The sequence below is a fragment of the Geoalkalibacter subterraneus genome, from assembly GCF_000827125.1.
Lineage (GTDB): Bacteria > Desulfobacterota > Desulfuromonadia > Desulfuromonadales > Geoalkalibacteraceae > Geoalkalibacter_A > Geoalkalibacter_A subterraneus.
The window spans coordinates 629,756-687,426 of record NZ_CP010311.1; the positions used below are offsets into that span (position 1 = coordinate 629,756).

Genomic DNA, 57,671 nt, shown 5'->3' on the forward strand with positions numbered 1-57,671 from the left:
TGGCCATCTCCCTTGCCCTGTTCGGGCTTGGGGCGGCGGCCTTGACCGTGGCCCTTGCGCCGGGGTGGTTTCCTCCCGGCCGCACGGCGTCGCTGGCCGCCCGCTGCGCTGCATTGTTCTCGCTGGCGATAACGCTTTTTTTCGGGATCTTCGTTGCCTTTCGCCTTTGGCCGCGTTTCGGCTACACCGTTCTCTCCTTTTTCCATCAACCCTATTATCAGCCCTTTCAACAGGGACACACGGCTGGTATTGACGGCACGATGCTGCTGGCTCTTGCGGGGCTCTACCTGCTGACAGCGCTGCCTTTCTACTTTGCCGGCCTGTCGGTGACCCTGCTGCTGTCACGCCATCTCAAAGGGATCAATCGCCTTTACTGCTGGGATCTGCTGGGAGCCGGCGCCGGCTGCCTGGTCATCATTATCCTGCTCAAGGCCGTTGGGGCGATCACGGCGTTGCCCGTTCTGGCAATCGTGGGGGCGGTGGCGGCGCTGCTGTGGCTGCCCCATGGCGAGGCGCGAGCTGTGCGGTGGGGCGTTGCGTTTCTGCTGCTGGTGCCGGCGCTGCTGGGAGTGGGCAATTACGTGTTCGATTTTGCCGGCATCCGGTTCGCCCGCGGCCGCTATGAGCCCAACATGCAGTGGCACGCCTGGAATTCCTTCTCCCGCGTGGCGGTCTATCCTTCGCAGGGTCAGGAGATGGAGCGCGCCTGGGGACTGTCGCGCACCTACCGGGGGCCGATCCCGGAGCAGCTCGGCATGGTGGTTGACGACACCGGCTACACCAGCATGTTTCGCCGCGACGATGGGCGGTTCCGGGAGTTTTTCCGCTCCAATGTCATTGGTCTGGCCTATGCGCTGCGGCCTGAGGCCGAGGCTCTGGTGATCGGTCCCGGCGGCGGCAAGGACGTGCTGGTGGCCCTGGCGCGGGATGCCAACCGGGTCACGGCGGTGGAGGTCAATCCGCTGATTGTCGAAGCCGTCAATGAGCGTTTCGGCTCGTTTACCGGCGCGCTCTATCGCGACCCCCGGGTGCAGATGGTGGTCGACGAGGGGCGCAGCTTTATCCGCCGCACCAGCCATCGCTACGATGTGATTCAGGCCAGCGCCGTTTTCGGGCGCATGGCCCCGGCGGCCGGGGCGTTCACCCTTTCGGAGAACAACCTTTATACCGTGGAGGCGTTCCGTGATTACTGGCAGCGCCTGACGGATGAAGGGATTCTGACCATCTCGCGCTTCATCTTCGAGCGTGAAACCCTGCGGCTGGCCTCCCTCGGGCTGGAGCTTCTCTCGCGGCAAGCCGTGGCCGATCCCGCTGCGCACATGGTGGTCATCAAGGAGCGGGGCTTGGCCAACTTCATGCTAAAGCGCACCCCCTTCACGGAGCAGGAACTCGCGCGTCTGCGCCAGTTGTCGCGGCAGTTGGAGTTCGACATCGTCTATATGCCGGATCGCCGCGACGGCGACAGCGTTTTTCACGCCCTCATCGCCAGCGGCGGCAGTGATGCCTTCCACGCTGAATTTCCTTTCGACATCCGCCCGGTGGACGATGATCGGCCCTTCTTCTATTACATGCTCAAGCCCGCTGATTTCCTGGATCTGTTTTCTTTCGCGCCCGACAGCCCCTTTGAGGATCGGGCCATATTGACACTGCGCAATCTGCTGATCGTCGTGACGGTCGCGGTCGGCGTGGTGCTGATCGCGCCTCTTCTGGTCTGGCGCCGCAGCGAGCTGTCAAAGGCCGGCACCCTGAGGCGGCTGCTCTATTTTGCCTGCCTGGGGTTGGGATTCATGCTGATTGAGATCGGCCTGCTGCGACGATTTACCGTCTTTCTCGGCCACCCGATTCATGCACTGGCGGTGGTGCTTTTTTCTCTGCTGATTTCCGCGGGGTTTGGCTCGCTGGCTGCTGCCCGCTTCCCGACCCAGCGGCTGCAGCGCCATCTGGCCGGTCTTCTCTCGGCACTGGTTTTGCTTTTTATCCTCTATATTGTGGCTCTGCCACCGATTATGACCCACACCCTGGCTCTCGCTCTGCCGCTGCGCATCCTCATCGTTGTGGTGCTGTTGGCGCCACTGGGTTTCGTGATGGGGATGCCGCTGCCGCTGGGAATGCGGCTGTTTCATCGAGACAGCGAGACGGTGGCCTGGAGCTGGGGGATCAACAGCGCCACCAGTGTCTTCGGCGCTATTTTCGCGGCCGTGCTGGCAATGAATGTCGGCTTCACCTGGACGCTGCTGGCCGGTGTAGCCATCTATCTGACGGCGTTGGGCGCGGTAGCTCTCCGCGGGACCAAGGAGAATCACCCTTGAAGAGATGGTTTTTTCTGAGTCTGCTGCTGTTCTGCCTGCCGGGGTGCACGCCCTCGGGAGAGACAGGTGTGGCAGGACGGCTTTTGATCGAGGACCAGCCGGCTGCGGGAGCGACCCTCGAGGTCTACCTCAAGGATGAACAGGATCGCAGCACCGCACCCTTCGCCGTGGCGACTGCGGACGACGGCGGACGCTACCGTCTTGATCTGCCGCCGGGGCGCTATTTTCTGATCGGCCGCAAACGCACCCATGAGGGTTCGGGTCCCGCCCGCATGTATATGGCCTCCTATCCCGGCAACCCGGTCAAGGTCCGGGACGGCCGCCTGCAGGTGCCGGCTTTCTCCCTGGTTGAAATGGGGCGCGGCCGGGCCCTGGTGCCCGATCCCGCGACCGGTGTCGAAGGGCGGGTGGTTGCAAATGGAGAACCCGTCAGCGAAGTTTATGTCTACATCTACACCGAAGATGCCACGGACCTGATGGGGCCTTCCTACAGTGAAGCGGTCCGAACTGATGAGAAGGGCTTTTATCGAGTGGACCTTCCTGCGGGGCGTTATTTTGTCGCCGCGCGCAAGCGGCTCGATGGCGGCCGCCTGGGAGAGCCAGCGCCCGGCGACCTCAACGGAATTTTCCCCAATAACCCGGTGGAGGTGATCCAGGGGCGCTACGCTTCTCTTGCGGACCTGCCTCTGGCGCCGGTCGATCTTGGCACCCGCAGCGACCGTCGATCCACAGGCAAATTCAAGCCGACCGGAACCGCCCTGAGGGGGCGGATCGTGGATGAAGCGGGCCGCCCCGCGGCCGGTATCTACCTGTTCGCCTACAGCGACAGCCGCATGACAGGCAAGCCGTCGCACATTTCGGAGGCGACCGGGGATGACGGGCGTTTCGTGCTGCACCTCTCCGACGGAGGCGCCTGGTTTGTGGGGGCGCGCAGCGCCTTCGGCGGGCCGCTGGAGCCGGGCGAGCGGGTCGGCACCTATGGCGGGCGCTCTGACCATGGAGTCAACGTGAAACGGGGCGAACGTCTCGACCTGGGAGAGATCCAGGTCAAGGAGGTCTGGTGAGATTCTACCGAGGTATTCCTGCCCTTCTGATGCTGCTGTTTGTCATTATCCGGCCGGTGGCAGCGCAGACCATTTCTGAGGATACCCACTGGCAGGGACAGCTCTCTTTTGCAGAAACGGTGCGGGTGCAGGCCGGGGTGACGTTGACCGTTGAACCGGGTGCCGAAGTCAGTTTTGAGGCGGGCGCGCTCGATGTGGCGGGAACCCTGCAGGCGCGCGACGCCCGTTTTTACGGGGAAGGATGGCAGGGGATCATCCTGCGCGGCGGAGCGGACCTTCTGGAGCGGTGCGTCATCAGCGGCGCCGCGACCGGCGTGCAGGTAATGGGCGGCGCTCCGCGCCTGATCGATGTGAAGGTCGAGGGCGGCACCACCGGCATCGAACTGCGCCGGCGCAGCCAGGCACAACTGAGCGGCTGCACGGTACGCAACCAGGCCGAAGTGGGGTTGTTCGCAAAAGATGAGTCCGCCCCGCGCGTAGAACGCTGCCTCTTCGAGAAAAACGGGCGCTTCGGAGTCTACCTGCACCGCAGCGCCCCTGAATTGTTTAGCGACAACCGCCTGGTTGACAATCCCGTCGGGCTGATGGTGGCCTGGTACGGCACCGACCCGGAGATCCGCAAAAACGAGTTTGAACAAAACGGCATTGCCATCAAGGTGGACCGTGCCGCGCGCCCCCTGGTGACGGGCAACCGCATCCATGGCAACGAAACCGGCCTGCTGCTGTCCCGCCGCGCCGATGCACGGGTGCGCCGCAACCTCGTTCGCGACAATCGCATCGGCATCCAGGTGGAATATTCCTCCTACCCGGTCATCCGGGAGAACGATCTGGCCGGCAACGGCATGGCGCTGGTTCTCCATCACCAGTCCTCGGCCTGGGAGAAAGCCAACGGCGAAGCCATGCGCAATACGCAGAGTTCTGCCCGCGGCCCCTTCAACCGCAACGCTTCCGGCGGAAAAGAAGCCGCCCCGCCACCGGCGGTTCTGACCGGCACAGTGGATGCGCGTCGCAACTGGTGGGGTGAAGATGCAACCGCGCAACTGCAGGTCAACCAGGGGCGGGGCAACCAGGTTTTTATTCACGACAGCCGTGACGAGCCGTTTTTCGAGGACGGCGGGGTCAATTATCCGCTGGATCGGGTGGAGTTTGCGCCCTGGCTTGAGGAGCCGGTTTTTCCTTGAAAATAATAATTTTGAACCACAGAGGGCACAGAGGACACAGAGAAAAATCCGAGAAATAATCTTTTTTGGTTTTAGATCCCTTCCTCTATGGTTTCCTCTGTGTTCTCTGTGGTGAAAGGATTTGGCTTTGTGAACAAAATTCTTATCTTTCTGTTGTTGTCTGTTGCGCCGGTGTTCGCTTTTGCCGCCTCAGGCATCGAGGGTCGGGTCGCCTGGCGGGGGCAGTTGGTGGAGGGGGTGCGGGTGCATGCCTACCGGTCGATTGCCGATATTGCCACCGGGGGTGAGGTGGCCGTTTCACCGCCGGTGGATGTGGATGGCACCTACCGCCTGGAACTGCCGCCGGGAAATTATTATCTGGTGGCGCGTGATTTTGAAGGGGAACCGCGGGAAGGCGGCTATTTCTGCTATTACAGCGGTGCGCCGGTGCGGGTGGAAAACGAGTCTTTCAGCCAGGTCGGCTTCAACCTGGTTCGTATTCCGGAACAGGTTGACGTGGAGCCGGGCGGCAGCAGCGGCATCGAGGGGGAGATTACCTTTCAGGATGAGTTGCTCGAGCGTTGTTATCTCTATGTCTACACCGACCCCGAACGCGGTTTCAAGGGCCCGGGCTACGTCATTGCGCCGGTGGAGAAGGGGCGCTTCCGGCTGCGGCTGCCGCCCGGCGAATACTGGATCCTGGCCCGCAAGCGCGCGGCTGGAGGGCGGTTCGGCCCCATCGAGATCGGCGACTATTTCAACTTCTACTATGGCAACCCGGTGCGGGTCGGCGAGGGGGAGATGCACCCCGTTCATATCGAAACAGTGACGCGGCTCGATATGCTGGAGAAAGGAGACTCTCCCTTTCGCGGGGTGTCGGGGCGGATTCTCGACAGTGAAGGGCGTCCCGTTTCCGGAGTGCGCGTGTTTGCCTACCAGGATCCGGCCATGACGGGGACTCCGGCGGCCATGTCGTCGCCCAGCGGCGAAGACGGCCTCTATCGGCTTCCGCTTTCCGCACAAGGTCCCTGGTATTTTCTGGCCCGTGAAAGCCTTGGCGGTCCGGCGGGCCCTGACGAGCTGCAGGGCCGCTATCAGGGCGGCGCCGGTTCCGGTTTAAATCTTTCTTCGGAGAATCCCTCTCTCGAGGTTGACATTCATGTCCGAAGCTCTATGTAGGCCGCTTTTCTGGGTGGCGGCAATTTTTCTGCTGTGGGGCTCTCCTGCCCTGGCACAGGAGTTCGGCGGCCGGCTTGAAAACGGGAGCCGCTGGCAGGGAACGGTTCGCCTGACCGGCAGTGTCGAGATTCCGCCGGGGGTGACTCTTGAGATTGCTCCCGGCACTGAAGTGCAGGTGGAGCGCCCGGATTACCGAATTCTGGTGCGCGGCCGGCTGCGGGTCAAAGGGACTACCGAGGAACCTGTTATTTTTTCAACGCCTGCGCAATGGCAGGGCATTGAATTCATGGAGCCGGAGGGACACAGTCACATTGATTTCGCCCGCTTCGAGGGCGGAGCGGTGTTTGTGAGCGGTTTTGCCGCACGCCTGACTATGCGGGGCACTGAGTTCCGGGGGGCGGGGACCGCCGTCAACCTGGTGCGCGAGTGTGTGCTGCGGGTGGAGGAGAGCTTTTTCTCCGGCAGCGAGGTCGGCATTGGGATGCAGATGAAATCCCGCGCCGAAATCATCGACAGTCGCTTTGAAAAGCATGGCGTCAGCGCCATTGTTTCTTCCCACGGCAGCCGTGGCAGCGTCACCGGCAACGTATTCAGCAGCAACGAACAGGCGATCGGCATTCAGGGGAAATTCCCAGGCGACATCAGAGATAACCATTTTCGCGACAACCGGGTCGGGATTTTCTGCAATCAGAGCCAGAACACGCCGGAGATTTCCGCCAACCGGTTCGAGGACCATGAAAATGCCCTGGTCAACCTTTCTTTCTCTTATCCGGTTGTACAGCGTAATACCTTCATCGCCAACCAGACCGCCATGCGCAACGATCAGTTCGGGTCGGCCGGCGTGTTTCACAATCTCTTTGCCGGCAACGGCACGGCGGTTCACAATAATCGCAAGTCCAATCCCGAGCTGGAGAAAAATATTTTCCGCGAAAACAAGCTGGCTTTGTTCTGCGATTACTCGTCCTATCCTCGGGTGAAAAACAACAACTTTATCGGCAATGAGATGGCGGTGAAGCTGGGCACCTATCAGAGCGCTGATTTCGAAGGGCGCGAAGGTTCGCGGGGGCTTGTCATGCAGCAGGCGCAGCAGCGTCGCAGCCGTAATCCGCTGTTGGATCAGGCGCCGGATTCATTCAGCGACAGAGTGGATGTGAGCGGCAACTGGTGGGGCGACAGGACATCAATCCTGGAAGATGCGGGTGAGGACGGCAACCTGGAGTTCTTCCATGACCGGCATGACCAGCCGAAGGTGCGCTACGAAGGGTGGGGGGAGGAGGAGTTTACTCTCGACCGGGTCGTTTTCGCGCCCTGGCTTGAAGCCCCGGTGGCCGACGCGGGGCCGGAGGTGAAGCAATGATTGACCATCAGCGGATGACGGATCGGAAAAAGGGAATCGGTTTTTTCCTGTTTCTGTTGTTTTTGTTTGTCAGCCCTGAGGGCGAGGCCGGTGTATTTGAAGGTCGGGTGGTGCATGGGATCGACCCTGTGTCGGGAATCAAGGTCTCGGCCTACAAAAGCCTTGATTTTGCCGGCGAACCCTTCGGAACAGCGGCGACTGATGCTGAGGGTCTCTACCGACTTGAACTCCCGGCCGGACTTTATGCCCTTTTTGCCCGTGACGACGGTCGCGGCCTGTTCGCCTTCTGCGGTCGCAACCCGGTGGCGGTGGCTGAGGGCAGAAGCTGGGCCGGGCTGCAGGCGGTGAGGATGACTCCCCCCCAAATCGCCCCCTATGATGATGAATACAGCGGCGCCATCGAAGGCCAAGTTCTCTTCGAGGGTGAACCGGTCGCAGGGGCGCGCGTCTATCTCTACCTCGATGCCGACACCGATCTCAAGGGACAGGGCTACCGCTTGTCCCCTCCCACCGGCGCGCAGGGCCGTTTTTCCTTCGAAGGGCTGCCCGAAAGCAGCTACTTTCTCGTGGCCCGTAAGCGCTCCGGCGGTGGTCGCGTCGGCCCGGTGCGCGAGGGGGATCTGCAGGGGGTCTTTCACGCCAACCCCCTCTATGTCAAGGCCGGTCATTTGCAGCAGATCAGCATCCCCATGGTGACCAAAATGCAGCAGGAATCGGGCAGCGAAACCTTTGTGCGAGCGACCGGCATGGCCGTCAAAGGGTGTGCGGTAGATACAGATGGCGAGCCGGTGGCAGGGGTGCACGCCTTCGCCTACACCGACCGCGTGATCGGTCACCAGCGCCCCGCCGCCCTGTCTCCCCCCACCGGCGAGGACGGCCGCTTCACCCTGTTTTTTACCGAACCGGGGATCTATTATATCGGCGCCCGCGAGGAATATGGCGATTCGCCCATGCCGGGGGAACTGTTCGGCATGTATGACGAAACGGCCGATCATGGACTGGAGGTCGTGGAGGGGGAGACCCTGCGCGATGTGCGGATCATGGTGGAGCCGGTCCGGTTGGAATAGGTGATAGGTGGTGAAGCCTGTGAATAAAGGGATGTATGGGACTCATGGGACATATTGGACCTATGGGACTTATGGAAAAATCGCTTTTTTTGTTCTGGGTGCTGCTCTTCTGTTGGCTTCGGCTTGTGTTCGAGTGCCTTCAGCACCTCAGGTTCTGCACCTCACCGATGCCGTGATCGAAGGTGAAGCGGTGTGGAGTGGTGAGGTGCGCATTACCGGGGTGGTGGTGGTGAAAAAGAGCGGGCATCTGACCCTTCTGCCCGGCACGCGCGTTCTGTTCGAGAAGATCGATCGCGACGGCGACGGCATCGGTGATTCGGAATTGCTGGTGGAAGGCGGCATCGTCGCGCGCGGGACGGCCGAGGCGCCGATCCTGTTCACCAGCGCGGCGGCCGAACCGCAGAAGGCCGACTGGAAATTTCTCTATCTCGATTTCGCCCGCGAAGGGGTGATCGAACATATCATCAGCGAGTATGCCTTCAGCGGCATCCAGGTTCATTTCTGCAAGGCATCGATCCGCAATTCGGTGTTTCGCCACAACATCGACGGCGTGCGTTTTTCGACCGTCAATCTCGAGGTGGAGAACAATCTCATCCATGAAAATACCCACGGCCTGCGTTACGAAGAACGACGCGGGCGCGCCCATGTCCATCACAACGAGATCCGCGACAACGACATCGGCATCTTCGTCGTGACCCGCTCCGACGACAACAGCCTCATCACCCGCAACAACATCACCCGCAGCCGCCTCTATCAGGTCAAGCTCGGTCTCGAGCAGCACGGCGACGTGACCTTTCCCGCCAACTGGTGGGGCACAGCCGATCCCTCCGTGATGGAGGAATCTTTTCTCGACCATTCTTTTGATCCGGCCCTGGGGGAGGTTTTCGCTCCCCAGCCTCTTACCGAACCTGTGGTTTTCATCCCGAATAGATAAGCTGCGCGCCCACCCGCCCACCGTTTTTGTTTTTCTGGCCTGCCTTTTTCTCGCCATTTTTTATTAATAAGAAATATCAAATATCTCATTGCCTTTAAGAATCTTTGCGGATTTTTTATACACGATAGAGTTTATCGGTATATAAAATCGCCATATTCTAAGTCCCCGGAATGATATGAAAAATAAGGGTGTTGTAAATGGCTTGTAAGTTGCATAAAAAGTTTCATATTTTTATTGTTCAAGAGTTTAATACTAGGAAAAGCCTGAAAATAAAGAAAATATTATTAAGCTGGCTCTTTTTTTATTTTATTCCTGGCTCGTGATTTGACGAAGTGTTGGCGATATGACGGATGGGGTGAGCTGTTTTGGATTGTGACGGAAATCCAGGGTCCGCATGCAATAAACAGAGGCAGAGCATGATTGGTTTTCGAAGTCAAATGATTGGATGGACAATTTTTGTGCTTGTGCTGGCATTGCTTCCGGCCGAAACGGTGCGGGCCATCGAGGTGCACAATTTTGATTGCAAAAATTGTCATAAACTCGGTGTTTCCTACAACGAGTTGGGCAACTCCACCACCAATGTCTGCCTTGAGTGCCACAAGGACAATCCCCCTTCGGTCACTATGCTCGACGGCTTCAGTGCAACTCCGACAGGTGTGTTCGCGCCAACAGATGCCAGCAACGTCATGGGATCCTACCCGACGGGGTTGGCGGAAGGCAGCGGGTCGCGCTCTCAGTCCTCCCACATCTGGGCAGCGCGCGACGTCAATGAGGCCGCGGGGGCCAAGGCGCCGAGCAATCGTTATTTCTACGGGCGCTACGGCATCTCTACCGGCAAAGTGACCTGCCAGCGCTGCCATGACCCGCACAGCCGCGATGCCACCAATACCAAAATTCTGCGGCTCGGCACCGGCAGCCGTGAGCAGATGTGCATCGACTGTCACGCGCCCTGGAATATCGACAATACGGATCACGGCCTGTTGAGTCATCCCATGGTCGCTGATTATGCTGCTGTGCAGGGAGCGGTAGCCAACGAGGGCAAATACCGCGCCCCTGCAGATGTCGCGACACAGGGCGGCGAGGTTGTTCTTGTGGATGGCAAGGTCTCCTGTTCTTCATGTCACGGAGTGCATTTCACCGATTCGGACGGCACGACACTTGATGGTCCAGGGCAGACTCTGAGTGCCGGCGACGGCAAATTGCTCAAAGCCGATGGTCCGGCTGGGAATGATAAGTCGATGCTGTGCCAGGCCTGCCATACCTATAAAGCTCATGGCAGCACGAACGAAACGGTGGGCTGCCTGGTGTGTCACAGCGGGCATGCCTACAACGGCGGTAACCCCAATTACTATGTCCTGCGCGGGCAGACCGAGACAACTACCTACGGGGCGGTCAATTCCCTGGCTTACACCGATTTGACGGCCGATCTCGGGGGCACCTCGACCACCGCCCAACTGTGGGCGGGCAGCGCCGGCAGCGCCGATGGTTACTGCGAGCGCTGTCATGGGGATCTGACGTCCATGCCCGGCAGCAGCAGGACTCATGTGGAAGGCGAGGATTGCCTGGAGTGCCATGCCCACAATGGCGATGGGATGACCTACGCCTTCGAGGCCAACTGTACCGATTGCCACGGCTGGCCGCCGAGCGCCGACTCCGGTGGAGGGCCAGAAGGGTACGCTTTTGTCGACGCGCCCGAACCGGAAGGCCGTAATTATTCCCAGGATGCCGATTACAAACCCGAAAGCACCACAGCCCATACGACGCACACCGGTTCGACAAGTGACTACGGGCTTTCCTGCGGCAGTTGCCATGATGACGACTTTGGCGCCACACACAACGACGGCAACAATCAGAATGTTTTCACCGGCAGCTCTCCCCATGTTGTATCCGGAGCGGGCGGCGTCCTGCGCCCGGTTTACGATAAGACGGGCGCGGGAACCTGCTCCAGCGTCTACTGCCACAGCAACGGCGGAAAGCGAAACGCCTCCGGCACAAAACAAGCTGCTGATTTTAACACTGTTGCAGTGACCTGGACTGGCGAGAGCATCACCTCCTGCGCGGCCTGCCACGGTAACGACAGTGTCGCCATGGGTACAAGCAACAACTCGCCCCGTCACATCCCGCACCTCGATCGGGGCTATTCCTGCAATATCTGCCATCAGGCCACCGCCGCCAGCGCCACCGCTCTGGCCGCCGGCGCGGCAGGCGGGAGCCATGTCGACGGCGAGGTCGATATCGTTTTCGACTCGTCCTACAGTCTTGGAGCAGGCCTTATGGGCAGCGGTAGCTATGACGCGGTTGCCGGCACCTGCGCGGTTTATTGCCATTCGGACGGCAAGGGGAACTATGCTTCTGCCGATTGGGATCTCGCTTCGGGTGGAGCCTGTGACTTCTGTCACGGGCATGACGCCGGGTCCGCCAACCCGCTGACTTCCGGCAGCCACGCTACGCATATCGACGACAGCGACAACGAGATCGGCCGCAGTCTGGGCTGTGTCGAGTGTCACAGCAATACGGTCAGCGACAACAACACTATCGGCACTGCGGCCAATCACATCGACGGCGCCTTCACCCTCGGCATCCGGATGGATGGGAACAAGTCCGACTGCACCAATATCTACTGTCACAGCAACGGCAACGCCGGCAACCTGGTATACCGCGACCGGGCCTGGGGAAGCGCCCCCATCTTCTGCGACGGCTGTCATGGCGACGGAAACGGCAAAGCCTATCCCGCGTATGCCAATGGCGGCATCGGCCATGTCGATGCCAACAGCCACGAAGCTCATGCGGGTAACGCCGGTTTCAACTGCGCAGAGTGCCATAGCACTACCGCGACGGGCAATGGTCTCAAGACCGGCGGGACGCTGACGCATCTCAATGAAACCATCGATGTCTCCGGCCCCCAGTTCGCCTGGGACCCGGCGACTGGAACCTGCAGCAACATCGCCTGCCATTTTGACAATGGTGCGAAGTGGGGTGACACTCTGACCTGCACCTCCTGCCACAACAACGGCACCGATGACGGAAACCTGGTCAATGCGGTTCCGGCAGCAAGTAGCGCCATCCACGCAATCCATTACAATGCGGCGGCCACTTACGTGGGCGGTTGCGACGGCTGCCACGGCGGCGGCGCATCAACCGGCAGCCATGCGGGTCATGCCGACCTCAGCAGAACCCTGGTCAACCTGACCTACTCCGATGTCGACAAAAACTGCACCAATGCCTGTCACCTGGCCGCTCCGGTCAATCTGTGGAGCGCCGGCCAGAGCCTGGCCTGCAGTGACTGCCACGGCTCGGGTAAATCCCTTGACTCTGGGGACAACCCGCCGAGCAGCGGTTCCCATGCCGCCCATGTCGTCAGCGCTGCGGGCGCCTATGGCTCGACGGCGAACTCATCGACGGCCGACACGTACGACTTCGGCTGCGGTAAATGTCACGGCAGCGATGACATCAACCATATCGACGGCACCCTGACGGTGGTCGACGTCGGCTGGACGGGGACTGTCTGCAACCAGAGCTACTGCCACTCCAACGGCGCCTACGACAACGGCGACCCCGCCACCACCCGGCGCGAGTATGTCGCTTCGCCCCAGTGGCTGGGCGGCACCTTCAGCGGCGACCGGTGCGCGGCCTGTCACCTGAATTCGCCGGATACCGGTGCCCATCATGAGCATGAAGTCGGCTTCCACTACGACGCGGTTTACAGCGGTCTTGCCGGGTTTCTGCCGGTGCTCGACACGGACCCCGTGCCGGCCGGGCTCACTTATACCGTTCTCAGTGAAGTCCGCGGCCACGGCGGTCGCCTGGATGACGGTATCACCTCCACCTCCACTGTTCTGAGCTGCCAGGTCTGCCACAATGCCACGGTCACGGTCTGGTACAACGATAACAACACCACCTGCGCCGCATGCCATGTGGGTGGTGCCGCGCCGCCCAAGGGCCAGATGACCATCGCCGATAAGAGCAGGCACGTCAACGGTGTCCGCGATGTGCAGTTCTTCAATCAGAAGGTGCGCTCCAAAGCGCAGCTGAGCGATATGGTGCCCGATTTGCCCGGGCCCAATGTCGATTGGACGGAGATCCTCGAACTTCAGCAGAGCTGGGTGCGCATCAACGGCTACAAGGCCGCCGACGGATCGAGCTATGACGAGTCGCCCGACACCCTTCTCAGCACCGGTCTTTTCGATAACGGGACCGGCGAGATCGGCGGAGACGTTGCCAACCCGACCTGTCTGGTTTCATGCCACCTGACCAACAAGTTCATCTCCGACAACAACCTCGACAAGGAACCTGTCGGGTGGTTTGACGGCGGGCGGATGTGCATCGACTGTCATACGCGCCTGCCGCGATAGGAGGCGTTGATGATCCGGCAACCTGAAGACGCTGAAAAAAAGGAAATCGTGAAAGGCCCAAGAGAGTTTTCCGGGAGACAAAAGATGAGTTTTGCACATACGGACGTTCAATCGAAAGCCTGCTGCTCCGGCCGGAACCGGAGGAAAGGGTTTCTGGGCGCCTTGACTTTGATACTGTTGTTGAGTCTGACATCCTTTTCGCAGGCCGCGATCCCTGATGTGCCTGCCAGCGGCGCCTATATCGAGGCCGAAGACTACGTCGGCATGGGGGCGCCCAACCCCTGGGCCTGGGAATTTCAAAGCAGCGTTACCGGTTTTCAGGGCACGGGCTATCTTTACACCACCAACGGCGGGACCGGCACCACGCCCAACGGCTCACGCGTTGATTTCCCGGTGAACTTTCTCGAAGCCGGCACCTATCAGATTTGGCTGCGGGGTCGGGATCAGGATGGCGCCGGCGGCGGCGATTCGACTTTCTGGGGGATGGACGGCACTGTGCTGGGGGCATTGACCCAAGCCGGCGACAACCGGTGGGAGTGGACCACCCGCCTGCAGAACGGCACCAACCAGGTGACCATCAACGCGCCCGGGGGCCACACCCTCAATCTGTGGCCGCGCGAGACGGGGCAGCACACCGACAGTATCTTCATCATCCGCACCGATAAGCCGCTGCCGGATAACCTTTCCGAAGGCAGCGCCGCCGGAGTGCCCACCGGCCACACCGCCTTGGATTTCTCGCAGACCGGGCCCGGCGCAGGCTATATCACCATCGCCGACGGCCAGAAGGTCAACGGCGACACGATCGATCTGGTCACCGGCAAAATCGACGGCAATGATCTGGTCTACGACACCGATCTCTCCGGGCTCACCTACCGCCCCCTGCTCCCGCCCAGCGATGGGTTCAACGGCTATGCCGTCGGGTCCAAGTGGACCAAGGTCGACGTGGGCGGTGACACCACCCCCGATCCCGTCATCGACAACAGCGGTGTTCTGCATCTGACCGGCAGCGGGCAGAACATCTGGAACCGCAGCGATTATTTCACCTACCTTTACCAGAACGGCATCAGGGGCGATTTCAGCATCGACGTCCATGTGAAAAACCTTCAGAATACCAACGGCTATGCCAAGGCGGGGATCATGGTGCGCCAGAGCCTTGCGGGCAACAGCCAGCACGCCATGGCGCTGATGACCTACAGCAACGGGGCCGGCTTTTACCGCCGCACCACTGCCGGCGCCAATTCACAGAATACGCTTGCCGCGGGCCAGACCACACCCAAATGGGTGCGCATCACCCGCGAGGGAAATACCTTCACCGGTTACTATTCGGCGGACGGGGTGAGCTGGAACCTGATCGGCAGTGATACCGTGGTCATGAGCGATCCGGTGATTATCGGCCTCGGTGTCACCTCCGCCGACGCCAACCAGGACAACACCGCCCAGTTCGACAACTTCCTGTTCACTGACACGGTGATGGGCGCCACCAGCGGCTGGACCGACGTCACCACCCCCTTCGGCGCCGTGGCCGCGGGCTGGGGAACCGACCCCGGCGTGCCTGAAGAAAGAGCCATGGCGCTCAAATCCGGCGGGACGCTGGCCGTCAACACCTTCACCTACAGCTCCTGCGTGGACACCACCCCGTCGAGCATCACCATCCCGGCGGGTCAGATCGTCTCCGGCGGTTCGGTCAGTCTGCCCAGTCTCTTTGACACAGAGGGCAACGTCGCTGGGTTCACCTATCAGATCAACGGCGTCGGCGCCAACAACCCCTGGAACAGCAACGCCTTCGGCACCGATACCCCAGAGGACGTGACCTTGACGGTGCGCGGCAGCGACCCCGACTGCGGCGGTTCGCTTCATTCAGCCAGCGCAACCATCACCGTCGACAACACCTGTCAGGATTCAACACCCTCAACCCTCACCATCGCCACCGGGCAAAGCACCGGCGGCCGGTCCGTGGATCTGACCACCCTCTTCACTAAAACCGGTGACGTGGGCTCATTCACCTACGAGATCAACGGGGTTCCTGTTACCAGCCCCTGGAACAGCACCGCCCTGGTGCCGGTCAACAGTGACGGCTCCGTCACCCTGACCGTGAGCGGCATCGACCCCAATGACGATTGCCCGGAAAAACCCGATATTCTCATTGAAGCCTCCAACACGATTTATGTCGACAATCGCTGCACCGGCGTCGATCCCACGGTACTATTCGACGACAGCCCCAAATACGTGGCCTCCGGCAAGCAGGTCGCCTATACGGTGACGGTTTTCAACAACGACGGGCTGATCTGCGATCCGATGGATGTCACCCTGAGCCTGGTGGGCGACAGCAATCTCAGCGATTTCGACGCCTCTATTCTCATGGGCGGTACCCAGAGCGTTTTGCCGCGCGACTCCAGAACCTGGGAGATGATCGTCGGCGCGAGAGAGGACGTGCCGGAATGGCAGGAGAACACCACCACGGTGCGGGCTACCATCGACAGCGATCCTAACGGACATGTCCACACTGCCGTGGATGCGAGCACCAAAACCGTCGTCTTTCTGGTCTCGCCCATCACCCACAACAGCATCACTACCAAATCGAGCAAATGGGGGGGCAACTGGGGCACCAGCGACGCGGGTAGCAAGTACGGAAACTTCACCTGCCTGACCTGCCACGAGAAGAACTCCCCCAATGTCAAATGGATGCGCGAAACCATCGCCACCCCCGACGGCAGCAACTGGGAGAGCACCGGCACGAATTCGGTCACCGTCGTTTTCAACGATGCCCGTGACGGATCCTCCGACTGGGGCAATGACGACCCCTACGGGCTCGACGGAGCCGATTTCGACAACAACGGCGGACCCGGTCGCACCTCCTCCAACCGCAGCTGCGAGGTCTGTCATTCGCAGACCCTCTATCATCGCTACGACACCAGCGGGCAGGCGGAGCTGGCCCATTTCAACGACCGCGCCTGCATCGACTGCCATCGCCATGACGAGGGTTTTACCGCCGACTGCACCAACTGTCACGGCAACCCGCCCATCGACGATAGCCACGGCGGCCCCTGGGGGCTGGCCGATGTGCCGGGTGTGACCGGCTCGGTCACGGCCGGCACCCATTACAAGCACGTGGTGGTGCTCAACTACCCCTGCACCTATTGCCACGCCAACTACCGGGGCGTTGATCAGATGCCCCATCAGAACGCAGAGTCCGGTCTTTACGACATCAATCACACCTTCAATGTTTTTGATTCGCCGGAGTCCGGGGCCACCGCCGGCCACTACACCGGCCAGGACGGCGTGTCCTATGAAGGCGTCATCGTCGCGCCGGGACAGGGCACCCTGTCCTGCGAAAGCATCTACTGCCACGGCGGCACCGACAACATGGGCGGCTCCAACCCCCAGTGGAACGGCAACATCGCCTGCGATTCCTGCCACGGTACCAGCGCCACCAACACCCCGCCGGGCTACAGCCACACCACCCACGTCGGCAAGATGGGCATCGCCTGCACGGTGTGTCACGGCATGGAGGTGGGCAACACCACTCAGGACAACCCGGGGCTGGTTGGACATGAAGGCGCCAACGTCAAGGGGCATGTCAACGGTAGCGTGCATATCGACCTGAGTCTGCTGCAGGATCCCCCCTACAACAACAGCAACCCCACTTATCGCGGGCAGACCCTGTGGAACTCTGGCACCCTGGCGCCCAGCGCCGAATACGGGACCTGCAGCAACATCGCCTGCCATTACAACACCGAGACCCCGGTGTGGAACGACGGGCCCGCCACCTGCGTCACCTGTCACAACAACACCGGTGAAAGCGGCGGGCCGGCGCAGACAAGCTGGCGGGTCGGGACCATCGGCATCAACAACGCCGCGCCCAACACCGGCAACCACGACGAGCACTGCGATCCCGCCGATGGGATCGACACCGCCATGATCGGCGCCTTCGTCAACAAGTGCGACAGCTGCCACGGTGCCGGCGCCAACAGCGGCGAACATGTGGGGCATATCGATTTCACGACGGATTTTGCCGGCGGTTTCACGTATGATGATGTTGACGGCAGCTGCGCCAACTCCTGTCACTACACCGATGCCACCTACAATTGGGGGTCGGTCGGCGCTCTGCCCTGCCATTACTGCCACATGCCGCGCACCGACGGCAGCGGCGGGGCTTACATCGGGCCCACCGTCGTCAATCCGGACGGAACCGGCTTCGACGGGCGCGATGGAGACGGCAACGGCACCTATTGGACCGGTTACGGCTCGCACCTGAAGAAAACCAGGGGCGAGACTCTCGGCGCCGGCACCAATTGGGACGCCCAGTGCCAGATCTGTCATCCCTACCACGAGGGGGGTGTGGAAGTGCCGCTGCCGCCCTCCAACTGGACGGCCGCTTCCGGAACCTCCAGCCCGCAGATGGGCAGCAACATGCAGGAAAAACTCGGCCTGCAGTTCCCGGTCACCGGGGGTATTCATCTCAAGCCTTATAGCGGGGCGGCCAGCGAGGCGGAAGTGTGCTGGAATTGCCACGGAACGGACGACACCATCAATGAATGGGGATTCAATACCGACACGGCGCCCGGTTTCCCCAACAGCCAGAACATCTGGAGCGGGCCGTCCCACAATTACGGCCATCTCTACAGCGATGCGGGCTGGACCACCCAGACCCCCTACTGGGTCGACACCAACGGCAAGGGCATGTACCGTAAGGACTATTACCAGCACTCCACCCAGACCACGCCGAGTTACGTTCTGAGCCAGCGCATCAGCTCGGTGCATTCCGTCAATTTCGAGCTGGGTGAAAACGAGGCTTCGAGCGTGAAGCTCAACATCAATGCCGATGGCACGGTGAAGCGCGACAACACCCAGACCCTCGAAGCGCGTGACAAAATCCGCTGCACCTATTGCCATGACGTGCATGACATGAACCGGGCGCTGGTCAATGACCTGACTCAGGAAAACTCTTCCGGCCCCCCCTACCTGCGCGGCACCTGGATGGGCAATCCCTATGGGCCGGATATGCCGCCGATTTCCGGGTATACCTATCCCACCGACGGAGGCTACCACAACCGCGGCAACCGCTTCGCCTCCTTCAGCAGCGATAACAACAATCGCGGCAACATGGTCTTCAGCGCGGCGGTGCCGCGCCTCTTCGTCGACACCCAGCAGAACAAGGGCGGCTATTTCATCGACCAGAACAGCGGCTGGCCGACTGACGGACGTACCCTGGAGGACACGGCGGGGATCTGCGTCATGTGCCACGGCGGCAACGTCGACAACCTAGATTATTATACAAATGCCAGCATGTGGCGCACCGGTACGGTCAACGGCCACAGCAACGCCGTCCTCGGCGGGACGGGCGCCAACAAACGCGACATCTTCGATGCGCGCCGCGGCGGAACCGGGCGCATGTGGATGGCGGCCCAGGAAGGCGTGAATATAAGACAATACGGGAAAAACCCGCCGGGAGGCGGCTATCAGCCGCGATCGATCGGCCCCTTCCGCGGCGTTTTCTACACTAGTGGCAATAAGCCGGCCAAGGATCGCGCCGCGGGTGCTCCGCCGCGAAACACCGGCTGGTACGGCGGCACCGTCGGCAGCACGACGCGCGGCGGCCAATACAACGCCTGGTACAGCGCATCGGGCATCGGGACGCACGGCGGTCCCAGCGGCAGGGCGCACGATTTTACCTGCTCCAAGTGCCACACGCCCCATGCTTCCGGCCTGCCGGCGCTGCTGATCACCAACTGCCTCGATGCCAATGTGTCCAACTGGAGCAGCGGCAATGCGGGACCCAATCAAACCGGCCAGGCACCCAACACCGCCAACACCTGTCACCGCAAGAGCAGCACCACCACGGGCTGGAACAAGCTGGCGCCGGGGCAGTAAACACAACAGGTGGGTGAATGAAAGATACCTTGGCCGCGCAGGGTCGAAAAGGATGTCGAAGTGTGACTTTGGATTGCATCGGCGATAAACCCGGCAGGGTTCAGCGACTGCTGCTGGTGATGATGTTCTTTTTCGGCGGTCTTTTGTTCAGCGGCCCCGGGCACTGTGAACGACCGACGGCAATCACCGGCAAGCTGACCACGGGCGCGGGAAAAACGCCCGTGGTCGGCGCCGTGGTCAAAGCCTGGCCTGTAGGAGAGGCTTTGACCGGCGAGGCGCCCCATGTTGCCGCCGAAACGGCGCAAGACGGGCATTTTCGGCTGTCTCTTCCCCCCGGCGACTATTTTGTTCTCGCCGAGGGCGCGGGCCTCTACGCGTTTTACGGACGCAACCCGCTGAACGTGCCCGATGGGGGCGTGGCCGGCCTGAATCTGAGCATGATTTCGCGCGAAGTCCCGCCGGCTCACATCGATGCCCGCGTCGAAACCGGGTTTCTGGGTCGTCTGACTCATGACGGCAAGCCCCTCGAAGGCGCAATCGTCACGGTCTATGCCGATGCCCGCGGCGCATTTCGCGGGATGGGCCTGGGGTGGGCGGCGCCGACGGATGCGGCGGGCTTTTTCGAAGCGCCGCTACCGCCGGGTTCCTACTACCTGGTGGCGCGCAAGCGCAATGGCGAGCATCTGAGGGGGCCGCTGCAGGCGGGGGATTTCTTCGGATATTTCCCTGATAATCCGGTCCGGATACGGGAAGGGAAGGTGGTCGACGTGTCTTTTGCTCTTGTGGAGATCCCCGAAAAAATCAGGCTGCAGGGTGAAGAGATGTTCGGTGACACCAGCATCCGCGGGCAGGTGCTCGACGGCACGGGACAGACGGTGGCAGGTGTCAAGGTGATGCTCTACGGTGACCCGATGATGATGCAGCGCCCGCTGTACGTGTCGCATCCGACCAATAAAAAAGGCGAGTTTGTTCTCTCTTTCCCCCGCGGGGGGCGCTACTGGCTGGTGGCGCGGGACGATCTGGGCGGGCACCCGCGGCCCGGTCAGTTTTATGGCCGGTATTCGGACTCTCTGGATGGTTCGATCTACATCCGCACCGGACAGAAGTTCGAAGGCGTTCGCATCAGAGGAGAGATTCTCAACTAGTGCCCTGTTAGCTCCGCAGGGGTGTCAACCGCACAGACTGCCGGCCGGCATGACTCCCTGTGGGGGGAGCACCTCCCCTGTTACAAGGCGGGATCGGGTTGCTCCCGATGTCGCGGTGGGTTCTGTTGCGCTCCCGGCTTCCTGCGTTCCATCGCTTTTGATTGTGACTGCAACTCTGCCGATTCGCGCTCGATGCGGATGTCGTCCACCAGCACCGGTTGCCGGTCCGGTGTTCCTTCCCGGAACAGGGTCAGGTGAATCATCCTGGTACGGGGCGAGGTGGTAAAGACAAAGGACTGGTGCTCCCAGTCGCTTTTTCCCGTCAGCGTCACCCCTTGGTGAAGTCCGGTGCGATGACGTTTATCGAGAGTGCGGGTATATTGCTCCCCGACCCAGAGAAACTGATCATATTCGACAACTCCGACCCCGGCCCGCCCGCCTTCGGGGAGATCCGTTCTGATCCTGAAAGAAACACGGTAGCTCGTCGCGGGTTCCACCGCCAGCGGCGAGAAGAATCCCACCGAGTCAATCCCCCGGATACTGCGAAACGAGTAGGCCCGATCTCCCGTCTCCTGCCGCCGTACCACCCCCGACGTCTTGACCAGATGTTCCTGGTAGGTCCGCCAGAAGGGCAGAGCGATCTCATCTCCCTCTTCGGGCCTGTAATCTCCCAGTCGCGCAAACAAGGAGAGCTGCGGCGCTGCATCGAAGGTTTCCAGCACCGGCGGTGCAGGGGGAACGGGTTGTGACTCCTCCACCGGTGCCGGGCTCTGTGCCTGCTCTGGGAGGTCCCGGGGTTCATCGCTGCCGGTGCATCCCCACAGCGGGGCGAAGATAAGCCCGAGTGCGCATGCGGTTCTAATTGTCGGCTTCATCATCGGGCTCATTCGCAGCGGCGTCGAAATTCAGTGCGGCGTGCCGCATCTCTACAAGGAAATCAGGGATGTCGGGATGATACGTAGGCGACCATTGTTTCTCCAAAAGCGGATTCAGCAGCGCAAGCGCCTCGCCGGGGCGCCCAGCCGCCAGAAGCAGATCGGCGCGCTGTATATCGAGGAAGGGGTTGGCTGGGAAAACCTGCGCCCCTTTTTCGAGAAGTCTCAGGGCCATCTCCAGGTTGCCGTCGTTTAAGGCCATCTCCGCCAGGCTCAGGTAGGCGGCGCCGTAGCCTGGGTCCCGGGCGACCGCCTGGCCGAGGGCAGTGAGGGCCTTGTCGGTTTCGCGGGCCAGCAGGTGGCTCTGGAAGAGGTCGTAGATGACGGCTGGGTCCTCGGGGGCCAGATGTGCAGCCTCTCGGTAGAGTTCAAGGGACTTTGACTCGGTGTACATATCGGCGGCGTACAGCGCCTCGGCGCGCAGGCGCCAGGGCTCGGGCATGTCGCCGGTGAGCAGCGAGGAGTCGCGCAGAACCTGCGCCAGGTTGGAGAGGACAAAACGAGTATCCAGGGAGATGGCGCCGTGCAGGGTGGAGTAGGAGAGGGTCAGCGCCAGGGGCTGCCACCCGCTATCGAGGACCCGCGTGGCGTTCTGATGGATCAGGTCGTAAAGCGGGGTTTTGATCTCGTTTTCGTACAGACCGCGGAAAAAGCTCAGGTCAATATGCAGAACCATCGGGCCTTCAAAATACGGAAACTGATCGGGGTGAACAGCCTCAAAGGGGGTGCCTCGCAGGCGGCCGACGTAACGGCCGTTTTCCAGAAAAAATCGCTCTGCTTCCTGTTCGGTCATGAAATCTGCATCAACCATCTGTTTGCGGAACGTGCCGACATTTAGTTCAGACGGGTCAACTTTTGAGGGAAAAATCCAGTAGACCCTGGAGAACAGCTCGGCTTCCAGCGCGGCACTTAACGCCTGGGTCGGCATAATGACCGGATCGGGTCGGGGATAGCTGCCATGAAGGTCGATGTCATCATTGCTGCCGGTCAGGACCAGTTCTTTTGCACGGCTCCGCAACTGGCCAGGAATCGGCTGAAGAAAGGGGTCAAAACTCATGAGCACCAGCACCGGTTTTTTCTCGCGGAGGGTGCGCCAGTACGGCAGGGCGTGGGTGGAAAGCTCGACCAACTGAGGATCCAGCGGTTGATACTGAGAAGCTTGTTCCGAAGAAGGTGCAGGGTCTTCAGCGACATGCTCAGGCTGTTTTCGATCGCACGAATAGACCATGAGAATTAAAATTCCCAAGAAAAAGACTCGAAAAAAAAGGCGACCCATTGCTTTCTCCCTATTTACGTAATTAAAAAAATATTATAAATTAAGTATCAGGTTTTTGACCAGTGAAAAAATTGAACAAATGGGGGACAGATCTATTTTTGTGTTTTTTTTTACCCCCGGCATGGACTTGCGCTGAGCACATTCGACGAGCACTTCCGGCATATTGACGGACTGCTCCTCACCGGCAGTTGAAAAGGAGTTCACTATGGGTACGATGACTTTGCGGGGAATCGATGAGAAAACGGCCGAGGCGCTGAAGGATAAAGCAAAGAGGGAAGGAAGCAGCGTCAATGCCGTGACATTGCGGCTTCTGCGGGAATCCCTGGGCCTGGAAAAAAGAAAACGGAACGTTCGTTATAGCGACCTCGACCATCTCGCTGGAACCTGGAGTGCAGAGGAAGAGGCCGAATTCGAGCGTAACACTTCTGCATTTGAGAAAGTTGACGAGGAGCTCTGGTAAAAAGGCCAGACAATCCACCGGATCGTCCCTAAAAAGAAGAGCGATCTATTCCTGTCAGGAGGCCTGTTGGTATTGCGCCCTACGATTTCAAGTAAAATCGCCTCATTCTGTACCTCCCCGAAGGTGACCCTGTTCCTGCTGCTGGCGTTGGCGGCGGTGTCTGTCTTCGGCACGCTGGAGGGGGCTGCGGAGCAGGGGCGCTACGACCTTTATTACCAGAGCCTCTGGTATCGGCTGCTGCTGGCCGCGTTGGCCGTCAATCTGGCGTCCTGTACCCTTAAGACCATTCGTCGCAACATTCGGGATCGCAGCCGCTTCATGGCGGCCATGGATGAAGGGCGTGAGGTCGAGGCCGATACGGTGATTGAGCGCGGGCGTCAGGCGCTGTTTCCCCAGTTGGAAGCTCAAGGTTACCGTTTGTCCGTATCGGGGGATCGCTGCCTGGCCGAGCGCGGCCGTCCGGGGCGCTGGGGGTCGACGGTGGTGCATTGCTCCTGCCTGCTGATCATGGCCGGCGCGCTGGCCTCGGAGCTGGGTTTTGTCGGCACCCGTTTTATTTACGTGGGGCAGGAGGATAGCCGGATTCTGGACTGGAAGACACAATCCGAGCGGGAGTTGGGATTTACCGTCCGGCTCGATGATTTCAGGGCGCAGTACTACCCCATTGACCTGCAAATTACCGCCTATCCGCCGGATTCGCGCGACCCCCTTCACACGTGGACTACACGGGAAGGTGAGCGTTTTGATCTTGCCGGATCAAAGTTGAGTGCAGAGGTCGTTTCCTTCGACCCCTTCACCCAGGAACTGCACCTGAAAATCCTGCGCGATGAAGAGGTGCTGGGGGATTACCGGGCCGGGGTGGGGGAACACACCTACCACGAGGGGGTCGATGCCGGGGTGGTGCTCTACCCGACGGCTTTCAGGGATCCCATCCTCAAGCAGACTTACAGCCATGTGACAATCGTGGAAGACGGCCGTGCCGTTCATCAGGGTGAGATCTCCATCAATCACCCCCTGGTGCACCGCGGAGTATCGATCTATCAGACGGCTTTCGAGCGGGACAAGTTCGGTTTCTGGTATGTCGGATTTCAGTTCTCCCGGGATCCCGGTAAACCCTTGGTCTGGGTCGGCTGCGTGACCCTGGCCCTGGGACTGCTGCTGGCGTTTGCTGTCCCTTACCGGGTTTTTGCCATTGTCAGTACGCGAGAAAACTGCCGGCTGCGTGCCATAAAAGGGTTCAACGGGGAGGCGGGACGGCTGGCTTTTGAGCAATTGACGGCCAGGCTGAAGGGGCAGGCGCCATAAGTTCCGCCGATTTTTGAATCGTTGATGAAGAGACCAGCGACGGTAAACGGCGCTGAATTGAATTAGCGCGGCCAACCCCTCCGGCTAAAACTATTCTTGATTTTGCAGAATGCGCGCCACCGTCTTGTTGAACTCACCGAACTCAAGCGGTTTGGCCAGATAGCCATCCATCCCGGCTTCCAGAAAACGCTCGCGATCCCCCTGCAGGGCATGAGCGGTCAGGGCGATGATGGGAATGTCTGCATAGGGGCGCTGCGAGGCGCGGATGCGGCGCGTGGTTTCCAGGCCGTCGAGGTGAGGCATGGCGCCGTCCATGAGGATCAGGTCGAAACGGATCTGCTCCAGTGCGGTCAGTGCTTCTTCCCCGTCACCCGCCGAGACGACCTTGTGCCCTGCATTGCTCAGCAGGCGCCGTGTTGCCAGTTGATTCACCTTGTCATCCTCCACCAGCAGGATCTGCAGGGGCGAGATTTTCTCTTGGCAGGATTCTTTGCCTGCCAGTGGGGCACCTCGTCTGAAGGGTAGAGCCACCCTTGCTTCGCTTCCACTCGTGCCCACGACCTTGAGCACGATTTCCCCTCCCATCAACTCGATCAGGCGTTGCGCGATGGGCAGACCCAGGCCGGTTTCCTGAAACGCACGACTTGTAGGGGCGCATGGGGTCGGTGAAAACGCCGCCGATTCTTTGACGGATTCAGGGGAGGAAACGGAAACCAGAAGGTGGAGCTGCATTGTTTCCTCGCCGGTTGGGCTTTGTGATAGCCCGACCTGAATTTTGCCGGTTTCCGTGTGGCGCAGGGCATGTCCGAAAAGGTTGAAAAAAATCTGGCGCAGGCGGGCGGCGTCTCCCAGACAGAGATGGGAGGCCGTTTGCGCATCGATACGCAAATCGATCTCCTTGTCTTCGGCGACGGGGAGATATAGGCAGGAAACCGAGCGCAGAATCTCGGCCGCGTCGAAAGGCTCCTCGTTAAGAGTGATTTCACCCATCTCGATACGTGCCAGATCCATAATATCGTTGACGATTTCCAGCAGGCAGCGACCTGAGTCAAGGGCAATATGCACGGCTTCATGCTGCTCCGGAGCCATCTCTCCCTGCTCGAGCAGCTGCAGCATGCTGAGCAGGCTGTTGAGCGGGGTGCGGATTTCGTGACTCATGCCGGCCAGAAAAGCGCCGCGACGGGTGGCCTCCCATCCGTTCTGAAGGGCGTTCTTGTCATCGATTCCTGATTCCGTGAGATTACAATCGTAAAACTTTTCCACGAATGCATGTAAGTTGCTGAAACATTTCGTTATTTGTGCTATCTTATAGCCCACAAAAATTTCACTCCGTGGGTGAGTTCTATGAAACGCTTTATCATCGAGAAATCCGAGGAGGAGTTCTACAGCTCCCACTCCGGGCTGGCCCTGGTGGGGCTGTGCCTCAACCGCTTCACCAGCCTGACCAAGCGCCTGGGACAGCTCGGCCCACTGAAAAAGGGAGCCATCTCGCACGCCGATGTGCTTCGCAGCTATATCGGCCTGCTTTGTCTCGGCAAGAGCGATTTCGAGGCCATCAGCGGATTTCGCCAGGACCGTTTTTTCAAAGAATCTTTCGGGCTTAAGGGCGTTCCTTCCGAACCGACTCTGCGCCAGCGCCTGGAGGCGCAAGCCGAAACCTTTCAAACGATCGCCAACTTTTGCGTCACCGAGTTCCTTCAAAAATCAGGGGCGTTATTCTCGGCCGTGTCCACCGGCCACGTTCCTGTGGATATAGACGTCTTCACCCAGGATAATTCCGGGACCAAGAAACAAGGCGTCTCGCGCACCTACCATGGGTATGACGGGTTTGCCCCAATTGCCGCCTATCTGGCCCTGGAGGGCTGGCTTCTGGAGATCGAGCAGCGCGAGGGCTCCCAGCACAGCCAGAAAAACTTCATTCCGTTTCTTGGCCGGGTGCTGCACAAGGCGCTCTCGTTGACCGCCGCCCCTTTGCTGGTGCGCCTCGATTCCGGCCACGATGCCTGGGAGACCCGCATGGAATTGGCCTCCCATGAGCGGGTGGACTACATCCTGAAATGGAACCCCCGCGGGCACAGCAAAACCCTCTGGCACCGGCGGGCCTTCGCCGAAGGAAAGCTCAGCCAGCCGCGCCCGGGAAAGCGCATTGCCATTTTCAGTGTCCGCGACACTCATAGCTGGAAAGACGAAACCGGGCAGAAACATGAGTTGAGCTGCCGCCGGGTCATCCGCGTTACCGAGCGCACCATCGATAAGAAGGGCCAGCTTTTGCTCGAGCCCGACATCACGCTGGAGGGCTGGTGGACCTCGCTGAATCTGTCCGCCGAGAAGATTATCGCTCTTTACCAGGATCACGGCACCAGTGAGCAGTTTCACAGCGAGCTCAAAACCGACATGGATCTTGAGCGACTGCCCTCGGGCAAATTTGAGGTCAACAGCTTGGTGATGACCTGTGCCGCACTGGCCTACAACATCCTGCGCTTCATCGGGCAGATCGGCTTGCTCGGCGAGAAAACGCCAGTGCGACACCCGGCCAAGCGCCGGCGCATCAAGACGGTCATCCAGGAACTGATGTGTCTGGCGGCACGCATGATCGAGACCGGCCGACGGTTGTATTTACGCTTCAGTCGCCATAGCGGCGCGTCTTTCCAAGCGTTCGCCGGCCTTTATCAACGATTGGCCTACGGATAGGCCAGAGGCCGGCCAAAAAGAAGATGACAAAACCCGGGCACTTGCGGTGTTCACGATCGAACTCGTCCTGAAATCGCCTTGATTGGCACTTTGCGGGCAATCTGTCAAAGATCGAAGCTTGCTGAGGCCCTTCAGAGAGCCGGATTTTCAACTGAGCGACATTCTCGCCCCCCATTTTCGCCACTTGGGACGAGAAAACCGGAAAGCGGGAAGACATCTCACGGAATCAGGCGATTGGCTTGCTCAAAGGTTGATCTCCATTCAAGACACTGACCCTCTGTAAAAAGATATCGTGAGACTCCCAATAGCTCATCGGCTGTCGCCGGAAAGTCTGCTTCCACTCTCTTCTCATGAAAACATCATCTTCACGAAAATATTACTTTTTGCGCAAACGCTCAATATTTTTTTTATTTGTCGAGCTTCACTTTACACGTAACAAAAGAGATTGTATCATTTTAATGCCGTTTTCAAGATGTCAGACGCCATTTTGTTCATTGAAGAAAACTCAGGGGATTCAGTATGCCGTTAATTGAGTGGGATGAGAATTTCAGTGTCAATATTGACCGCATCGACCGCGAGCATCGCAAGCTGATCGGGTTGATCAACCAGCTTCATGAGGCGATGCTTGAGCAGAAGGCGCAAAAGGCCATGACCGCCATTGTGACGGAAATGGTCGACTACGCCCAGACCCATTTTGCGACGGAAGAACTCTACATGGAAGAATTCCGTTATCCCGATCTGGATTTGCACCGGGTTGAACATCAGAAATTTATCGAAAAAACCGATGAACTGCGCAAGCGCGTCAGCCAGGGGGAGTTCGTGTTGTCCCTGGAGGTGATGCGTTTTCTGCGCGACTGGCTCAAAGGCCATATTCTCGGGACCGATAAAAAATATGCGCCTTTCCTGAATGAGAACGGGATTACCTGATGGCGTCGCAAAAACTCACCAACTGCTGCGTTACTGCAATTGCTCTCACTGCTTCGACGTACGGCAGTACGCCTCATTGATCGGCAATTGCGCGCCTTGCATTTGGCGCTTTTTGCTTAGCCATCAACATCATCATTGCCTGGTGGTCGTGACGTAATAGATGGCGCAGTGCGGGGGTAACTCAGATGAGCTGCAGGGGCGGTTCGCGAAGAGCTGCGATCTGTTCGCGCAGTTCAAGAATATGCTCGTCCCAGAAGCGCGGCGTGTTGAACCAGGGAAAGGCCGTGGGGAAGGCGGGGTCTTTCCAGCGATGGGCCAGCCACGCACTGTGATGGATAATGCGCAGGGAGCGCAGCGCCTCGATCAGGCGCAGTTCAGTCGGGTTGAATGAGTGAAATTCGTTGTAGCCTTCAATGATCTCGCTCAACTGGGCCAGCTGGCGGGGGCGGTCGCCTGAGAGCATCATCCAGATATCCTGCACGGCAGGCGCCATGCGCGCGTCATCAAGGTCGACCAGGTGCGGCGCCTCGTCGCGCCACAGCACGTTGCCGGCATGACAGTCGCCGTGGGTGCGAATGAGACGGGGGGCGCCCTCCGCCATGAGTTGGTCGATCCCCTGCAGCAGGTCGCGGGTCAGGGCGCGATAATTGTCGCGATATTCGTCGGGAATGAAGTGCTTGGCAATCCAGTTCGCCGCGGCATGTCCAAAATCCGCTGAGGTGAGTTGAGGGCGGTGTTCAAAGGGACGCAGGGCGCCGATGCGGTGCATGCGTCCCAGCAGGCGTCCCATGATCAGCAGGTTGTCGAGATTGTCGAACTCCGGTGCATGTCCGCCCTTTCGCGGATAGAGGGTGAAACGAAAGCCGTCGAAGTGCGACAGGGTGTTGTCCTTCGCGTCAGCCAGCGGCGCCACCACCGGCAGATCATGCTCGGCCAACTCCCTGGAAAATTCGTGCTCCTCGATGATCTGCGCATCGCTCCAGCGGCCCGGACGATAGAATTTGGCGATCAGCGGCTGCCCCTCCTCGATCCCTACCTGGTAGACCCGGTTCTCATAGCTGTTCAGGGCCAGCGTGCGGCAGTCGCAGCGGTAGCCGCGGCTTTCAACGGCATCCATGACGAAGGCGGGTGTCAGGCGATGAAACGGATGGTCCGAGGCAGACATGGTTATCCTTCTTGGGTTTTCTGAATGACTTGGTTTCGTGAGAGCAGAAAAGTGCCGTGTGAAACGCTCGAGTGTAATCATACCTCCTGAGCAAATGGCGGGTCGATACCAATTAATTCACATGTGGCGTTAATGCTTTTCCAGGTGTTTCTGCTAAATTTTTGCTGATTTAGAAGTTCTTGAATTTCGGTTCGAGAGCAGTATAAAGAAAGGACTTTGCACTGATCTAAGTCTTTTCCCTTTTTCGACTCCTTGGTTCTCCTGTGGGCAATGATCATCTTATGCAGGAGCATTGAGCGTGGAGACGGCACCCGAACAATGCCATCAAGAGAGGTTATTTTCAGTGTTAATGGTTCAGAGAAGAGAATATTTAAAAAGGGAAGCGGCTGTGCGGTGATATTGAAAGGCCGGATCAGAACGGTTTTGTTTCGATTGCCTTTCCGTTGGGTCAGAAACTCGACTTCCATATCTGCTGTATGAAATTTTTGCAGATGGGTCTCGTAGTCAATCGTGGGAATAAACCCCTCCTCCTCTAATTCGGCTTCCAGATCCCTGATAATCTTTTTTCGGTGCTGCAGAGCGTCATCGACTATGAAATCAAGGTCCAGGGTCCTAAAATTGTATTTGACTCCGATGACGGCGTCATAGAAAGGAAAACACCAGCTTCCACCAATCAAGCCATATTCAAAGAAACCGCATCCCGCCAGGCGGGCAATGGCTGTTTCTACGGAGGGAGGAAGAGAGACAGCCTCGCACTCAAAAATAGTCATCTCCCGTCCTTCCGGGGCCTGCCGCGTTTTTCTTCCGCCAAAAGGCGATCAAGATAGCGAAGCCTTTCTTTTGCCTTCTTGACCTCCTCTTCAATTTTTTTTCTTTTTCGAATCTGGTCCTGAATGATTTCCAGATCCTCTTGGGGGATGTGTTTAAAAACACTCCTGCCCTCTTCCCTGTATTTCAGGAATGGATAAGAATATTGCTTTTTCTGCGATTTGACGATGCGAAAATGAATGGAGCCTTTGGGATACTCAGAAGCCTTCCGCGCCAATGCTTCAATTGCATTTGCGCAGCGTTCCCGCTCATCTTCAAGCATTCCGCTGATTATCGGGTCTTTTTGCACCACAGACATGGAAATATTTTATTTATTGTGGTGCAAACTGTCAACCTCATTTTCCGCTGCAAGATCGGATCGTGTCATCTGCACTGGGTTAGCCTGGTGGGAAAAGCCGCTTGCAGAGAGTAACCCAGGTTACAAAGGGTAGACGTTGAAGAAAAAAACGGGCGACCGCAAGGCCGCCCGTTTTTCATGGGTACAAGGGGTCGGCAGAAAGCTTCTCTGCCTTATTTGCCCCACTTTTCCTTGATGCGGCTCACGGCGGTTTCGATATTTTCGCGGTCGCCGAAGGCGGAGAGGCGGAAATAGCCTTCGCCGCTGGGGCCGAAGCCGCTGCCGGGGGTGCCGACCACATGGCATTCCTTCAGCAGCTTATCGAAGAAATCCCAGCTGCTCATCCCCTCGGGGGTCTTGAGCCAGATGTAGGGGCTGTTGACGCCTCCGTAGCAGGTGATGCCGGCCGCGCTCAGACCCTCGCGGATGATGCGGGCGTTTTCCATGTAGTAGTCGATAATCTCCCGGGTCTGCTTCCATCCCTCGTCGGAGTAGACTGCCTGGGCGGCACGCTGCACCGGGTAGGAGACGCCGTTGAACTTGGTGCACTGGCGGCGGTTCCACAGCTTGTTGAGCGCCACTTTTTCGCCCTTGGCGGTGGTCGCGGTGACCGCTTCGGGCACCACGGTCAGGGCGCAGCGCACGCCGGTGAAGCCGGCGGTTTTGGAGAAGCTGCGGAATTCGATGGCGCATTCCTTGGCGCCCTCGATTTCGTAAATTGAGTGGGGGATGTCGTCTTCGGTAATGAAGGCCTCATAGGCCGCATCGTAGAAGATGACCGCGTCGTTGGCGCGGGCGTAGTCGACCCACTTCTTGAGTTCCTCGCGGCTGGCGACAGTGCCGGTGGGGTTGTTGGGGTAGCACAGGTAGATGATGTCGACCTTCTCCGAGGGCAGATCGGGGGTGAAGTTGTTCTCCTCGGTGCAGGGCAGGTAGACGATCCCTTCATAATAGCCCTTGTCATCGGCTTCGCCGGTGCGGCCGACCATGACGTTGGTGTCATTGTAGACCGGGTAGACCGGGTCGCAGATGGCGACCTTGTTGGAGAGGTCGAAGATGTCGAGGATATTGGCGCAGTCGCACTTGGAGCCGTCGGAGATGAAAACTTCCGATTTCTGCAGATCAACGCCAAGGGGCTTGTAGGACTTGTCGATGATGGTGTCGATCAGCCACTCGTAGCCCTGCTCGGGGCCGTAGCCGTGAAAGGTGTCGCCGCGGCCGAGATCGTCGACGCCGTCATGCAGCGCCTTGAGCACCGCAGGGGCCAGCGGGCGGGTGACGTCGCCGATGCCGAGGCGGATGACCTGCGCATCGGGGTTGGCGTTGGTAAATTCCTTGACACGGCGGCCGATCTCGGGAAAGAGATAGCCGGCCTTGAGCTTGAGATAATTATCGTTGATACGAGCCATAAAGTTGTTCCTCCTTTGAGTGAGAACGCAGAGGTGCCCATGACTCTTTCAAGAGCCAAAGCACACAAATGCCCGGTGATGACCTGAAAAACTCAATGAGGTCAGGCCTCTCTCCGCGCCCTTCGCTTCTCTCAGCGTCTCTGCGTTGAAAGGTTTTATTTCAACCCCAGCACATCCTGCATGTCGTAAAGGCCGGGGCTCTTGTCGTCGAGCCACTGGGCGGCACGGGCCGATCCCCGTGCAAACATGTCGCGGCTCATAGCGCGGTGGGTGATTTCGATGCGTTCGCCCATGCCGATGAAATAGACGGTGTGTTCGCCGACGATGTCGCCGCCGCGTACGGTCTGCATGCCGATCTCATCATGGGTGCGCTCGCCGGTCATTCCCTCGCGGTGAAAGACAGCGCATTCGTTGTAGTCGCGGCCAAGGGATTCGGCGACCACCTCGCCCATGCGCACCGCGGTGCCGCTGGGGGCGTCTTTTTTCTTGTTGTGGTGCAGTTCGACGATTTCCACGTCAAAACCGTCGCCGAGAATGGAGGCGGCTTCCTTGAGCAGCTTGAAGCAGGCGTTGACGCCGACGCTCATGTTGGGGGCCAGCACCACCGGAATCTTCGCGGCGTGCTGCTCCACCTGCTTGCGTTGCTCGGGAGTAAACCCGGTGGAGCCGATGACCATCTTCTTGCCGAGCCGAGCGCAGACTTCCAGGTTTTTGAGGGTCACATCGGGGAAGGTGAAGTCGATCAGCACATCGGCCTCAGCCAGGGCTTTCTCCAGATCGTCGGTAATGGCGACGCCGAGTTGCCCGCAGCCTGCGACCAGACCGGCGTCCTGCCCGACCATGTCATGACCTGAGCGCTCGGCTGCGCCGGCCAGCTCAAGCTGATCGGCTTCCTGCACTGCCGTAATAATGCGCCCGCCCATACGGCCGGCGGCGCCGGTGACAGCAATTTTAATCATAGAGACCTCGTAAATTAATTCCCCCGTGGGGAAAAGACGCACCGAACTCCCTCCCCAGCGGGGGAGGGTTGGGGTGGGGGAGGGTTGGGGTGGGGGAGGGCCTGAGCTGCTGCCCGGACACCCCCCTCCCAGCCTCCCCCCGCTGGGGGGAGGAGATTGGTGGGAAGGCTTAAATAAGCTTGTACTTCTTCAGCACGCCCTTGAGCGTTTCGAGCTTGTCGGCGCTCATTTCGCACAAGGGCAGGCGCAGGGTAGCGCCGCTTTTGCCCATCAGCGACAGGGTCGTTTTCACCGGCACCGGGTTGGCGTCGATGAACATGGTGCTGTGCAGCTCAAGCAGGTCGAGATGCATCTTGCGGGCATCCTCCCAGCGGTTCTCCTGAACCGCCACGACCATGTCCTTGACGGCCTTGGGAGCGACGTTGGCGGTGACCGAGATCACCCCTTTGGCGCCGCAGGCCATCATGGGGAAGGTCAGGAAGTCGTCGCCGGAGAGCACCTCGATCTTGTCGCCGGCGCGGGCCAGGATTTCGCTGACTTGGGTCAGGTTGCCGGAAGCTTCCTTGATCGCAACGATGTTGGAAATTTCAGCCAGTCGCACCGTTGTGTCGGCAGCGATGTTGATGCCTGTGCGTCCCGGTACGTTGTAGAGGACCTGGGGCAGGGAGACCACTTCGGCCAGTGTCTTGTAGTGGCGGTAAATCCCCTCCTGGGAGGGCTTGTTGTAGTAAGGGCAGACCAGCAGCAGGCCGTCGGCGCCAAGCTTCTCGGCGCTGCGCGACAGCTCAATCGCTTCGCTGGTGGAGTTGGCCCCGGTGCCGGCAATGACCGGCACGCGCTTGGCGACCTGGTCGATGCACACCTCGATAACGCGGGCGTGCTCTTGAAAATCGATGGTAGCTGATTCGCCGGTCGTGCCGCAGGGCACGATGGCGTCTGTGCCGTTTTCGATCTGAAAGTCGATCAGGCTGCGATATGTCTCTTCGTCAAAACTGCCGTCGTCCTTGAAAGGGGTGACGATGGCAACCATGGATCCTTTGATCATAGTGTCCTCCTATCGTGAAAAAGCATCAATAGAACGTCCTGCCCGCCCTTTGTCGCAGTGCTGTTTCATGGGCGTGGGGGCAAGGTAGACGGACAGGTGGTTCACATCCAGTCGGGTACCGATTCGCCCCGGATCAGGTCCTCGACGGTTTCGCGCTCGCGAATCACCGCGAAGCGGTTGCCGTTGACCAGAACCTCGGCCGCACGGGGGCGGCTGTTGTAATTGCTGCTCATGGTGAAGCCGTAGGCTCCCGCTGACATGAACGCCATCAGGTCGCCCTGTTTGAACATGGGCACCTGGCGCTCCTTGACCAGGAAATCGCCGGTTTCACAGATGGGACCGACGATGTCCGCGGCCACCATGCCGTCCTGGTCCTTAACCACCGGCTGTACGCCGTGGAAAGAGCCGTAAAGGGCGGGGCGGGCCAGGTCGTTCATGCCGGCGTCGATGATGATGAAATGCTTGTCGTCGCGCTCTTTGGTGAAAAGGCACTTGGCGGCCAGGATGCCGGCGTTGCCGGCGATGTTGCGGCCCGGCTCGAAGATCAGGTGCAGGCCCAGGTCCTTGGTTTCGGACTGGATGGCGGCACCGTAGTCTGCAGGCAGCGGCGGATCTTCAGCGTCGTACTGAATGCCGAGGCCGCCGCCGAGGTCCAGATATTTCAGCTCGATCCCCAACTCGCCAAGCTGCGAGATGAGTTCCTTGAGCTTTTTAATAGAATCGACAAAAGGCTCGACGTTGGTCAATTGGCTGCCGATATGGCAGTCGATGCCGAGAATTTCAAGATTGGACATCTGCGCGGCGCGCTTGTATTCGGCAACTGCATCTTCCATGGTGATGCCGAACTTGGCCTTTTTCAGGCCGGTGGTGATATAGGGGTGGGTCTGGGGATCAACGTTGGGATTGACCCGTAGCGCGATGCCGGCCTTTTTGCCCACCTGTCCGGCGATTTCGTTGATGCGGTCGATCTCCTGCTCCGACTCGACGTTGAACATCAGAATGTCGCTGCGCAGGGCATATTCGATTTCATCGTCGCGCTTGCCGACGCCGGAATAGACGATTTTCTTAGGATCGACGCCAGCTTCCAGGGCGCGAAAAAGCTCGCCGCCGGAGACGATGTCGACACCGCCGCCGAGGCCGGCAATCAGTTTGAGGATTGCCAGGTTGGAGTTGGCCTTGACCGAATAGCAGATAGTATGCGGCGCTTGACCGAAGGCTTCGTCGAACGCTTTGTAGTGACGCTCGAAAGTGGCCTGCGAATAAATGAAAACCGGACTGCCGACAGCCGCGACGATGTCGGCGATCGGAATGTCTTCGGCATAAAGTTCATTGCCCTTGTACTGAAAGTAGTGCATGGGGTCTCAATTCCTCCTGTATGGGTCTGGTGAGAGAACTTTCTGGAAAATAAGCGTAAATTATTAACATACACCGGGGGATAAGTCAAAAAACTGTCCATTTGGCGGGATTCTCCGCCGCCATGGATCGGCTCTTCGGTGCCGTGAAACAAGCAGGCTGAGGCAGCAGCGGGCAGCCTGCCTGTTTCACATTTTAAGGTATGCGAACTTCGGAAGAGCGTGCAGATTGAACCCGTCGACCCTCTTCTTCAAGCACGGTGCGAACGGTGTACTCGTAGGCCTGGTTCACGTCAGCCGTCGTGTCATTGAATCGGGGCTCGGCAAGCGGTTCCGCTGTCAACGGAAAGGGAGAAAAAGGTGCGTCTCCGCTGCGGCGGTAAAGAAAATACCGGGGAGTGCCGGAAGCCTGATCTGCAGCATCCCAACGAAGGCTGACGGCGCCATTGCTGCGCCGCGCCTGCAGCCCGGTGGGGGCAGGTGGGGGGATAACCGTGTTGATGGTGACTGAAGTGGATGAGCTGTCAATACCGGTTCGTTCAAAGGCAAAGATCCGGTAGCGGTAGGCGGTGCCGGGAATCGCTGTCGTGTCGAACCAGGCCAGTTGATTTTTATTGCGGAACAGCGTCCGTGAGTAATCGAGGTCGATCTGCACCAGGGTCCGCCATTGGTCGTCGCAGTTCAGGCAATCGCTGTCGGAATAGTTCGTCATGCGTTCAATGCGGAATCCCTGGGTTTCGGCACCGCCTGCAGATTCATCGCCGATCTGCCAGAAAAGCACCACGCTCTCACCCATCTGTTCGGCCTCAACCGCAGCCGGGCTGGGCGGCTCGGGGGACTCAAGCGGGCGCACCGGGCCCTTTTTGCCGCATCCGGATACAGTGAAGGCCAGCATCGCCATAAGGGCGAAAAGCAGGCAGCGCGTCAGTCGATCAGGGATCATGGAGGCAATCCTGTCTGTCGGTTTTTTACTGCTCATTGCGTGCCTTGCGAGCTCGCTGGATTTCACGTTCAACCGCTTCGCGCGCGGTGCCACCGGTGGCCCGGCGGGCATTGACCGAAGCATCCAGCGTGACGTAATCGTAAATATCCTCTCCGATCAGGTCGGAGAAAATGCGGAATTCCTCCAGCGTCAGCTCCTCAATTTCCTTTTTATGTTCGATGCAGTAGCGCACCGTCTTGCCGACCACCTCATGGGCCTGGCGGAAAGGCAGCCCTTTGCGCACGACGTAATCGGCGACGTCGGTGGCGGTGGAAAAGCCGCGTGCGGCGGCGATGCGCATCGGCTCGGCCTTGACCCCCATCTGCGCGATCATGTCGGCAAAGATCTTGAGGCTGCCCTTGACGGTGTCGATGGTATCGAACAGCGGCTCCTTGTCCTCCTGCATGTCCTTGTTGTAGGCCAGGGGCAGCGACTTCATCAGGGTCAGCAGTGACATCAGGTTGCCGTACACCCGGCCGCTTTTGCCGCGCACCAGTTCAGGCACATCCGGGTTTTTCTTCTGCGGCATGATCGAGCTTCCGGTGCAGAAGGCGTCGGTCAGTTCGATGAAGTTGAAATCCGCCGAAGACCACAGGATCAATTCCTCCGACAGGCGCGAGAGGTGCATCATCAGGATCGAGCCGGCAGCGCAGAACTCCAGGGCGAAGTCCCGGTCGGAGACGGAATCGAGGCTGTTGCGCGTCACACCGTCGAAACCAAGCTGTTCGGCGACATATTCCCGGTCGATGGGGAACGTGGTGCCGGCCAGCGCGCCAGCCCCCAGCGGCATGATGTTGACCCGACGAGCCAGATCATCCAGACGTCCGGCGTCGCGGCAGAACATCTCGTAATAGGCCATCATGTGGTGGGAAAACAGTACCGGCTGGGCGGTCTGCAGATGGGTGTATCCCGGCATGATGACGCCAAGGTTTTTCTCCGCCTGGCCGAGCAGGGCTTCCTGCAGGCAGTCGAGGTACTGACGAATCTGACGCAGTTCGTCGCGCAGGTAGAGGCGGATGTCGAGGGCAACCTGGTCGTTGCGCGAGCGGGCAGTATGCAGCTTGCCCCCAACCGGGCCGACGCGCTCGATGAGCCGTGCCTCGATGTTCATGTGGATGTCTTCGAGGCTGACCTTGAATTCAAACTCTCCCGCCTCGATATCCTTGAGAATGGCTTCCAGCCCGGCAATGATCGTGGTGGCATCCTCTTCGGTGATAATCTGCTGCTTCGCCAGCATGCGCGCGTGGGCGATGGAGCCCTGAATGTCGTAGCGGTACAGCCGTTTATCGAAATCGATGGAGGCGGTGAATTCTTCAACAAATTGGTCGGTCGGCTGGGTGAAGCGCCCCGCCCAGGGTTTTTCGCTCATAGGTTGTGGCTCCGTTCTTTGATCAGAATATTTAGATCCTCATTTCTTCGTTCCCGATTCGGCAGTACTGCCGAGGGAGCATTTCTTTTCCGGCGAATTCTCATCCTCCTGCATGACGTCCTGATCAGCCATGCGCTCCCATCTCCCATCCGGGTCGGGGCGGTAGATCCCGTGGATTTTGAGGGGGAAGCGCGTCGTGCGCGGATCGAGTTCGTGAAACAGCGGCAGATTGAAATAATACAGCCGTGTTTCCGTGCCGAAGCGCAGGCGGCACACCGGCAGGCCGTCGAAGTCGTCGCTGGCGAACTCGGGGTAGTCCACCGGTCCGATCTTGTGGCTTTTGTGAATGATGATGGATGAGTAGCCGAAAGGGGCTTCCCCTTTGGTTTTGATTCCCGTGGTCTCGTCGGACACATTGTTGAAAATTGTCACCGTGTCGCGCACGCCGGGAGTGTAGGCCAGGTATTCGCCGTAAAATCCGTTGACTACATCCTGAAAAGCGCGATGTTCCGGCTTGGGATTGCATTCAAGAATGGTGAGCAGATCCAGGCGCTGCCGGGTGGTGAAGAACAGGTCGTTGGCTTTTTCGATGACGGTGCTGATGTTGGACTGATAGAGGTCGCGATAGACGTAGTCCAGGCAGATCAGCACCATGAAGTTAAAAGCGATAGGTGTACAGCGAAACAGGGGGAAGACCTTGCCGCGGTAGAGATCATGGAAGGGGTCGATGGTTTCCTCGCCGACGAAGGGATGACTTTTGGCCTGCAGAAAAACCCGCAGGCGTCCATCGGTTTCCTTGACCGCGGTGATTGCCCAGTTGGTCGGAACCTGCTCGATATCTCCGGCGTCGAGATCCTTCAGGACCGAGGCGAGGGCCTCTTCGTTGTCCTCGCGGTACCGCTCCAGTATGGCGCGGTATTCGTGGAGTTGAATATGTTCGACGCCGAACATGGTGACGGTGTTGGCGCGAAAATGGTTGCGAATGAAATCAAGCGCATCTTCCACGTGAGCGGCGGGCATGGCAGATTCGGGCAGAACGAGAAAGTGCAGTTTCTTGAGGTTGCCGGGACCTTCGGCCACCATCTCAAAAATCGAACGGATCTGCTGCCATTTGTCCTGGGGGTCGGTCAGCTTGCAGGCAGACTCTCCAAACCCCACATGATTGGGGATCTGGCACACCATGCAATGCTGGTGATGTCCCAGGGTGAATTCGACATTGATCTGCTTTTCGACAATCTTGAACATGGGGATCAGTGACCGGCCGCCTTGATATTTCCGCCCGGAAGTTCTTCTTCGAGAGAAACATCCTGCGGACGCTCGGGGTGCCAGGGCAGATCGGGAAACACCCGGCTCAGGATATGACGCCCGCCGGGAGGCATCGGTATCTGCGGCAACGAATTCTTTTCCACCCACACGGCTTCGGTGCACTCGTCACCGTTGGGAGCCAACTCGCGGGACAGGGGGGCGGCGCGGTAATAAAGGATGACGAAATGGTCATTGCGCTCGCCGACACCGATGTGTTCGAAGACATCGATCAACCCTTCGACCTGGACGTCGATGCCGACCTCCTCGCGGACTTCGCGATGAAGCGCCTGCAGGATAGGCTCGCCATGATCGATTTTGCCGCCGGGCATGACCCACAGGCTGCAGAAGGGCTCGATGCAGCGCCGCGTGAGCAGTACTCGCTCCTGCTCGTCGATGACGCAGGCGACGACGGATGTCTTGATGGCCTGGCTTTTTTTGAATTCCATAATGACCCCGTGAGGGGTGAGGCGTGAGAGGTGAGGGGGAAAGGCCATCATAATCGCCTCACCCCTCACTCTTCACACCTCACGCCTTACTTCTTGCTCTGGCGCTGGATCGCAGCAATGCGCATGCGCAATGCGTTGAGCTTGATAAAGCCCTCGGCGTCGGCCTGATCGTAGACGTCGTCGGCTTCAAAGGTGGCGAAGTCGACGTTGAACAGGCTGTCGGTGGCGGAATCGCGGCCCACCACGCGGCAGTGGCCTTTGTAGAGCTTGACGCGCGCCTTGCCGTTGACGGTCTGCTGCGATTCGTCGATCAGTGCCTGCAGCACCTTGCGCTCCGGGGAGAACCAGTAGCCGTTGTAGATCATCTCGGCATAGCGTGGCACCAGCGAGTCGCGCAAGTGCATGACCTCGCGGTCCATGGTGATCGATTCCACGGCGCGGTGCGCTTCTTCGAGGATGGTGCCGCCGGGAGTTTCATACACGCCGCGGCTCTTCATGCCGACGTAGCGGTTTTCCATCAGGTCCACGCGGCCGATGCCGTGCTTGCCTCCCAGTTCATTGAGTTTGGCCAGCAGGTTGGCGGGGGAGAGGCGCTCGCCGTTGACGGCAACCGGGTCGCCCTTCTCGAATTCGATCTCCACGTATTCCGGCTGATCCGGAGCGTCTTCCGGGCGCGCGGTCAGCACATACATCTCTTCGGGGGCTTCCGCCCAGGGGTTTTCGAGGATATCCCCCTCAAAAGAGATATGCAGCAGGTTGCGGTCGGAACTCCAGGGGAACTTCTTGCTGGTCGGTACCGGAATGCCGTGCTTCTTGGCGTAGGCTTCCAGCGCGCTGCGGCTTTTCAGATCCCACTCGCGCCAGGGCGCGATGACCTTGATGGCCGGGTCGAAGTGGTAGTAGGCCAGTTCGAAGCGCACCTGGTCGTTGCCCTTGCCGGTGGCACCGTGGGAAACCGCGTCGGCCCCTTCTTTAGCGGCAATATCCATCTGCGCCTTGGAGATCAGCGGGCGGGCGATGGAGGTGCCGAGGAAATAGCGACCCTCATAGATGGTGTTGGCGCGGAACATGGGGAACACGAAATCGCGCGTGAACTCCTCTTTCAGGTCGAGGATGTGGCAGGCACTGGCCCCGGTTTTCTTTGCTTTCTCCGGAACGTGATCAAGCTCTTCTCCCTGGCCCAGGTCGGCGGAAAAAGCGATGACTTCACAGTCATACTCTTCGGTGAGCCACTTGAGGATAATGGAAGTGTCCAGCCCGCCCGAGTAGGCGAGGACGACTTTTTTGACGGATTGTTTTTGAGCCATGGATGATTTCTCCTTAAAAATGCGCTGTGAATTCCTCTCCCCCCTGGAAGGGAGGGGATCGTTATCTATAATTTAACCACATAAGTGGCGGCCATGCGATCATGGAGCCCCTGTTTTTCCGGGTCGATGGCGACGAGCAGAAAACCCAGGCCGAAAAAGAGCGCTGCGAGGAATTTGCCGACCACTTCGCGCCAGAAAGCCCGCAAAAAGCCGATGTCGGCAAAATCCGTTTTCACCACTTTGATGCGGAGTGCCATTTTGCCCGGTGTCTGGCCGCAATAGCCAGTGAAAAATACCTTGTATGTCTGCCATAGCGCGAAATTGAACATTCCGAAAATAAACATGTTCAGGACGCGATCAGGCGAGTCGACGATCAGGGCATGGACAGACAGGTCGAGAAGCCCTCCCAGGATCCCCTGGGTGAGACTGATCAGAAAGGTGTCGATCAGTGCGGCAAGGGTCCGCAGCCAGAAGCCGGCCTTCTGAATCGACGCCTGGTGATGGGCATAATCGACCCCCTTGCGGATTTCCTGGGATGACGGCGGCTCTGCTGAATTCTGCACGCCTCTTTCCGTGTTCGTACCCGGCCAGGTAAAATTCTCGTGGCAGCGGGGGCAGGTCGCGCGCGCCGCGCCCTGGGGCAGTCGTTCGGTGGGCACACGGCGGGTGAAGCCGCACTGGGGGCAAGTGATGGTGGTGATTGGAGTCGACACGGAATCTCGCTTATTCTTGCGCATCCGGGGATGCAGAGGTCCTGCAGATCGAAAGAGGATCAACCCATCAGGGTTGCCATGATCGCTTTCTGCACGTGAAGGCGGTTTTCCGCTTCATCGAAGATGATCGAATGCGGTCCTTCCATCACCTCATCAGTGATCTCCTCGTCGCGGTGAGCCGGCAGGCAGTGCAGGACCAGGGAGTCAGGTGCCGCGTAGTCGAGCAGCGCCTGGTTGATCTGGAAGTCACGGAAAGCTTCGGCACGCTCGCGCTGCTCGCTCTCCTGGCCCATGCTGGCCCACACATCGGTGTTGAGGATATGGGCACCCTCAGCTGCCTCGACCGGCCGCTGGGTGAGAGTGATGCGGGCCCCCATTTCACGGGCGCGTTCTATGATCTGTGCGTCAGGTGCATAGCCATGCGGCGTTGCGATGCGCAGTTCGAATCCGAAGACCGCTGCAGCATTGATCCACGAATGCGCCATGTTGTTGCCGTCGCCGATCCAGCAGTAAGTCAGGTCGCGCCAGTTGTCGCGGTGTTCGCTGACGGTAAACAGGTCCGCCATCACCTGGCAGGGGTGATAGGAATCGGTCAGGCCGTTGATAATGGGGATCTCGGAGCAGCGGGCCAGTTCCTCCACCGCCGCCTGGGAAAAGGTGCGGATCATGATGCCGTCGACATAGCGCGACATGACGCGCCCGGTATCCTTGATCGGCTCGCCCCGCCCCATCTGGGTGTTGCTGGAGGACAGAAAAAGCGCATGTCCGCCAAGCTGGAACATGCCGACTTCGAAAGAGACGCGGGTGCGGGTGGAACTCTTCTCGAAGATCATGGCCAGGGTCTTGCCCTTGAGCAGATGATGCGCTTCGCCGCGCTTCTGCTTGTCCTTGAGTTCACGGGTCAGATTGAAGATCTGTTCCAGTTCATCCCGGCTCCAGTCGGTGAGGCAGAGAAAGTCTTTGTTCACGATAAATCTCCCGAAAAGACATTTTGAACCACAGAGGGCACGGAGGGCACAGAGGAAAATCGGAGAAAATCAAAAACGTTAGAAAACTCTGTGTTCCCTGTGCTTTATCTCAGAACCTTCTCTGTGTGCTCCGTGATCTCTGTGGTGAATGCTTTTATTATTTGTATTCCTGAAGAACGCTGTCAAGGATGCCCATGGCCTCGTCGATTTCATCCTTCGTCACGATGAGCGGTGGCAGAAAGCGCAGCACTTTGCCGACAGTGCAGTTGATCAGCAGCCCCTTGGCAAGGCACTTTTTGACGATCTCGGCTCCCTCGATGGACAACTCCATCCCCAGGATCAGGCCGCGTCCGCGTACCTCGGTCACGAAGGAGTAGCGCTCGCGCAGCTCTTCCAGTCTTTTTCTGACATAGTCGCCCATGGCGCGGCAGTTTTCGAGAACGCCGTCTTCCAGGAGGGTTTTCAGAGCGGCCACGCCGGCAGCGCTGATCAGCGGATTGCCGCCGAAGGTTGATCCATGGCTGCCGGGACCGAGTATCTCGGCGTGCTTTTCCCGGAAGATGGCGGCACCGATCGGGGGACCACCAGCCAGCGCCTTGGCCAGGGTCATGATATCCGGCTCAACGCCATCGTGCTGGTAAGCGAACAGGGTGCCGGTGCGACCGCAGCCGACCTGCACTTCGTCGAATACCAGCAGCATGTCGTGTTCGTCGCACAGGGCGCGCACATCGCGCAGATAGCCTTCGGGGGGCAGGTTGACACCGCCCTCTCCCTGCACCGGTTCCAGCATGACGGCGCAGGTGTGCTCATTCAGAGCCGCGCGCATGGCGCCGATGTCGCCAAAGGGGACATAGCGGAAGCCGGGGACAACCGGCTCGAAGCCGACGCGCACCTTGTCCTGCCCGGTGGCGCTGATGGTGCCGAGGGTGCGGCCGTGAAAGGAGGCCAGGGCGGTAATGACCTCGAAGCGCTCTTTGCCGTGTACCTGCTGGCTGTATTTACGCACCAGCTTCATGGCCGCTTCGTTGGCCTCGGCGCCCGAATTGCAGAAAAACACGCGATCGCCGAAGCTGTTGCTGCACAGCAGTTCGGCCAGCTCGATCTGCTGCGGAATATGATAAAAGTTGGAGACATGCAGCAGCTCGGCGGCCTGCTTCTGCAGGGCGGAGACGACGCGCGGATGGCAGTGCCCAAGATTGTTGACCGCGACCCCGGCGAGAAAATCCAGATAGCTTTTGCCGTCCACGTCCCACAGCCGGCACCCTTCGCCGCGCTGTGCCACCAGGGGGAAGCGGGCGTAGGTTGCGGCGATGTGGATTTCGCCACGTGCAATCCATTCGGAAGAAACACTCATGCTGAAAATCCTGTCAACGAGAGGTGTTGAAAATCTGAGTGACGTCAGGTTGTATCTCAGTCAAAGCGGGCGACGGCGGTACCCACCCCCTTGTCGGTGAAAATCTCCAACAGGCAGGCATGAACCATGCGCCCGTCGATGATGTGCGCCTTGTGAACGCCCTCGCTCACGGCGTCGACGCAACAGTTGACCTTGGGAATCATGCCGCCGGTGATGGTGCCGTCATTGATCAGGTCCGGCACCCGGTCGACATCGATCGTGGAGATCAACTTTTCATCCTTGCCTTTGACCCCCTCCACATCGGTCAGCAGAATCAGCTTTTCCGCCCGCAGGGCGCCGGCGATGCGGCCGGCCACCAGGTCGGCGTTGATATTGTAGGTTTCCCCGTTGAGGCCGACCCCGATAGGTGCGATCACCGGGATGAAATTGTTTTGCTCCAGTGAATCGATAATATCCGGATTGACCGTCTCGACTTCACCCACATGGCCGATGTCGATGATTTCAGGGGTGAGGGTGTCGGGGTTGACCTGGGTCATTTCCATCTTGCGCGCCACGATCAGGTTGCCGTCCTTGCCGGTGAGTCCCACCGCCCTGCCGCCGTGGCGGTTGATGTTGTTGACGATCTCCTTGTTGACCTGGCCGCCGAGAACCATTTCCACGATGTCCATGGTTTCGCGGTCGGTGACGCGCATCCCCTGGACGAAATGGGAATCCTTGCCGATCGCCTTGAGCATACGGCCGATCTGCGGCCCTCCGCCATGGACCACCACCGGGTTGAGGCCGATGTATTTCATCAGGATGATGTCCTTGGCGAAGCTCTCCTTGAGCTTCTCCTCCACCATGGCGTTACCGCCGTACTTGATGACGATGGTGGCGCCGTAGAAGCGCTTGATCCAGGGCAGCGCCTCCAGCAGCACATTAGCCTTCGCGATAAGTTCCTGCATAAAAACCCCTGTTTTTTTATAGCCGCCAAGACGCTGAGACGCGAAGAAAATCTTTTTCCCTTGAACTCCTCCCCCAGCGGGGGGAGGCTGGGAGGGGGGAGCCTGAGCTGCTGCCCGGACCTCCCCCACCCTAACCCTCCCGCTGGGGGAGGGGACGATTCCGGTATGTTTTTCTTCGCGCTCTTAGCGTCTTAGTGGCCAACCCCCCTAAAGAATATACCGCGAAAGGTCTTCGTCCTTGACGATATCGGCCAGTTTTTCTTTCACGTAATCGGCATTGATCTCGATACGCTTTTCGCTCAACTCCGGTGCACGGAAGCTCAGGTCGTCGAGCATTTTTTCAACGATGGTGTGCAGGCGTCGGGCGCCGATGTTCTCGGTGCGTTCGTTCACGACCTGGGCTGTGCGGGCGATTTCATGGATAGAGTCGGTCTGGAACACCAGTTCGATCCCCTCCGTTGCCAGCAGGGCGGAATACTGCCGCGTCAGGGCGTTTTTCGGCTCGGTGAGAATGCGCACGAATTCCGCTTCTCCGAGGCTGTCGAGTTCCACCCGGATCGGAAAGCGCCCCTGCAACTCAGGAATCAGGTCTGAGGGCTTACTCATGTGAAAAGCACCGGCGGCAACGAACAGGATGTGGTCGGTCTTGACCGGCCCGTACTTGGTGTTGACCGTACTGCCTTCGACGATGGGCAGGATGTCGCGCTGCACGCCTTCGCGCGAGACGTCGGGGCCGCGCCCGTGCTCGGAGCTGGCCACCTTGTCGATCTCGTCGATGAAAATGATGCCGCTCTGCTCGACCCGCTCCTTGGCGAGGGTCTTGACCTTGTCCATGTCGACCAGGCGCTCGGCTTCGCTCTCTATAAGAATTTCACGCGCTTCGCGCACCTTGACCCGTCGCCGCTTGGTCTTCTTGGGGAACAGGTTGCCAAACATCTCCTTGAAGCTGGAGCCCATTTCCTCCATCCCCTGCGGCGTGAACACCTCCATGGACGGGGCCTTGGAAACTTCGGCCTCGACTTCGACCATGCGGTCGTCAAGTTCGCCCATGCGCAGCAGGCGGCGCATTTTGTCGCGGGTACTCTGTTTGCTTTCATCGCCTCCTTCGTCGGCGGCGCGCACCGAGCTGCCTTCTCCGGGGAGAAGCAGGTCAAGGAGCTTGTCTTCAGCCAGGTCCTCGGCCTTGAGGCGCACGCTTTCGGCTTCTTCCTCGCGCACCATGATGACGGCCAGTTCCACCAGGTCGCGCACCATGCTCTCCACGTCGCGTCCCACATAGCCGACTTCGGTAAATTTGCTGGCCTCCACCTTGATGAAGGGGGCCTGAGCAAGCTTGGCCAGGCGGCGGGCGATTTCGGTTTTGCCGACACCGGTGGGGCCGATCATGATGATGTTTTTCGGCGCGATCTCGTCGCGCAGATCGGGGTCGACCTGCTGGCGGCGCCAGCGATTGCGCAGTGCGATCGCAACGGCGCGTTTGGCAGCCTGCTGGCCGACGATGTAGCGGTCGAGTTCGGAAACGATCTCTCTCGGGGTAAAATTATTCACGACAGGGTCTCCAGCTTGATCTGGTCGTTGGTGTAAATGCAGATGTCAGCCGCGATCTTCATGGCCTTCTCGGCAATGTCGGCGGCATCCATGTCAGTGTTGTGCACCAGTGCCCGGGCTGCTGCAAGAGCATAGGATCCGCCCGAACCGATGGCTGCAATACCGTCGTCGGGCTCGATCACGTCGCCGGTGCCGGAGAGCACCAGTATACTCTCCTTGTCGGCGACCAGCAGCAGGGCTTCCAGGCGACGCAGTACCCGGTCGGTGCGCCAGTCCTTGGCCAGGGCCACAGCAGCGCGGGTCAGGTTGCCGCCCGCTTCCTGCAGCTTGCCTTCGAATTTTTCAAACAGGGTAAAAGCATCCGCGGCGCTGCCGGCAAAGCCGGCCAGGATTTTGCCGTCATTCATCGTACGGACTTTGCAGGCGGAATGCTTCATGACGGTATTACCCAGACTGACCTGACCGTCGCCGGCCATGGCCACTGAATTGTTTTTACGAACGCAGAGGATGGTGGTTGCGTGAAACATAGGAAGCTCCCATCAAAAAATGCGGCCAAGCCGCAGAAAAATACCGTGAATATAACACAGCGCCCCGATAAGACAAAGAAAAATGCCGGGTTGCGAAGTGAAGCGAGTACTCAGATCGGTAGGGTGATCGAGGCGGTGGTTCCCCGTCCGGGTTCGCTTTCCAGGGAGAGGTTGCCGCCCAGTCGGTGCACGAAGCGGCGCGCGTAATAAAGCCCCAGGCCGAAACCGCGAACCTGCCGGTCCGCTGCGGATCGACCTGGTAGAACTTCTCGAACACTTTGGGGATCTCTTCTCGTGCCATGCCGATGCCGTCGTCCTGGACCTGGATGCGCAGTTGGTGCTGGCCCTGCTCCGCACGAATGCTGACATGTCCCTCTTCGCGGGAAAATTTGATGGCATTGTCGATCAGGGCGTGCAGGGCGAAGCGCATGTGCTCGCGATCGGCGCGCACGGTGGGAAAACCTGCCGGGAAATCGGTCTCGATGCTGATGCTGCGCTCCCGGGCGCGCGGCATCAACTCCGTCACCAGCACACGCGTCAATTCATCGAGGGCAATATCACCGGCTTGGGGGGCGTTTTCTTTCAAGATAATGTTGGAGAAAGAGAGCAGATCCTGGATGAGACCCTCCAGGTAGGCCGACTCCTCAAGGATCATTTTCAGGGTTTTCTGAAAGGCCGGGTCATTGGTTTCTCCAATGCCGTGGGCCAGATTCTGAATGAAGAGGGAAATGGCGGTCGTGGGAGTTTTGAGCTTGTGGGAGATGAGACCGAGAAATTCTGTCTTGAGCCGATCCATGCGCTTGAGGTCGACCAGCTCTTCCTTCATCGCCTTGCGCTCGATGACCTTCTCTACGGTGGTGCGCAGCTGCAGCAGGTTGATCGGTTTGGTGATGAAGTCGTCGGCGTCGGCCTTGAGAGCCTTCAGGATGACGTCTTTGTCAGCATAGCCGGTCATGACAACCACCGGTTGGGTGGGCTGACGCTCCTTGATCCGGTGAAGCAGTTCAAGCCCACTCATGCGCGGCATCATGACATCGGTCAGCACGACCTCAACCGGGGTGGAATCAAGAATGTTGAGCGCCTGCTCCCCGGAGCCGGCCTCTACGATACGGTACCCCTTGAGAACCTTGGCGCAGAGGTCGCGTATGATCGGCTCGTCATCGACCAACAGGAGAGTGTGCTGTGCTGTGTTCAGGCCCGATTCGAGATCCATCGCTACGCTGTGTCTCCCACTTATTTATTTCAAGGGCGGCGTGAACATGGCCATAAGAACAACCGGCTCCTGTCCCTCGTTTTTCAGGCCATGAGGGATCCCCGGCGGTGCGGTGCCGCAGGTGCCGGACCCGTACTCGATTTTTTCCTCTCCCATGGTGCAGACCGCCTGTCCGGAGAGAATGTGGAAGGTTTCGGTCTGGGAGTCATGAGTGTGGACGAAGATTTCGCCGCCCGGTTCAAGTCTGCCAAGGTGGACGGAGAGAGCCGGATTGACTGCAGCGGTGACGAGATCACGCAGATGATAGTCCTTGTGCTTCGGATGTGTGTATTCCGCCTGCTCGGCAGCTTTGACCGTGGTTCCCTGCATGCAATGTTTCCTTTCATTCTCAGGAAAGTTGTTGGGCAATGATCCCTTCAGCAGCCGCGAGGGCATCATCGAGCTTTTCAGGTCGGCTGCCGCCGGCCTGGGCCAGGTCGGGGCGTCCGCCTCCACCACCGCCGACAATAGCCGCCAGCTCCTTGATCAGGCGTCCGGCCTGCAGACGGTCGGTCAGATCCTTGCTGACCGCCACCAGCAGGTTGGCCTTGCCGCCGCTCTCGCAGGCGAGAATCGCAACGCCGGAACCGAGCTTGTCCCGCACCTGGTCGGAAAATTCGCGCAGCCCCTTGCCGTCGACCCCCTCAACGCGGGTGGCGAGATAGCGCACGCCGGAAACCTCGCGCACATTGGACAGAAGTTCGCCGGAGCGTTCGGCGTTGAGCTTGTCGCGCAGCGATTCGAGTTCGCGCTCCATTTCCTTCTGGCGTTCGATCATCTTCTGCAGGCGGCTCTCCATCTGGCGTGGGTCGCTTTTGATCAATGCCGCCACGCGCTCGATCGCCTCCTGCTGCTGCTGCACGATCTCTACCGCTTTTTCGCCGGTGACGGCCTCGATGCGCCGCACCCCGGCGGCGATGCCGGTCTCCTGCAGGATCTTGAACAGGCCGATGTCGCCGGCGGCCCGGGTGTGAGTGCCACCGCACAGCTCCATGCTGAAGTCTCCAACGGACACGACCCGGACCCGTTCGCCGTACTTTTCGCCGAACAGGGCCGTGGCGCCGGCCCTGATGGCCTGCTCCGCTTCCATCTCCTCGCTGGCGACCGCTTCGTTTTCGCGGATGCGGCGGTTGACTTCCTGCTCCACGCGGGAAATCTCTTCTTCACTCATAGCGGAAAAATGCGTGAAGTCAAACCGTAGCCGCTCAGGTGTGACAAGCGAGCCCGCCTGCTTGACATGATCGCCGAGAATATCGATCAGCACCGCCTGCAGGATATGGGTTGCGGTGTGATTGCGGGCCGTGGCGGAACGCGCAGCGCCGTCCACCTTCATTTCAACCGTGTCGCCTTCGCGCAGCAGTCCCTCGGTGATTTCGCCCTGGTGTACGATGAGATCCGGCAGCGGTTTTTGTGTTCCCTTGATGCGCACGCGGGTCTCGCCCGCCGCCATTTCCCCCCTGTCACCGGCCTGACCGCCCGATTCACCGTAGAAGGGCGTTTGCGAGCAGACGATCTGCACCTGTTCTCCGGCCCGGGCTTCATTGACCCTTTCACCGTCTTTGATGATGGCCTGGACCTTGCCGAATCCCTCCAGGCTGCCGTAGCCGCAGAACTCACTGCGAATGCCGCTTTCCACCAATTCGCGCCACACCGCTTCCACGGTTTGCTCGCCCGAGCCTTTCCAGTGCTCGCGGGCCTTGCGACGCTGTTCCTCCATGCAGGACTCGAATCCGGCTTCATCCAAGGTAAATCCTTCGGCCTCGACAATGTCGGCGGTGAGGTCGACCGGGAAGCCGAACGTATCGTACAGGCGGAACACCACTTTGCCGGGGATCTGCTTTTCCCCCTGCCTGCGCAGCCGTTCAACTTCCTCCTGCAGGATGCGCAGGCCGTTGCCCAGGGTCTGAATGAAACGCTCTTCTTCATTGCGGGTGACTTTGGCGATGTAGTCGGCACGCTCTTCAAGCTCCGGATATGCCTCGCGCATCATTTCGATGACACGTCCCCCGGCTTTGTAGAGCATCGGTTCCTCGAAACCGAGCATCTTGGCGTGGCGCGCGGCGCGGCGCATGATGCGACGCAGGACATAGCCGCGCCCTTCGTTGGAAGGAAGCACCCCGTCGCCGATGAGAAAGACGGTGGCGCGGGCGTGGTCGGCAATGACGCGCATGGAGACGTCGCTGTCCTTGTCGTCGCCGTAGCGCTTGCCGGCCAGTTCGGCTACAAAATCGATGATGCCGCGCAGCAGGTCGGTGTCGTAGTTGGATTTGACCCCCTGCAGCACGGTGGCAATACGTTCGAGTCCCATGCCGGTGTCCACCGAAGGTTTGGGCAGCGGAGTCAGGGTACCGCCGGCGTCGCGGTCGAACTGCATGAAGACGTTGTTCCAGATCTCCATATAGCGGTCGCAGTCGCAACCCACCGCGCAATCGGGGCTGCCGCAGCCGACTTCCGGGCCGTTGTCCCAGAAGATTTCGCTGCAGGGCCCGCAGGGGCCGGTATCGCCCATGGACCAGAAGTTGTCCTTCTCCCCGAAACGGAAGATCCGCTCGCGCGGCACCCCTTCCTGCTGGTGCCAGATGTCGGCGGCTTCATCGTCTTCGGTGTAGACCGTGACGTAGAGTTTGTCCTTGTCGAGGTTGAGGTCTTTGGTGAGAAACTCCCAGGCGAAGGCGATAGCTTCCTTCTTGAAATAATCGCCGAAGGAGAAATTACCGAGCATCTCGAAGAAGGTGTGATGGCGGGCGGTGCGGCCGACGTTCTCCAGGTCGTTGTGCTTGCCGCCGGCGCGTACGCACTTCTGGCTGGATGCAGCCCGAACATAGGGACGCTTTTCGCGGCCCAGAAAGCAGTCCTTGAACTGGTTCATCCCCGCATTGGTAAACAGCAGGGTGGGATCGTTGTGCGGAACCAGCGAGGAGGAGGGCACCACCGTATGGCCGCGGTCCTCGAAGAATTTCAGAAAACGTGCGCGAATGTCGTTGCCGGTCATCATGTCGGTCCGTGTGTGCCTTTCTTGTGATTTGTCGAATCGTAACTGGGCATGCTGAACAGCTACGTCGAATCTTTATGGCGATGTTGTCTCGGTTTCTCTGAGAATAGCGAGAATCAGATCCAATGAAAAGCCGCGCCGCTGGAAAAAGGCCATGACGCGACGTTTTTCGCGGTCGTCTGCCTGGTGATACTTAAACCTGGGGAAGCGGCGTGCCAGCAGATTGCGGGCGACCTGTTCGGGCGGCTGTTCGTGCTGTGCCTTGTCAATGGCGTCACGCGCTCTTTCCGCCCCGATTCCCCGGCGCTGCAGATCAAGCTCGATCCGGCGTCCGACCCCGCGGCCGTCGCGCAGCATGGCGCGGGCGCGCTCCTCGGCAAAGCGGCGGTCGTTGAGATAGCCCAGTTCGCGGCAGCGCTCAATGACGGCGGCAGTCCGCTCTTCATCGTAGCCGCGATTGTGCAGATCGCGCGTCAACTCCGCCGTAGAGCGGTCGCGCCTTCCCAGCAGCCGCAGGGCTGCCGCCATGGGATCAGAATCTTTCGATTTGCGGGTCTTCTCCATTTTCTCCGGAGGCGTCGCTTTCGTCGCTGTCGTCCTCTTTTTCGAAATCGTCCCAGCTCAGATCCGAAGTGGAGGATATCCCCGACATCTTGAGTTTGAAATCATCCGGGTTGGAGGACTGGCGCAGCGCTTCGTCAAAGGTGATGAGCTTTTTCTTGAGCAGCGCCATCAGCGATTGATCAAAGGTCTGCATGCCGTAGGAGACAAAGCCCTGCTGGATGGCATCACGCAGCAGGCGCGTCTTGTCCTTGTCCTCCATCAGTTCGCGGGTGCGCGCCGTGCTGACCAGGACTTCGACCGCCGGCACGCGCCCCTTGCCGTCGGCGCGCGGCACCAGCCGCTGCGAGACAACCCCCTTGAGAACGCTGGCCAGCTGGATGCGGATCTGGCGCTGTTGATACGGGGGAAACACCGACACGATGCGGTTGATGGTCTCCGGCGCATCGATGGTATGCAGGGTGGAGAGCACCAGGTGTCCCGTTTCCGCAGCGGTCAGGGCGGTTTCGATCGTTTCGTAGTCGCGCATCTCCCCGACCAGGATGACATCGGGATCCTGGCGCAGCGCGCTTTTCAGGGCCACATCGAAACCTTCGGTGTCGAAGCCCACTTCACGCTGATTGACGATGCTGCGCTTGTCGCGATGCAGGTATTCGATCGGATCCTCGATGGTGACGATATGGCTGGTGCGGGAGCTGTTGATATAATCGATCATCGCTGCCAGCGTGGTCGATTTCCCCGAACCGGTGGCACCGGTCACCAGCACCAGGCCGCGCTGCTCCTCGCCGATTTTCTTGAGCACGCCGGGCAGCTGCAGCTCATCGAGGTTCTGCACCTTGAAGGGGATGACGCGGAAAACCATGGAAACGGAGCCGCGCTGCCGGAATACGTTGACGCGGAAGCGGCCCAGTCCCGGCACTCCGTAGGCCAGGTCGACCTCATGCACCTCTTCGAAATGTGCCTTCTGAGATGCGTTCATCACGCCGTCGGCCATCTTGGCGATCTGCTCGGAGATCATGCGCGGCGCGTTGGGCAGCGGCTTGAGCGCACCGTCGATGCGGTAGACGGGGGGCAGCCCCGCCTTGATGTGAATGTCCGAGGCGCGCGCCCGCAATCCCAGTTTCAGGACTTCGTTGAGGTCCATGGTGATTATTCCTCAGTTTTTTCCGCGGGAGGATTCAGCCCGTAGTGCTCACGCAGACGATCTTCAATGGCCTGGGCCACATCCGGGTGCTCACGCAGGAATGTCTTGGCGTTTTCGCGGCCCTGCCCGATACGCTCGCCGGCGAAGGAATACCAGGAGCCGCTTTTTTCGACGATATCGACATTGGCGCCCAGGTCAACGAGATCCCCCTCGCGGCTGATGCCGGTACCGTACATGATATCGAATTCGGCTTCCTTGAAAGGCGGGGCCACCTTGTTTTTCACCACTTTGACGCGGGTACGGTTGCCGATGGATTCCTGCCCCTGCTTCAGGGCCGCAATGCGGCGGATGTCGAGGCGCACCGAGGAGTAGAACTTGAGCGCATTGCCGCCGGTAGTCGTTTCGGGGTTGCCGAACATGACGCCGATCTTCATGCGGATCTGGTTGATGAAGATGACGCAGGTCTTCGATTTGCTGATCGTGCCGGTGAGTTTGCGCAGGGCCTGCGACATGAGGCGCGCCTGCAGGCCGACGTGGGAATCTCCCATCTCCCCCTCGATTTCGGCGCGCGGAGTCAGCGCCGCGACCGAGTCGACCACCAGGATATCGATAGCGCCGCTGCGCACCATCACTTCGGCGATCTCCAGCGCCTGCTCGCCGGTATCGGGCTGGGACACGAGAATATCGTCGGTCTTGACGCCGAGTTTTTTCGCGTACTGAATGTCGAGAGCGTGCTCGGCATCGACGAAGGCGGCGATGCCCCCTTTTTTCTGGGCCTCGGCGACAATGTGCAGCGCCAGGGTGGTTTTGCCCGATGATTCAGGGCCGTAGATTTCGATAATCCGTCCGCGCGGCACGCCGCCCACCCCCAGGGCGATATCGAGAGAGAGCGCTCCGGTGGGGATCGCTTCGACGCCGGGCAGAGCGACATCTTCGCCAAGGCGCATGATGCTGCCTTTGCCGAATTGTTTTTCGATCTGACCAATGGCCAGGTCAATGGCACGGTTGCGGTTGTCGTCGGCCATATTGGAAAACCTCCAGGTTCATAGCTGTATGTTTATGTGTGATGTTCTTTTTGCGATGAAGTGCCGTTCAGGCCGACCCGGTACAGGGGGGTATGAACGGCCCCTTGCGGGTTCAGGCGGCTATGGTAGAGAATTATTTCGTTGACGTCCAGCGAGCCGCCGCACCAGCTGCGCCCCCAGGCCGGCGGTTTGATTTCTTCCCCGCCCCGCCGTCGGGCGCGAGCGAGAGTGACATGGGGGGTAAACGGCCGCTCTTCCGGCGCGAAACCCTCCCGTCGAAGAGCGCCCTCCAGCCTGCGATGAAGTGCAACGAGAGGTGCCGACGGCTCGAGCCCCAGCCAGAGTACGCGAGGTCGATTCAGTCGCGGAAAGCCGCCCAGCCCCCGAATCTTCACGCTGAACGGGGCATTTAAATCTCCTACCGATAGCATGGATTCGTGAATCCGATCAAGGTCTTCTTCCGGCAGCGCGGCGAAAAAGCGCAGGGTCAGATGGATCTGGTCGTCGGTGCGTACCCAGCGCATTTGCGGGTAGCGGGGTTCGATCCTGCGGCGCAGGTCGCGGATGGCCGCCAGGTTTTTCTCAGAAAGGGGAACCGCGATAAAGGCACGGATCTCAGCCATAGGCTGCGCCCATCACAGAATCAAGACTGACAGGCAGCAGGAGGTGAAATGCGCTGCCGGGCTGCTGCCCGGTGCAGCTTTCCAGCCACACCATGCCGCCATGGGCCTCGACCATCCCCTTGACCAGCGTCAGGCCCAGCCCGACGCCCTTGCCCCCGAAGCGGGTTCTGGAGGTGGAATGGGCGTCGATTTCCCCGATTTCATAAAATTTGTCGAACACGCGAAGATGCTCTCCCGGCTGGATGCCGATGCCGGTGTCGCGCACCGTGATCTGCACCAGGGGCCCGCCGATGGTGTCGCGAAAGAAGTTGGGGGAGAAGGGGGCCAGGGCCGATCTTTCGGCCTGGACTTCGGCAAAGCAGCGCAAGCGACTGTGCACGGCAATCTCACCGCCGGACGGTGTGTATTTGACGGCATTTTCCATCAGTCGGCTCAGGGTTCGCTTGAGATGGAACGCGTCGCCGGTGAGTTCAAGGGGATGGGGCGGGGGCTGTAAATCAAAGGAGAGCTGCCGTTGAGAAAGAACAGAGCTGAATTCATCCCCCAGGTTGCGCAGCAAAACGGCCAGATCCACCTTTTCGCGGGCCAGGTAAAGGGAGTTGGTCTCCAGGCGGGCGGCTTCCAGCATGTCGCGTACAATGGTGTCGAGGCGCTGCGCGCCCTGCAGCACGGCATCGAAGAGCTGAACCTCGTCGGGCGGCAGGCGGCCGGCGAGGTTGTCACGCAGAAACTGGGTGCCTGAAATCACGCAGGTCAGCGGGGTGCGCAGCTCGTGGGACGCCAACGCCATGAAATTGCTCTTCATCCGCTCCAGGCGTTTAAGTTCCCGGTTGTGGTCCTGGACCCGGGTCAGATTGTCGCTTAGCTTGCGGCGTGAGCGTTGCAGTTCACGGTTGCTGGCTTTGGTCAGCCGGTTCTGCCATTTGAGGGCTTCGAAAAGCTCGGCTCCCTGAATCGCCGTGCCGACCTGGTGGCCGATCGCCATCAGCAGACTGCGCTCATCGTGATTGAGAACGCGTCGATCATGGTTGAATAAAAACAGGACCCCGACAGTCTGCTCCTGGGCTGTCAACGGAATGGCCTGAAAGCCGCGCCAGCCGGCATTACGAATGGCGTGGCTGCGCAGGCGCAGATCGGTTTGGACATCGGCGGAACCCTGCGGGTGTCCGCTGGCCGCCACCCGGCCGGCCAGCCCGAGCCCCGGCGGCACGTTGCGGATATCAGTCAGAACATCGGAGCTGATATTGCGATGGACCGCCAGCTGTAAAGTGGTGCCTTCGTCGCGGACCAGGAAGATGCCACCGCCATGGGCCTCAAGGACGGCAATGACGTCCTCCAGAATGGTCTGCAACAGCTCGTCGAGGCCGCTGCGTCCGGCAATGTTGCGGGCGATCTCATTGAGCAGCACCAGCTCGCGGTTTCTGCGGCGCAGCGCGTTTTCCGCCTGCCGAAAGCGGGTGACATCGCGGATGACGCCGTGCACGATCTGATGCTCACCCAGTTGGCCGAGGCGGGCATGCACCGCGCCGATCAGTTTTTCCCCATCTTTGCGCCGCAGCTGCAACGCAGGCTCCTCGCCGTAGCCGTCACGCATGACGCGGCGCACCAGCCGCAGGTAGCGACGCATCTGGCGGCCGGGAAAAAGAACCGAAAGGGACTGCCTGCGAATCTCCTCCTGGCTGTAGCCCAGCATTCTTTCCCCTTGGGGGTTGACCTGTAAAAGTCTGCCGTCAGTGGGGTCGATGAAAAACAGGGCATCGCCGGCATGGTCGAAGATGTGCTGAAAACGCTTCTGCGCCGCTTCGATCTGCCGCCGCAGATCTTCGTGCTCTTTCTGCAGTTTTTCCGTTTGGGTCTGGAGGTGTTTTTTACAAGGCAAATTTGTTCTAATTGCATCCAGCAGCCGAGCGCCTGCTCCTTGTATTATCGGTCATTCGCAGGTAGTCGAAGACGGCGCGGGGGTTCATGGCGAGCATCCTCATTTTCTGCGCAACGCTGCCGACGCTTTTTGATTTAATCAGACCGACCGCGAAGCGTCGGAGCCGGGTGATGTTTTCCGGCCCATGGCCGGTGCGTATCCGGCTTCGGTCTTCGTCGTAATTCCAGTCAATGATGTAGTGGCAGCTGTTTTCTATGCACCAGTGGTTGCGATTAGTCTTGAGGATGCGCTGGGCGTCGGCCTGCTGCGGTGTGTGGCTGGTGATTCCGTAAACGGTTTCGGTTGAGACTTTCCCGCTCTTTTTGTTGACCCTTTCGCGTTCGACCATGAAAGCCTGACCGACGTGAGGAAAGTCGAGATAGTCGTTGAGCTCGGCGGTGACCCAGATCCTCCGCGTCTCGATCCGGCCATGGTCGGAGTCGACGGTGACAGCGTGAGGTTCTTGGCGGCCATGAAAATACAGGGTGAGGTCTTCGAGAAGCCGGGGCTGATTGCCTTTGACGGTGAAATGGTAATGGGCCTGCCTGTCTTCGACCAGGTAGCGGGCCAATCGGCGTTGCGTCAATAGGGCGTCGGCGCTGATGGTCTTGCCTTCGATGCTGATCGCCTCGAGCAAGGGGATGGCCATTTTGATTTCGTTCGTTTGCTTGACCTCGTCGCTGCCATCGTCTATCGGCAGGAGGCCGACTTTTTTTGGGTGTGGCAGGTTTTGGTCTCGTGGCCGATCGCGCTCATGATATGCGTCTTGCGGCCTTGCTCGTCGGTGGCGTTGCACATGGTCTTGCCGTCAATGGCGAGGCTTTCATCCGCGCCTGCGTAAGCCTCGTTCCAACGTTGAAAGCTGCGGTCGAGATGATCCGGATCGACCCTGATGAGGATATCGCGGATGATGTATTCGCTCGGGACAAGGTACTGCCCTTGTTTTTTACGGCATCCGAAGCGCTCGCGCGCCTTGGGGCCAAGACTTTTGGCCCAATCGGAAATCGCCTTGTACCCGCGCATCCCGCAAAGCGTCGCCCCGGCGGCAATGGCCAAAACGGTGGACAGCCGGTGGCGTTTCCCTGCGGCGCGGCGCGGGTCGGGGATGTCGGTGAAAAACTCTGGCAAGGATCGCATTTGATTGGCTGTCAACAACATTTTCACGTCTCCTGGACAATAGGGCGCCCCAAGCAGGGGGCGGGACAAGAGCGATTGGGCATTGGACTGCAGCGCACGAACAAACACCATCTTCGGGGACTGTGCGAGGTTGCTATAACCTTGACGGGTTCGGCGAAATCCCTTGGTCTGACCCAGGCATAGCCAATTGGCCGCCTTGTAAACCGTGCCTTGATAGCGCTGCGGATCGACAAAGGTCTCCATCAGCACAAGCGGATGGCCAAAGCGCTCCAGCCAGTCGCGCTGGATTCTTTGTTCGCACAGCGCCAAGACGCGCGAGCCCAGATTGGGCAAATGCCACTGCGGCAGGATCAGAAAACGGCTATTGTTGGCAACCAGCTTCAAGCGGTCATATTGGCGCCGATGATCCCAGCCAATCCACTGGTCGCG

The 57,671-nt window shown here is 59.5% G+C and carries 45 protein-coding genes (2 of these 45 running past the window's edge); 14 read left to right on the forward strand and 31 right to left on the reverse strand.

Translation table 11 applies throughout. From position 1 onward, the window contains the following. The 10 genes from GSUB_RS02890 to GSUB_RS02935 form a co-directional block, all read left to right on the forward strand. Nucleotides 1–2,309 carry the 3' portion of a spermine/spermidine synthase domain-containing protein gene (locus GSUB_RS02890; protein ID WP_052464432.1) on the forward strand. Its footprint begins 130 nt before the window's first position, so the window shows 2,309 of its 2,439 coding nt (coding positions 131–2,439); the start codon falls outside the window, past its left edge; its stop codon occupies nucleotides 2,307–2,309. After that, nucleotides 2,306–3,373, forward strand: coding sequence for a hypothetical protein (locus GSUB_RS02895; RefSeq protein WP_040199114.1), 1,068 nt, complete (start codon nucleotides 2,306–2,308; stop codon nucleotides 3,371–3,373). Before GSUB_RS02890 ends, GSUB_RS02895 begins: the two co-directional genes overlap by 4 nt. Then, a complete protein-coding gene (locus GSUB_RS02900; protein WP_040199115.1) occupies nucleotides 3,370–4,554 on the forward strand; it encodes a right-handed parallel beta-helix repeat-containing protein in 1,185 nt (394 codons plus the stop codon). The genes GSUB_RS02895 and GSUB_RS02900 overlap by 4 nt, the downstream gene beginning before the upstream one ends. 129 nt (nucleotides 4,555–4,683) lie before the next feature. After that, a complete protein-coding gene (locus GSUB_RS02905) occupies nucleotides 4,684–5,712 on the forward strand; it encodes a carboxypeptidase-like regulatory domain-containing protein (protein WP_040199116.1) in 1,029 nt (342 codons plus the stop codon). Continuing rightward, complete coding sequence (locus tag GSUB_RS02910) at nucleotides 5,693–7,069, forward strand: right-handed parallel beta-helix repeat-containing protein (RefSeq protein WP_040199117.1); 1,377 nt, start codon at nucleotides 5,693–5,695, stop codon at nucleotides 7,067–7,069. Before GSUB_RS02905 ends, GSUB_RS02910 begins: the two co-directional genes overlap by 20 nt. Further along, the gene (locus tag GSUB_RS02915) at nucleotides 7,066–8,136 is read left to right on the forward strand and encodes a hypothetical protein (protein ID WP_040199118.1); all 1,071 of its coding nucleotides are present in this window, start codon (nucleotides 7,066–7,068) and stop codon (nucleotides 8,134–8,136) included. Before GSUB_RS02910 ends, GSUB_RS02915 begins: the two co-directional genes overlap by 4 nt. A 19-nt stretch (nucleotides 8,137–8,155) precedes the next feature. Next, a complete protein-coding gene (locus GSUB_RS02920; protein ID WP_144401924.1) occupies nucleotides 8,156–9,070 on the forward strand; it encodes a right-handed parallel beta-helix repeat-containing protein in 915 nt (304 codons plus the stop codon). A gap of 437 nt (nucleotides 9,071–9,507) precedes the next feature. Next, the gene (locus tag GSUB_RS02925; RefSeq protein WP_158414031.1) at nucleotides 9,508–13,422 is read left to right on the forward strand and encodes a CxxxxCH/CxxCH domain c-type cytochrome; all 3,915 of its coding nucleotides are present in this window, start codon (nucleotides 9,508–9,510) and stop codon (nucleotides 13,420–13,422) included. An 84-nt stretch (nucleotides 13,423–13,506) separates the two neighbouring features. Further along, entirely contained in the window at nucleotides 13,507–19,293 is a 5,787-nt protein-coding gene (locus GSUB_RS02930) for a CxxxxCH/CxxCH domain c-type cytochrome (protein ID WP_158414032.1), read from the forward strand. Between the two features lie 62 nt (nucleotides 19,294–19,355). Continuing rightward, a complete protein-coding gene (locus GSUB_RS02935; protein WP_040199121.1) occupies nucleotides 19,356–20,438 on the forward strand; it encodes an MSCRAMM family protein in 1,083 nt (360 codons plus the stop codon). Nucleotides 20,439–20,518: 80 nt separating this feature from the next. On the opposite strand, the gene GSUB_RS02940 is transcribed toward GSUB_RS02935, so the two are convergent. After that, on the reverse strand, nucleotides 20,519–21,316 hold the full coding sequence (locus GSUB_RS02940) for a hypothetical protein (protein WP_144401926.1): 798 nt from the start codon (nucleotides 21,314–21,316) through the stop codon (nucleotides 20,519–20,521). Beyond that, nucleotides 21,297–22,601, reverse strand: a complete 1,305-nt coding sequence (locus tag GSUB_RS02945; protein WP_158414033.1) for a tetratricopeptide repeat protein — start codon at nucleotides 22,599–22,601, stop codon at nucleotides 21,297–21,299. The genes GSUB_RS02940 and GSUB_RS02945 overlap by 20 nt, the downstream gene beginning before the upstream one ends. Nucleotides 22,602–22,854: 253 nt before the next feature. Between GSUB_RS02945 and GSUB_RS02950 the strand changes: the two genes are divergently transcribed. Together GSUB_RS02950 and GSUB_RS02955 are read left to right on the forward strand one after the other, a co-directional pair. After that, nucleotides 22,855–23,109 carry a FitA-like ribbon-helix-helix domain-containing protein gene (locus GSUB_RS02950; RefSeq protein ID WP_040199124.1) on the forward strand — a complete coding sequence of 85 codons (255 nt, stop codon included), beginning with the start codon at nucleotides 22,855–22,857 and terminating at the stop codon, nucleotides 23,107–23,109. Between the two features lie 66 nt (nucleotides 23,110–23,175). Beyond that, the gene (locus GSUB_RS02955; RefSeq protein WP_144401927.1) at nucleotides 23,176–24,414 is read left to right on the forward strand and encodes a cytochrome c biogenesis ResB family protein; all 1,239 of its coding nucleotides are present in this window, start codon (nucleotides 23,176–23,178) and stop codon (nucleotides 24,412–24,414) included. 90 nt (nucleotides 24,415–24,504) lie between these two features. On the opposite strand, the gene GSUB_RS02960 is transcribed toward GSUB_RS02955, so the two are convergent. Then, entirely contained in the window at nucleotides 24,505–25,677 is a 1,173-nt protein-coding gene (locus tag GSUB_RS02960; protein ID WP_144401928.1) for a response regulator, read from the reverse strand. A gap of 81 nt (nucleotides 25,678–25,758) precedes the next feature. Here GSUB_RS02960 and GSUB_RS02965 point away from each other — a divergent pair, with 81 nt between their 5' ends. Together GSUB_RS02965 and GSUB_RS02970 are read left to right on the forward strand one after the other, a co-directional pair. After that, on the forward strand, nucleotides 25,759–27,105 hold the full coding sequence (locus tag GSUB_RS02965; protein WP_040198815.1) for an IS1380 family transposase: 1,347 nt from the start codon (nucleotides 25,759–25,761) through the stop codon (nucleotides 27,103–27,105). Between the two features lie 519 nt (nucleotides 27,106–27,624). After that, nucleotides 27,625–28,032 carry a bacteriohemerythrin gene (locus GSUB_RS02970; RefSeq protein ID WP_040199126.1) on the forward strand — a complete coding sequence of 136 codons (408 nt, stop codon included), beginning with the start codon at nucleotides 27,625–27,627 and terminating at the stop codon, nucleotides 28,030–28,032. A gap of 181 nt (nucleotides 28,033–28,213) precedes the next feature. On the opposite strand, the gene GSUB_RS02975 is transcribed toward GSUB_RS02970, so the two are convergent. From GSUB_RS02975 to GSUB_RS17845, 28 genes are all read right to left on the reverse strand, one after another. After that, on the reverse strand, nucleotides 28,214–29,197 hold the full coding sequence (locus tag GSUB_RS02975; protein WP_040199127.1) for a serine/threonine protein kinase: 984 nt from the start codon (nucleotides 29,195–29,197) through the stop codon (nucleotides 28,214–28,216). Nucleotides 29,198–29,274: 77 nt separating this feature from the next. Further along, nucleotides 29,275–29,967 (reverse strand): GSU2403 family nucleotidyltransferase fold protein, encoded by a 693-nt coding sequence (locus GSUB_RS02980; RefSeq protein WP_040199128.1) that lies wholly within the window; start codon nucleotides 29,965–29,967, stop codon nucleotides 29,275–29,277. After that, nucleotides 29,964–30,323 carry a hypothetical protein gene (locus GSUB_RS02985; protein ID WP_040199130.1) on the reverse strand — a complete coding sequence of 120 codons (360 nt, stop codon included), beginning with the start codon at nucleotides 30,321–30,323 and terminating at the stop codon, nucleotides 29,964–29,966. The genes GSUB_RS02980 and GSUB_RS02985 overlap by 4 nt, the downstream gene beginning before the upstream one ends. Before the next feature lie 212 nt (nucleotides 30,324–30,535). Next, on the reverse strand, nucleotides 30,536–31,771 hold the full coding sequence (locus tag GSUB_RS02990) for an LL-diaminopimelate aminotransferase (RefSeq protein ID WP_040199131.1): 1,236 nt from the start codon (nucleotides 31,769–31,771) through the stop codon (nucleotides 30,536–30,538). 155 nt (nucleotides 31,772–31,926) lie between these two features. Further along, nucleotides 31,927–32,730: a 4-hydroxy-tetrahydrodipicolinate reductase gene (gene dapB / locus GSUB_RS02995; protein ID WP_040199132.1), complete on the reverse strand. Its 804-nt coding sequence runs from the start codon at nucleotides 32,728–32,730 to the stop codon at nucleotides 31,927–31,929. A 169-nt stretch (nucleotides 32,731–32,899) separates the two neighbouring features. Beyond that, nucleotides 32,900–33,775 carry a 4-hydroxy-tetrahydrodipicolinate synthase gene (gene dapA, locus GSUB_RS03000; RefSeq protein WP_040199133.1) on the reverse strand — a complete coding sequence of 292 codons (876 nt, stop codon included), beginning with the start codon at nucleotides 33,773–33,775 and terminating at the stop codon, nucleotides 32,900–32,902. Between the two features lie 101 nt (nucleotides 33,776–33,876). Further along, nucleotides 33,877–35,130, reverse strand: a complete 1,254-nt coding sequence (gene lysA / locus GSUB_RS03005) for a diaminopimelate decarboxylase (protein WP_040199134.1) — start codon at nucleotides 35,128–35,130, stop codon at nucleotides 33,877–33,879. A gap of 193 nt (nucleotides 35,131–35,323) precedes the next feature. After that, the gene (locus GSUB_RS03010) at nucleotides 35,324–36,070 is read right to left on the reverse strand and encodes a hypothetical protein (protein ID WP_040199135.1); all 747 of its coding nucleotides are present in this window, start codon (nucleotides 36,068–36,070) and stop codon (nucleotides 35,324–35,326) included. A 25-nt stretch (nucleotides 36,071–36,095) separates the two neighbouring features. After that, nucleotides 36,096–37,478: an argininosuccinate lyase gene (gene argH / locus GSUB_RS03015; RefSeq protein ID WP_040199136.1), complete on the reverse strand. Its 1,383-nt coding sequence runs from the start codon at nucleotides 37,476–37,478 to the stop codon at nucleotides 36,096–36,098. Between the two features lie 39 nt (nucleotides 37,479–37,517). Next, nucleotides 37,518–38,723: a hypothetical protein gene (locus GSUB_RS03020; RefSeq protein ID WP_040199137.1), complete on the reverse strand. Its 1,206-nt coding sequence runs from the start codon at nucleotides 38,721–38,723 to the stop codon at nucleotides 37,518–37,520. 5 nt (nucleotides 38,724–38,728) lie between these two features. Next, on the reverse strand, nucleotides 38,729–39,229 hold the full coding sequence (locus GSUB_RS03025; protein ID WP_040201983.1) for an NUDIX domain-containing protein: 501 nt from the start codon (nucleotides 39,227–39,229) through the stop codon (nucleotides 38,729–38,731). An 86-nt stretch (nucleotides 39,230–39,315) separates the two neighbouring features. Beyond that, a complete protein-coding gene (locus GSUB_RS03030; RefSeq protein WP_040199138.1) occupies nucleotides 39,316–40,536 on the reverse strand; it encodes an argininosuccinate synthase in 1,221 nt (406 codons plus the stop codon). Between the two features lie 65 nt (nucleotides 40,537–40,601). Further along, entirely contained in the window at nucleotides 40,602–41,249 is a 648-nt protein-coding gene (locus GSUB_RS17840; RefSeq protein WP_158414034.1) for an RDD family protein, read from the reverse strand. Between the two features lie 59 nt (nucleotides 41,250–41,308). Beyond that, nucleotides 41,309–42,217 (reverse strand): ornithine carbamoyltransferase, encoded by a 909-nt coding sequence (gene argF / locus GSUB_RS03040; RefSeq protein ID WP_040199139.1) that lies wholly within the window; start codon nucleotides 42,215–42,217, stop codon nucleotides 41,309–41,311. A gap of 157 nt (nucleotides 42,218–42,374) precedes the next feature. Beyond that, nucleotides 42,375–43,571 (reverse strand): acetylornithine transaminase, encoded by a 1,197-nt coding sequence (locus GSUB_RS03045; RefSeq protein WP_040199140.1) that lies wholly within the window; start codon nucleotides 43,569–43,571, stop codon nucleotides 42,375–42,377. Nucleotides 43,572–43,627: 56 nt separating this feature from the next. Beyond that, nucleotides 43,628–44,515, reverse strand: a complete 888-nt coding sequence (gene argB / locus GSUB_RS03050; RefSeq protein ID WP_040199141.1) for an acetylglutamate kinase — start codon at nucleotides 44,513–44,515, stop codon at nucleotides 43,628–43,630. Between the two features lie 207 nt (nucleotides 44,516–44,722). Further along, nucleotides 44,723–46,063, reverse strand: coding sequence for an ATP-dependent protease ATPase subunit HslU (gene hslU / locus GSUB_RS03055; RefSeq protein WP_040199142.1), 1,341 nt, complete (start codon nucleotides 46,061–46,063; stop codon nucleotides 44,723–44,725). Beyond that, nucleotides 46,060–46,590 carry an ATP-dependent protease subunit HslV gene (gene hslV, locus GSUB_RS03060; RefSeq protein WP_040199143.1) on the reverse strand — a complete coding sequence of 177 codons (531 nt, stop codon included), beginning with the start codon at nucleotides 46,588–46,590 and terminating at the stop codon, nucleotides 46,060–46,062. The genes hslU and hslV overlap by 4 nt, the downstream gene beginning before the upstream one ends. Further along, nucleotides 46,556–47,803: a sensor histidine kinase gene (locus GSUB_RS03065; RefSeq protein ID WP_235269900.1), complete on the reverse strand. Its 1,248-nt coding sequence runs from the start codon at nucleotides 47,801–47,803 to the stop codon at nucleotides 46,556–46,558. The genes hslV and GSUB_RS03065 overlap by 35 nt, the downstream gene beginning before the upstream one ends. A 24-nt stretch (nucleotides 47,804–47,827) precedes the next feature. Next, entirely contained in the window at nucleotides 47,828–48,172 is a 345-nt protein-coding gene (locus tag GSUB_RS03070) for a cupin domain-containing protein (protein ID WP_040199144.1), read from the reverse strand. Between the two features lie 19 nt (nucleotides 48,173–48,191). Further along, nucleotides 48,192–50,834, reverse strand: coding sequence for an alanine--tRNA ligase (gene alaS, locus GSUB_RS03075; protein ID WP_040199145.1), 2,643 nt, complete (start codon nucleotides 50,832–50,834; stop codon nucleotides 48,192–48,194). 75 nt (nucleotides 50,835–50,909) lie between these two features. Continuing rightward, nucleotides 50,910–51,398, reverse strand: a complete 489-nt coding sequence (locus tag GSUB_RS03080) for a regulatory protein RecX (RefSeq protein WP_052464440.1) — start codon at nucleotides 51,396–51,398, stop codon at nucleotides 50,910–50,912. After that, nucleotides 51,367–52,539 (reverse strand): type IV pilus twitching motility protein PilT, encoded by a 1,173-nt coding sequence (locus tag GSUB_RS03085; RefSeq protein WP_040199146.1) that lies wholly within the window; start codon nucleotides 52,537–52,539, stop codon nucleotides 51,367–51,369. Before GSUB_RS03085 ends, GSUB_RS03080 begins: the two co-directional genes overlap by 32 nt. A 5-nt stretch (nucleotides 52,540–52,544) precedes the next feature. After that, nucleotides 52,545–53,564, reverse strand: a complete 1,020-nt coding sequence (gene recA / locus GSUB_RS03090) for a recombinase RecA (RefSeq protein ID WP_040199147.1) — start codon at nucleotides 53,562–53,564, stop codon at nucleotides 52,545–52,547. A 32-nt stretch (nucleotides 53,565–53,596) separates the two neighbouring features. Further along, a complete protein-coding gene (thpR, locus tag GSUB_RS03095; RefSeq protein ID WP_040199148.1) occupies nucleotides 53,597–54,187 on the reverse strand; it encodes an RNA 2',3'-cyclic phosphodiesterase in 591 nt (196 codons plus the stop codon). Beyond that, a complete protein-coding gene (locus tag GSUB_RS03100) occupies nucleotides 54,180–56,066 on the reverse strand; it encodes a sensor histidine kinase (RefSeq protein ID WP_040199149.1) in 1,887 nt (628 codons plus the stop codon). The genes thpR and GSUB_RS03100 overlap by 8 nt, the downstream gene beginning before the upstream one ends. A 7-nt stretch (nucleotides 56,067–56,073) precedes the next feature. Further along, entirely contained in the window at nucleotides 56,074–56,754 is a 681-nt protein-coding gene (locus GSUB_RS03105; protein WP_040199265.1) for an ISAs1 family transposase, read from the reverse strand. A gap of 41 nt (nucleotides 56,755–56,795) precedes the next feature. Then, nucleotides 56,796–57,671, reverse strand: partial view of a Druantia anti-phage system protein DruA gene (locus GSUB_RS17845; RefSeq protein WP_052464442.1) — the 3' portion only. 126 nt of this gene lie beyond the right edge of the window; only the last 876 of its 1,002 coding nucleotides appear in the window; its start codon lies off the right edge, out of view; it ends in the stop codon at nucleotides 56,796–56,798.

Excerpts from the sequence above, each read along its gene's own strand:
- GSUB_RS02910 (WP_040199117.1), top strand. The coding sequence starts at position 5,693 with ATGTCCGAAGCTCTATGTAGGCCGCTTTTCTGGGTGGCGGCAATTTTT.
- GSUB_RS02915 (WP_040199118.1), top strand. The coding sequence starts at position 7,066 with ATGATTGACCATCAGCGGATGACGGATCGGAAAAAGGGAATCGGTTTT.
- GSUB_RS02925 (WP_158414031.1), top strand. The coding sequence starts at position 9,508 with ATGATTGGATGGACAATTTTTGTGCTTGTGCTGGCATTGCTTCCGGCC.
- GSUB_RS02930 (WP_158414032.1), top strand. The coding sequence starts at position 13,507 with ATGAGTTTTGCACATACGGACGTTCAATCGAAAGCCTGCTGCTCCGGC.
- GSUB_RS02940 (WP_144401926.1), bottom strand. The coding sequence starts at position 21,316 with ATGATGAAGCCGACAATTAGAACCGCATGCGCACTCGGGCTTATCTTC.
- GSUB_RS02945 (WP_158414033.1), bottom strand. The coding sequence starts at position 22,601 with ATGGTCTATTCGTGCGATCGAAAACAGCCTGAGCATGTCGCTGAAGAC.
- GSUB_RS02950 (WP_040199124.1), top strand. The coding sequence starts at position 22,855 with ATGGGTACGATGACTTTGCGGGGAATCGATGAGAAAACGGCCGAGGCG.
- GSUB_RS02965 (WP_040198815.1), top strand. The coding sequence starts at position 25,759 with ATGAAACGCTTTATCATCGAGAAATCCGAGGAGGAGTTCTACAGCTCC.
- GSUB_RS02970 (WP_040199126.1), top strand. The coding sequence starts at position 27,625 with ATGCCGTTAATTGAGTGGGATGAGAATTTCAGTGTCAATATTGACCGC.
- GSUB_RS02975 (WP_040199127.1), bottom strand. The coding sequence starts at position 29,197 with ATGTCTGCCTCGGACCATCCGTTTCATCGCCTGACACCCGCCTTCGTC.
- GSUB_RS02980 (WP_040199128.1), bottom strand. The coding sequence starts at position 29,967 with ATGACTATTTTTGAGTGCGAGGCTGTCTCTCTTCCTCCCTCCGTAGAA.
- GSUB_RS02985 (WP_040199130.1), bottom strand. The coding sequence starts at position 30,323 with ATGTCTGTGGTGCAAAAAGACCCGATAATCAGCGGAATGCTTGAAGAT.
- GSUB_RS02990 (WP_040199131.1), bottom strand. The coding sequence starts at position 31,771 with ATGGCTCGTATCAACGATAATTATCTCAAGCTCAAGGCCGGCTATCTC.
- dapB (WP_040199132.1), bottom strand. The coding sequence starts at position 32,730 with ATGATTAAAATTGCTGTCACCGGCGCCGCCGGCCGTATGGGCGGGCGC.
- dapA (WP_040199133.1), bottom strand. The coding sequence starts at position 33,775 with ATGATCAAAGGATCCATGGTTGCCATCGTCACCCCTTTCAAGGACGAC.
- lysA (WP_040199134.1), bottom strand. The coding sequence starts at position 35,130 with ATGCACTACTTTCAGTACAAGGGCAATGAACTTTATGCCGAAGACATT.
- GSUB_RS03010 (WP_040199135.1), bottom strand. The coding sequence starts at position 36,070 with ATGATCCCTGATCGACTGACGCGCTGCCTGCTTTTCGCCCTTATGGCG.
- argH (WP_040199136.1), bottom strand. The coding sequence starts at position 37,478 with ATGAGCGAAAAACCCTGGGCGGGGCGCTTCACCCAGCCGACCGACCAA.
- GSUB_RS03020 (WP_040199137.1), bottom strand. The coding sequence starts at position 38,723 with ATGTTCAAGATTGTCGAAAAGCAGATCAATGTCGAATTCACCCTGGGA.
- GSUB_RS03025 (WP_040201983.1), bottom strand. The coding sequence starts at position 39,229 with ATGGAATTCAAAAAAAGCCAGGCCATCAAGACATCCGTCGTCGCCTGC.
- GSUB_RS03030 (WP_040199138.1), bottom strand. The coding sequence starts at position 40,536 with ATGGCTCAAAAACAATCCGTCAAAAAAGTCGTCCTCGCCTACTCGGGC.
- GSUB_RS03045 (WP_040199140.1), bottom strand. The coding sequence starts at position 43,571 with ATGAGTGTTTCTTCCGAATGGATTGCACGTGGCGAAATCCACATCGCC.
- argB (WP_040199141.1), bottom strand. The coding sequence starts at position 44,515 with ATGCAGGAACTTATCGCGAAGGCTAATGTGCTGCTGGAGGCGCTGCCC.
- hslV (WP_040199143.1), bottom strand. The coding sequence starts at position 46,590 with ATGTTTCACGCAACCACCATCCTCTGCGTTCGTAAAAACAATTCAGTG.
- GSUB_RS03065 (WP_235269900.1), bottom strand. The coding sequence starts at position 47,803 with ATGGATCTCGAATCGGGCCTGAACACAGCACAGCACACTCTCCTGTTG.
- GSUB_RS03070 (WP_040199144.1), bottom strand. The coding sequence starts at position 48,172 with ATGCAGGGAACCACGGTCAAAGCTGCCGAGCAGGCGGAATACACACAT.
- alaS (WP_040199145.1), bottom strand. The coding sequence starts at position 50,834 with ATGACCGGCAACGACATTCGCGCACGTTTTCTGAAATTCTTCGAGGAC.
- GSUB_RS03080 (WP_052464440.1), bottom strand. The coding sequence starts at position 51,398 with ATGGAGAAGACCCGCAAATCGAAAGATTCTGATCCCATGGCGGCAGCC.
- GSUB_RS03085 (WP_040199146.1), bottom strand. The coding sequence starts at position 52,539 with ATGGACCTCAACGAAGTCCTGAAACTGGGATTGCGGGCGCGCGCCTCG.
- recA (WP_040199147.1), bottom strand. The coding sequence starts at position 53,564 with ATGGCCGACGACAACCGCAACCGTGCCATTGACCTGGCCATTGGTCAG.
- thpR (WP_040199148.1), bottom strand. The coding sequence starts at position 54,187 with ATGGCTGAGATCCGTGCCTTTATCGCGGTTCCCCTTTCTGAGAAAAAC.
- GSUB_RS03105 (WP_040199265.1), bottom strand. The coding sequence starts at position 56,754 with ATGGCCATCCCCTTGCTCGAGGCGATCAGCATCGAAGGCAAGACCATC.